Below are 56,749 nucleotides of genomic sequence, written 5' to 3' on the forward strand. Positions count from 1 at the left end.
ACCTCGCCGCGTTGTCGTCGGTCGCCAATGCGCTGCATTGGGCTCCCTCCTCCGCCTTGCGATGCACGCACCCCAACGCCGCCCCGCCCGCCCTCTGGGCGAACGACGGGGGTTTGAAGACGGGCCCTAGTATCTCGGTCGGGCGGGCCGTCTCCCGTGGCCGTGCGGCCACGCGGGGCAGCACCCACAGCATCGTCCCGGCGGGCGGTCCAGGGGCCGCGTTCCCGGATGACTGGCCCGAACAGAGCCCCCGGCGGCCGAAACCGAGAGCCGGCGCGCAGGCTCCCGTGCGGCGGAAAAACAAGCAGGCATGATTGCTTTTTTCTCGGCCCGGTGCCACGCTGCTGCCCGACGGCGCTCGTGACGGGTGGCGTCAACAGGCCGGTAGGGGAGGCGCTTTGGTGCGCGGAGGATCGGTGCTGCGGGTCGGCAATGCCTCGGGGTTCTACGGGGACCGGTTCGCGGCGGTGCGGGAGATGCTGACGGGTGGGCCGCTGGACGTGCTCACCGGGGACTACCTCGCCGAGTTGACCATGCTGATCCTGGCGCGGGACCGGCTGCGGGATCCGTCGCTCGGGTACGCCCGGACGTTCCTGCGGCAGATGGAGGAGTGCCTGGGCCTGGCCCGGGACCGGGGTGTCCGGATCGTGGTGAACGCGGGGGGCCTCAATCCGGCCCGACTCGCGGAGCGGTTGCGGGAGTTGGCGCAGCGCCTCGGCGTGCCGACCGCCGTCGGCCACGTCGAGGGCGACGACCTGCTGCCGCGCCGGGAGGAACTCGGCCTGCCCGACGGCCTGTTGGCCGCCAATGCCTACCTGGGCGGGTTCGGCATCGCCGCCTGTCTCGGAGCGGGGGCGGACGTGGTGGTGGCCGGGCGGGTGACGGACGCCGCACTGGTGGCCGGCCCGGCGATCGCCCACTTCGGTTGGGGCCCGGGCGAGTTGGACGCCATGGCCGGGGCGGTGGTGGCCGGGCACGTGCTGGAGTGCGGGGCGCAGGCGACCGGCGGCAACTACGCCTTCTTCGGCGAGCACGACGTGGACCGCCCGGGCTTCCCGCTGGCCGAACTGCACGCCGACGGCTCCAGCGTGATCACCAAGCACCCCGGGACGGGCGGGGCCGTCACGATCGGCACGGTCACCGCCCAACTCCTGTACGAGACCGGCGGAGCGCACTACCTCGGCCCCGACGTGACCGCCCGGCTGGACTCCGTGCGGCTCACCGAGGAGGGCCCGGACCGGGTGCGGATCGACGGCGTGCGCGGCGAGGCCCCGCCGCCGACCCTCAAGGTCGGCCTGAACCGGCTGGGCGGCCACCGCAACGAGGTGGTCTTCGTGCTGACCGGCCTGGACATCGAGGCCAAGGCCGCCCTGGTGCGACGGCAGTTCGCCGCCGCCCTGCCGCCCGAGGTCCGTCCGGCCGAGCTGCGCTGGACCCTCGCCCGCACCGACCATCCGGACGCCGACACCGAGGAGGCCGCGTCCGCCCTGCTCCGGCTGACCGCCCGGGACCGGGATCCGGCCAAGGTCGGCCGTGAACTCGGCAAGGCCGCGGTGGAGTTGGGCCTCGCCGGGTACCCGGGCTTCCACCTCACCGCCCCGCCCGGCCCGGGCGCCCCGTACGGGGTGTTCACCGCCGCGTACGTGGACGCCGAGCTGGTCGAGCACACCGCCGTCCTGCCGGACGGTCGCCGGATCGCCGTCCCGCCCGCCCCCGCCCCCGTCACCGGCCAAGTGGCCGCCGTGGAGCACGAGTTGCCCGCACCCCTGCCCCCGGGCCCGACCCGCCGCGCCCCGCTCGGCCGGGTGCTCGGCGCCCGCAGCGGCGACAAGGGCGGCGACGCCAATCTGGGCGTCTGGGCCCGCACCGAGGACGCCTGGCGCTGGCTGGCGCACACCCTCACCGTCGACCGGCTGCGTGAACTGCTCCCCGAGACCGCCGAGCTGCCCGTCGCCCGGCACCTGCTGCCGAACCTCAGGGCCGTCAACTTCACCCTCACCGGCCTGCTCGGCGAGGGCGTCGCCGCCCAGCACCGCTTCGACCCGCAGGCGAAGGCCCTGGGGGAGTGGCTGCGCTCGCGCCACCTCGACATTCCGGAGGCCCTGCTGTGACCGTCCTGCCCACCCGCGTCGACCCGGCCGGGCCCGAGTACGCGGAGCACCGTGCCGCGATGGTCGCCAAGCTGGCGGAGCTGGACGCCGAGCACGCCAAGGCGCTGGCCGGCGGCGGCCCCAAGTACGTGGAGCGCCACCGCAGGCGGGGCAAGCTGCTGGCCCGGGAGCGGATCGAGCTGCTGGTGGACCAGGACTCGCCGTTCCTGGAGCTCTCCCCGCTGGCGGCCTGGGGCAGTGACCACCCGGTGGGCGCCGCGCTGGTCACCGGCATCGGGGTGGTCGAGGGCGTGGAGTGCGTGATCACCGCCAACGACCCGACGGTGCGCGGCGGCGCCAGCAACCCGTGGACGCTGCGGAAGGCTCTGCGGGCCAACGAGATCGCGCTGCAGAACCGGCTCCCGCTGGTGAACCTGGTCGAGTCCGGCGGGGCGGACCTGCCCAGCCAGAAGGAGATCTTCATCCCGGGCGGCGCCCTGTTCCGCGACCTGACCAGGCTCTCGGCGGCCGGGATCCCCACCGTGGCCGTGGTGTTCGGCAACTCGACGGCCGGCGGCGCCTACGTGCCGGGGATGTCGGACCACACCGTGCTGGTCAAGGAGCGCGCCAAGGTGTTCCTCGGCGGCCCGCCGCTGGTGAGGATGGCGACCGGCGAGGAGGCCGACGACGAGTCGCTGGGCGGCGCCGAGATGCACGCCCGCAGCTCCGGCCTGGCCGACCACTTCGCGGTGGACGAGGCGGACGCGCTGCGGATCGCCCGCCGGATCGTCGCCCGGCTGGAGCACCGCAAGCCGGGCCCGGACCCGGACAGCGCCGCCGAGCCGCCGAAGTACGACGAGGAGGAGCTGCTGGGCATCGTCCCGGGTGACCTCAAGGTGCCCTTCGACCCACGCGAGGTGATCGCCCGGATCGTCGACGGCTCCGACTTCGACGAGTTCAAGCCGCTGTACGGCACCAGCCTGGCCACCGGCTGGGCCCGGCTGCACGGCTACCCGGTGGGCGTCCTGGCCAACGCCCAGGGGGTGCTGTTCAGCGCGGAGTCCCAGAAGGCCGCCCAGTTCATCCAGTTGGCGAACCAGCGGAACACCCCGCTGCTGTTCCTGCACAACACCACCGGCTACATGGTCGGCCGGGACTACGAGCAGGGCGGCATCATCAAGCACGGCGCGATGATGATCAACGCCGTCTCGAACTCCAAGGTCCCGCACCTGTCGGTACTGCTCGGCGCCTCCTACGGGGCGGGCCACTACGGCATGTGCGGCCGGGCCTACGAGCCGCGCTTCCTGTTCTCCTGGCCGAGTGCCAAGTCCGCGGTGATGGGCCCGCAGCAGCTCGCCGGGGTGCTCTCGATCGTGGCCCGCCAGTCGGCCGCGGCGAAGGGGCAGCCGTACGACGAGGACGCGGACGCGGCGATCCGGGCGATGGTCGAGCAGCAGATCGAGGCGGAGTCGCTGCCGGTCTTCCTGTCCGGCCGGCTGTACGACGACGGTGTGATCGACCCGCGCGACACCCGTACGGTGCTGGGCCTGTGTCTGTCCGCGATCCACAACGCGCCGGTCGAGGGCGCGCGTGGCTACGGCGTCTTCCGGATGTGAGAGGTCAGATGATCACCAACCTGCTGGTCGCCAACCGCGGCGAGATCGCCCGCCGGGTGTTCCGCACCTGCCGGGAGCTCGGCATCGCGACCACCGCCGTCCACTCGGACCCGGACGCCGGCGCCCCGCACGTACGGGAGGCGGACGCGGCCGTGCGGCTGCCCGGCGCCGCGCCCGCGGACACCTACCTGCGCGGCGAACTGATCGTCCGGGCCGCGCTGCGGGCGGGGGCGGACGCCGTCCACCCGGGGTACGGATTCCTGTCGGAGAGCGCGGAGTTCGCCCGGGCCGTGCTGGACGCCGGCCTGCTGTGGGTCGGCCCGCCACCGGCCGCGATCGCCGCGATGGGCTCCAAGACGGCCGCCAAGCGCCTGATGGCCGAGGCCGGGGTGCCGGTGCTGGGCGCGCTGGCCGAGCCGACCGAGGCCGACCTGCCGGTGCTGGTGAAGGCGGCGGCGGGCGGCGGCGGCCGCGGCATGCGGGTGGTCGAACGGCTGGCGGACCTGCCCGCCGAGCTGGCGGCGGCCCGGGCCGAGGCGGCCAAGGCCTTCGGCTCGGACGAGGTGTTCTGCGAGCGCTACCTGCCCAGCGGCCGGCACGTGGAGGTGCAGCTGCTGGCCGACGCCCACGGCGCGGTGTGGGCGGTGGGCGACCGCGACTGCTCCCTGCAGCGGCGGCACCAGAAGGTGATCGAGGAGGCCCCGGCCCCCGGCCTGCCGCCGCAGGTGCGGGCCGCGTTGCACGCCGCGGCCGCGGACGCAGCCAGGGCGATCGGCTACGTCGGCGCCGGCACCGCCGAGTTCCTGCTCACCGGGGACGGCCGGTTCTACTTCCTGGAGATGAACACCCGGCTCCAGGTCGAGCACCCGGTCACCGAGGCGGTCACCGGTCTGGACCTGGTCGCGCTCCAACTCGCCGTGGCCGAGGGCGAGGAGCTGCCCGCGGGCGGGCCGCCGCCGAGCACCGGGCACGCGATCGAGGCCCGGCTGTACGCCGAGGACCCGGCCAAGGACTGGCAGCCCGCGACCGGCACCCTGCACCGCCTCGAACTGACCTCGGAGCACCACGAGTTCGGCGGCACTGGACTGCGGCTGGACTCCGGGGCGCGGCTGGACTCCGGACTCCGGATCGACTCCGAACTGCGGCTGGACTCCGGGGTGGAGGCCGGCAGCGAGATCAGCCCGCACTACGACGCGATGCTCGCCAAGGTGATCGTCCGGGCGCCGACCCGGGCCGCCGCGGCCCGGAAGCTGGCCGACGCGCTGGCCCGGGCCCGGATCCACGGGCCCTCCACCAACCGGGAGTTGCTGGTCCGCGCGCTGCGGCACCCGGCCTTCCTGGCCGGGCGGCTGCACACCGGCTTCCTGGCCGAGCACGCGGCCGAGCTGCTCGCCCCCGAGGCCGGGGGCGCCGGGCGGGCCGCCCTGGCCGCCGCCCTCGCCGACGCGGCCGAGCGCGGCACGGCGCTGCCGTCCGGCTGGCGCAACCTGCCCTCCCAGCCCCAGTCCAAGCGCTACCGGGCGTCCGACGGCGGCGAGTTGGAGGTCCGCTACCGCCGGACCAGGGGCGGCCTGGAGGCCGTGGACCACCCGGACGTCGAACTCGTCGAGGCCGGGGCCGGGTTCGTCCTGCTGCGCGAGGGCGAGGTGCAGCGACGCTACGAGGTGGCCCGCTACGGGGACCAGGTGTACGTCGACTCCCCGACCGGCAGCACCGCGCTCACCGTGCTGCCGCGCTTCCCCGACCCCACCGCCCAGAGCGACCCGGGCGCCCTGCTCGCCCCGATGCCCGGTACCGTCCTGCGCACCACCGCCGCCGTCGGCGACACCGTGGCAGCGGGCCAGCCGCTGCTGGTGCTGGAGGCGATGAAGATGGAGCACCGCGTCACCGCCCCGGCCGACGGCACCCTGGTGGAACTGCGCGTCACCCCGGGCCAGCAGGTCCGGCTCGGCGCCCTGCTCGCCGTCGTCAAGTCCCCCGAAGAAGCCTGAGTACCGCCCGACCACCCGCACCGCGGAAGGACCACGCATGTCGGCCATCGGCAGTCAGCTCCTCGAAACCCCCGAACGCACCGCCCTGCGCAAGGCCGTCGGCGACCTCGGCCGCCGCTACGGCTCCGCCTACTACCTGGCCAAGGCCCGGGCCGGCGAGCCCGCCGAGGAGCTGTGGGCGGAGGCCGGCAAGGCCGGCTACCTGGGCGTCAACCTGCCCGCCGAGTACGGCGGCGGAGGCGGCGGCATCAGCGACCTCGCCATCGTCCTGGAGGAACTCGGCACCGCGGGCTGCCCGTTGCTGCTGCTGATCGTCTCCCCGGCGATCTGCGGCACGGTGATAGCCCGGTACGGCACCGAGGAGCAGAAGCGGCGCTGGCTGCCCGGACTGGCCGACGGCAGCCGCAAGATGGCCTTCGGCATCACCGAGCCGGACGCGGGCAGCAACTCGCACCGGATCTCCACGGTCGCCCGCCGGGACGGCGAGGACTGGCTGCTGACCGGCCGCAAGGTGTTCGTCTCCGGCATCGACCACTCCGACGCCGTGCTCTTCGTGGCCCGCACCGAGGACGCCCGTACGGGCAAGCTCAAGCCCTGTCTGTTCGTCGTCCCCCGGGACATCCCCGGCTTCGAGTACCGGGCGATCCCGATGGAGCTGGTCGCCCCCGAGAAGCAGTTCCAGGTCTTCCTGGACGACGTCCGGCTGCCCGCCGACGCCCTGGTCGGCGACGAGAACGCGGGCCTGCTCCAGCTGTTCGCGGGCCTCAACCCGGAGCGCATCCTGACCGCCGCCTTCTCCCTCGGGCTGGCCCGGCAGGCGCTCGGCAAGGCCGTGGAGTACGCGAAGACCCGCACCGTCTGGTCCACCCCGATCGGCGCCCACCAGGGCCTGGCGCACCCGCTGGCCCAGTGCGCGGTGGAGATCGAGCTGGCCCGGCTGATGACCCAGAAGGCGGGGCTGCTCTACGACGCGGGCGAGGACCTGGCCGCCGGGGAGGCCGCCAACATGGCCAAGTACGCGGCCGGGGAGGCCGCCGCCCGCACCGTCGACCAGGCGGTGCAGACCCTGGGCGGCAACGGCCTCACCCAGGAGTACGGCCTGGGCGCGCTGCTGGCCGCCACCCGGGTCGGCCGGGTCGCCCCGGTGAGCCGGGAGATGGTGCTCAACTTCGTCGCCCAGCACACCCTGGGCCTGCCCAAGTCGTACTGAGCAGCCCTGCCGAGCAGTCCTGGCGAGCGTCGGTACGGAGGGGCGCGCGGCCGCCATCGCAGCGCGCCGTCGTCACCGCACGCCGGTCAGGTGCGCGAACACCACCGTGTTGGCCTCGTACCCGGTGCGCCGGTCGAACTTCCCGCCGCAGGTGATCAGCCGCAGCTCGGCCCGCTCGGTGGGGCCGTAGACCAGGGCGTCCGGGAAGCCCTGCTTGGGGAAGACCCGGACCTCGTCCACGGTGAACACCGCGGTGCGCCGGTCCTTGCGGGCCACCTCGACGGTGTCGCCGGGGCGCAGCAGTCCGAGCCGGTAGAAGACGGCCGGTCCGGTGTGGTTGTCGGCGTGGCCGACGACGAGCGCGTTCCCGGCGGCGCCGGGTGTGGTGCCGTCCCGGTACCAGCCGGCCAGGTTGCGCTGGTCCATCGGCGGGGTGTTCAGCTGCTGGGCGGCGGTCAGCCCGAGGCCGGTGACCGGGGCGTCGACCTTGATCGAGGGGATCCGGACCCGGGTCGGCACCGAGGGCGGCAGCGGCGGGTGGGCGGGCGGCCCCGGGCTCGGCCGGGCGGTCGCCGACGGCGCCGCGGGCGCCGGGGCGGCGGGCACGGCGGCGGGGGCCGGCGGCAGTGGCGGCCCGTTGCGGCCGGTGGAGCCGTCGTGCACCAGCCAGGCGCCGCACGCCGCCAACGCGAGCGCGGCGACCCCGGCCCGCCAGGGGCCGGAGCCGCCGCGCGGCGCGCGGGTGGCGCGGTCAGGACTCGGCATTGCGCCCGGAGCGGCGGCGCATCGCGCGGACGCCCAGTCCGCCGGCGCCGAGGACCAGCGCGAGTCCGCCGAGCACCTCGGCGGTGTCGGGCCCGGAGGTGCCGCCGCCACCGGTGCCCACCCCGCCGTGCGGGCTGCCGCCGGGCGAGTGGCTGGGCGAGTGGCCGGGCGAGTGCGAGGGCGAGCTGCTGGGTGACGCGGACGGCGACGGCGAGGAGGAGGGCGAGGGTGACGGGGACGGTGACGAGGTGGCGCAGGAGACGTCGAAGACCTTCTGCTTCGCCGCGCCGTTCTCACCGACGAACGTCCATTCGAGCTTGTAGTGCCCGTCCGGGAGGGTGAAGTCGCCGGTGTGCCCGGTGCCGCCGACCAGGATGATCGACCCGGCCAGCACCTGGGCGGTGCCGGTCGGCGGCTGCTGATGGACCGTCCAGTTGACCTCCTGGATGGTGTCGAAGTTGAAGGCGTCGAAGTAGAAGCGGCAGACCTTGGGGTCGTCGCGGGTGTCACTCACCGCGGTGGTGCTGTCGTGCACCTTGACGTCGCCGTTGTCGCCCGGCGCGGCCAGTGCGGCCGGGGCTCCGCCCAGGGCGAGCACGACCGAGACGCCGGCGGCGGCGAGCAGACGACGGGCGGACGGCAGGGAGGCGGACGGCACGGGGACGGAGGTCGATCTCACAGGGGCGCTCCAGGTTCCGGGGGGCCGCACCCGGGCGGGCGGCCGAGGAGCACACCGTCCGATCGAGCGCCCTCCGGAGCAACTGCGCCACGCCTGCCCCGGCCCCGGTTCCCCACAATGGCCCAGTCCCGCCCCGCACTGTCCGTATGCTCCTGAACGCGCCCCGTACCACCCGCTCGCCGATTTGGTTGCTGCATCAACTTCCTTGCTGGAGGCATGCCTTGGTGTTCCGTAGCGAGTTCCCGGACGTCCCCGTCGTCGACCTGCCGATCCATGACGCGGTGCTCGCCGCCGCCGCCGAGTACGGCGACCGGCCGGCCCTGATCGACGGCCTCACCGGGGAGCAGGTCAGCTACGCGCGGCTGGCCGCCTCCGTCGAGCGGGTCGCCGCCGGACTGGCGGAGACGGGGGTGGGCAAGGGCGACGTGGTGGCCCTGTTCAGCCCCAACTCGGTCAGCTACCCGATGGCCTACTACGGCGCCAGCCGGGCCGGTGCCACCGTGACCACGGTGTCCTCCCTCAGCACCGCCCGCGAGCTGGCCGGCCAGCTCGCGGACAGCGCCGCCCGCTGCCTGATCACCGTCTCCCCGTTCCTGGCGACCGCCCGCGCCGCCGCCGAGCTGCTGGCCGCCGACGGCCGCCCGCCGGTCGAGGTCATCGTGCTGGACGGCGCCGAGGGCCACCGCTCGCTCGCCGACCTGCTGGCCGCCACCGGCCCCGCCCCGGAGCCCGCGATCGACCCGGGCGAGGACGTCGCCGTGCTGCCGTACTCCAGCGGCACCACCGGACTGCCCAAGGGGGTGATGCTCACCCACCGCTCGATGGCCACCAACCTGGCCCAGACCGACGCCCTCTACCGCCCCTCCGTCGGCGAACGGGTGCTCGCGGTGCTCCCGTTCTTCCACATCTACGGGCTGACGGCCCTGCTCAACCAGCCGCTGCGGTGCGGCGCCACCGTGGTCGTGCTGCCCCGCTTCGACCTGGAGCAGTTCTGCGGTGCGGTCGAGCGGCACCGGGTGCAGGGCCTGGTGGTCGCGCCGCCGATCGTGCTCGCGCTGGCCAAGCACCCGGTGGTGGCCGACTTCGACCTCTCCTCGGTCGAGTACCTGCTGTGCGCGGCCGCCCCGCTGGACCACGATCTCGCCGAGGCCTGTGCCCGCCGCCTGGGCCTGCCGCACCTGCTCCAGGGCTACGGGATGACCGAGCTGTCCCCGGTCACCCACGTCGTCTCCCCGACGGAGCGCGACCCGGTGCCCGGCTCGGTCGGCCGGATGGTCCCCTCCACCGAACTGCGGGTCATCGCCCTGGACGGCTCCGGCGCGGACCTCGGGCCGGGGGAGCCGGGCGAGCTGCTGATCCGCGGCCCCCAGGTGATGAAGGGCTACTTCGGCCGCCCCTCCGACACCGCCGCCATGGTCGACGCCGAGGGCTGGCTGCACACCGGCGACATCGGCTACGTGGACGGGCGCGGCTACCTGTTCGTCGTCGACCGGGTCAAGGAGCTGATCAAGTACAAGGGGTACCAGGTCGCCCCCGCCGAGCTGGAGGCCGTCCTGCTCGGCCACCCGCAGATCGCCGACGCCGCCGTGATCGGCGTCCGGGACGCCGACGGGACGGAGTGTCCCAAGGCCTTCGTGGTCCGTGCCCCCGGCAGCGGGCTCACCGCGGAGGAGGTCACCGGGTACGTGGCCGGGCACGTCGCCCCCTACAAGAAGGTGCGCGCGGTGGAGTTCGTGGACGCCGTCCCCAAGTCCGCGGCCGGCAAGATCCTCCGCCGTGAACTGCGCGCCCGCGAGGCCGCCCGCGAGGCCGCCCGCTGAGACCCGCCGACCAGGGCCCGGGCGGCCGGCGGGCGCGGCCCGTCTGTGAGGATCGACCCGCGGCGCCCCGACCCGCCGCGCCCCGACCCGCCGCGCCCCGACCGGAACAGACCCCATCGACACAGGAACCGCCACCCGCCATGACCAGCCACCCCGCCGTCCGCACCCCCCAGCAGGACCGCAGCCGAGCGACCAGGGCCCGGTTGCTCGCGGCCGCCGTGGACTGCCTGGCCGAGCTCGGCTGGCAGGGCTCCACCGTCACCGTGGTCGCCGAACGGGCCGGCGTCTCCCGGGGCGCCGCCCAGCACCACTTCCCGACCCGCGAGGACCTCTTCACCGCGGCCGTCGAGCACGTCACCGCCGAGCGGCTGGCGGCCGTCCGCGCCCACGCGGACGAGCTGCCGGCCGCCGGCCCCGACCGGACCCGGGCCGTGGTCGACCTGATCGTCCGCCTCTACACCGGCCCGCTGTTCCGGGCCGCCCTGCACCTGTGGACCGCCGCCGCCACCGAGGACGGGCTGCGCGAGCGGATCGTCGCGCTGGAGGGCCACGTCGGCCGGGAGGCCCACCGGGCCGCCGTGGAGTTCCTGGACGCCGACGAGACCCGCCCGGGTGTGCGCGAATCGGTGCAGGCCACCCTGGACCTCGCCCGCGGACTCGGCCTGGCCAATCTGCTCACCGACGACAGCCTTCGACGTTCCGGAGTGATCCGGCAGTGGGCAGGCGTTCTGGAGAGTACGCTGCGGCCGGTACGCCCATGACGCCCGTACAACCGAGCGACCGGACGGCCCCCGACCAAGGGGTCGCCGGGCGGCCGATGTCCGTGCAGTCTGGAGAAGAACCCCGGCCGGCACCGACCGCGAGGCCCATCCGGCCGGGAACGAGCCGAACCGGGGTGCTGCCTGAATGCACGGACACGAGTGCGACGCGACCGCCGCCGCCGGCCCCGCGCCGAGCGGCGATCCCGTACGTCCGGAGGGTCACCGCCTCGTCCCGCTCGCCACGGCCCTGCTGCAGAGCGACGGCCTGATCCTGCACTGGAGCGAGGACGCCGAGGCGCTGCTCGGTTACTCCGCTGAGGAGGCCGTCGGCAGCTACGCCGCCCGGCTGCTCACCGACGAGACCGACCGGCCCGCGGTGCTCGGCCTGTTCCAGCGGATCATGTCCGGCAGCGGCGCCTCCTTCGTCTTCCCGGTCCGCCACCGCGACGGCCACCGGGTGGAGCTGGAGTTCCGCACCTACCCGATCGCCGGACCGGCCGGCACCCTGCTGCTGCTCGCCACCGCCTCCGACACCCAGGCCCTGCACGCCATCGAGGCCGACCTCGCGGTGCTGGACGGCGTCTTCGGCCGCTCCCCGATCGGCATGGCCGTCTACGACTGCGACCTGCGCTACGTCCGGATCAACGAGGCGCTGGCCCGGATGAACGGCGTCCCGGCCGCCGCCCACCTCGGCCGCCGGATATCCGCCGTCCTGCCCGGCATCAACACCGCCGAGATCGAACAGACCATGAGACAGGTCCTCAAGACCGGCAAGCCCGTGGTGGACGCCCGCTCGCACGGCCGCGTCCCGGGCGACCCCAAGCGGGACCGCGCCTGGTCCGCCTCCTACTTCCGGCTGGAGGACTCCACCGGCCGGGTCTTCGGCGTCTGCTCCTCGATCATCGACGTCACCGAACGCTTCCAGGCCGAGGCCCGGGCCGCCCGGGCCCAGGAACGGCTCGCCACCATCGCCGAGGCCACCGCCCGGATCGGCACCACCCTCGACCTCCAGCGCACCGCCGAGGAACTCATCGAGGCGGTCGTCCCCCGGTTCGCCGACTTCGCCACCGTCGACCTGCTGGAACCGGTACTGCGCGGGGCCGAGCCCACCCCGATCCCCTCCGACCGCTCCGTCACCCTGCGCGCCGTCGCCGTCGGCGAGAACTACGACACCGGCCTGGCGCACGCCGTGGACGTCGTCGGCGAGACCTCCGAGTACGCCCCCGACCGCAGCTACACCCAGTGCCTTCGCAGCGGACGGCCGCTGCTGCGCGCCCACGTGGACGAGGAGGTGCTGCGGGGCCTGGTCTCCAGCGAGGACCGGGTCGCCCCCGGGATGGCCGCCGGCATCCACTCGTACCTGATGGTGCCGATCACCGCCCGGGGCATGGTCCTCGGCGGCTCCGAGTTCATCCGGATGCGCAACCCCGAGCCGTTCAACGACGCCGACGTCGCGCTCGCCGAGGAACTCGTCGCCCGCACCGCCCTGGCCCTGGACAACGCCCGGCTCTACCGCCGGGAGCGGGAGACCGCCCTCACCCTCCAGCGCAGCCTGCTGCCGCAGGAGATCCACCGCACCCTCGGCCTGGAGATCGCCTACCGTTACCTGCCCAGCAGCGTGGTCAGCGAGGTCGGCGGCGACTGGTTCGACGTGGTGCCGCTCTCCTGCGGGCGGGTCGCCCTGGTGGTCGGCGACGTGATGGGCCACGGCATCCGGGCCGCCGCCACCATGGGCCAGCTGCGCACCGTCGCCCGCACCCTGGCCACCCTGGACATGCCGCCCGAGCAGGTGCTCACCCGGCTGGACGAGACCGCCTCGGGGATCGGCGAGGGCCAGTTCGCCACCTGCATCTGCGCCGTCTACGACCCGCTGGAGCGCACCGTCCAGGTCGCCTCGGCCGGGCACCTGCCGCCGGTCTGGGTCGGCACCGACGGCACCGCCCGCCGGATCGAGGTGCCGCCCGGCGTCCCGCTGGGCGTCGGCGGGGTCGCCTTCGAGTCCATCGGCTTCACCCTCCCCGAGGGCACCCTGCTCGCCCTCTACACCGACGGACTGGTGGAGCGGCGCGGCCAGGACCTGGACCACGGCATCGACCTGCTGGCCCGCACCCTGGCCGGGCCCGGCCGGACGCTGGAGGAGAGCTGCGACGCGGTGATCGGCGCCCTGGTCACCGACGGCACCGAGGACGACATCGCGATGATCATGGCCCGGGCGCTGCCGGTGCCCGCCGACCGGATCGCCACCCTGCCGCTCACCGGCGGCGGCAAGCTCCCCGGCAAGGCCCGCCGCTTCACCCGGGCCACCCTGGACGCCTGGGGCCTGACCGCGGTCTCCGACTACGCCGAACTGCTGGTCAGCGAACTGGTCACGAACGCCCTGCTGCACGCCGAGGCACCGCGCCGGCTGCGGCTGTTCCGCGACCGGGTGCTCACCGTCGAGGTCTCCGACGCTGGCGGCGCGACCCCGCAGCTGCGCCCCTTCGCGGAGCAGGACGAGGGCGGGCGCGGGATGTTCCTGGTCAGCGAACTCGCCCAGCGCTGGGGCAGTCGGCTGACCCGGGACGGCAAGGTGGTCTGGGCCGAGCTGGAGCTGCCCTTCGGGGTCTCCTAGGCGCTGCCCGAACGCGCGAGAACGGTCGTTCCCGTAACGGGGAACGACCGTTCTCGCGTTTCCTCACGCGGGCACGTGCGGCTTGTCCGCGTTCTCCGCGTGCTCCGCGTGCTCCGCCGTCTCCGGCTGCTCCGGCCCGGCGGCGACCGGCCCTGCAGCGACCGGCCCTGCGGTGACCGGCTCGGCCGCCGTCGGGGCGGACAGCCCGCGCAGCAGCAGCCAGGCCAGCAGGCCCGCGCCGACCAGCAGCACCCCGGCCAGCAGCCCGGCGCTGTTCATGCCGTGCACGAAGGCGTCCCTGGCGCTCGCCAGCAGCGGCTGGGCGAGGTCCGGCGACAGCCCGTCCGCCGTCTCGACGGCCGCGCCCAGCGACTCCCCGGCCCGGGCGGCGACCTCCGGGGAGGCGCCGGCCGGGACGGTCAGCCCGTTCGCGTAGATCGAGCCGACCACCGAGCCGACCAGTGCGATGCCGAGCGCGGTGCCCAGCTCGTACGCGGTCTCGGAGACCGCCGAGGCGGCCCCGGCCTTGTCGGCGGGCGCGGCGCTCAGCACCAGGTCGGCGCCGAGGGTGTAGACCACGCCCTCCGCGGTGCCGGTGACCAGGAAGGAGACCGCCAGCACCAGGTAGGTGGTGTCCTGCTGGAGCCAGCCCAGCGCGCCCGCCGCCAGGCCCATCGCCAGCAGGCTGACGGTCAGCGCCTTGCGCGCGCCGAAGCGCCGGGCGATCCGGGCGGTGAGCAGCCCGCCCGCCACCGAGCCGGCGAAGGCCGGCAGCTCCGCCAGGCCCGCCTGGAGCGGCTCGTAGCCGCGCACCAGCTGGAGGTACTGGGAGACCACGAAGATCACGCCGGACAGGCCGACCAGGGAGATCAGCGAGGCCGTGACGGCGGCGGTGAACCGCCGGTCGCGGAACAGCCGGACGTCCAGCAGCGGGGTCTCCAGCCGCAGCTGGCGGCGGACGAACAGGGTGAGCGCGGCGGCGCCGAGCAGGAAGGTGACCGGGACGTCCCAGCGGGCCACGCCGTGCGCGGCGGCCTCCTTGATCGCGTAGACCACGCCGATCACCCCGGCCATCGACAGCCCGACGCTCAGCACGTCCCAGCGGCCCGGCTCCGGGTCCCTGGACTCCGGCAGCAGCCAGGCGCCGAGCGCCAGCAGCAGGAGCAGCACCGGGATGTTCAGCAGGAACACCGAGCCCCACCAGAAGTGCTCCAGCAGCAGCCCGCCGACCACCGGCCCGAGCGCGGCACCGGCGGTGGCGGCCGCGCCCCAGATGCCGATCGCGGTGGCCCGCTCCCGGTCGTCCGGGAAGAGGCTGCGGATCAGGGACAGAGTGGAGGGCATGATCGTCGCCCCGGCGACGCCGAGCAGCGCGCGGGCCAGGATCAGCCAACCCGGGCCCGGCGCGTACGCGGCCAGCAGGGAGGCCGCGCCGAAGGCGGCGGCGCCCGTCAGCAGCAGCTTCTTGCGGCCGATCCGGTCGCTCAGGGCACCCATGCTGACCAGCAGGCCGGCCAGTACGAAGGAGTAGGAGTCGCCGATCCAGAGCAGCTGGGTGCCGCTGGGGCGCAGCGTCTCGCTGATGGACGGAATGGCGAGGGACAGCACGGTCGCGTCGAGGGCGACCACGGTGACGGCCAGCACCAGGACGGCGAGGCCGGTCCAGCGCTGGCGGGTGGTCGGGGCGGGGGTGCTCATGGTGTATCGGTTTCCGGTTTCCGGTCCGAGGTGCTGTGGGTCGTCGCGACGGCGGTGGTGGCGACGGGGGTGGTGGCGACGGGCGTGGCGACGGGTGCAGGGGCCTCCGGCCGGCGCAGCGCGCCGCCGAGGAAGAGCTCGGCGAGCGAGAAGGCGGCGTCGCGCGGGGCGAGCCGGCCGTCCTGGATGGCCCAGCCGATACCGGCCACCAGGTCGAAGAAGGCCTCGCTCAGCCAGGCGGCGCTCAGCTCGATCCGGAAGACGCCCTCGCGCTGCCCGCGCAGGAAGAGCGCGTGCAGCCGGTCGATCTGGACCTCCCAGAGGTCGTTGATGTCGGCGTGGTCGTAGAGCTGGTTCTCGCCGGCCAGGAAGGCGCAGAGCATGGCGTCCGGGACGGCGGCGTCCACCAGGCGGCGCAGCGCGGCCTGGGCGTCGCCCTGCTCGGTGGCGGCGGTGTCCAGGGCGGCGGCGAAGCGCTGCAGGCCGCGCAGGCCGACCTCGCGGATCAGTGCGTCGCGGCCGGGGAACAGCCGGTGCAGGGTGGCCCGGCTGATGCCCGCGGCGCGGGCGATCTCGTCCAGGTGGGCGGTGGGGCGGCGGGACAGCACGCCGACGGCGGCTTCCAGAACGGTGTCGCGGTCGGTGGCCATGCAACGAGTCTAGGGCAAGTGAGACATCCGTGTCTCACTTTTACCGCGGGGATCTCAACTGCGATGTCGGCGACCAGCCGAGGGGCAGCAAAAAACCGGGGGCGGCGGGTGCCGTCCCCGGTCGGGGTGGAGGTGGGCCGAAACGGCCCGCTCCGCTGCGCTCAGCTCTGGTTGTAGAACCCGGTGTCGTCGATCGGCCGGTCGATCACCATCACCTCGACGTCCGCCGGGGTGAGCAGGAACACCCGGCGGGCGATCCGCTCGATGCCGCCCCGGGTGCCGAAGATCAGCCCGGAGGCGAAGTCGACCATGCGCTTGGCCTCGGCCTCGTCCATCTCGGTGAGGTCCATCACCACGGGGATGGAGGCCCGGATGTGCTCACCGACCGTACGGGCCGCCTCGAAGCCCGTCGGCCGCAGGGAGACGATCTTCGCGGGCGCGGGGACGGCCGGCACCGTCTCCTGATCCACCCACTCGTCGTCGTACACCGCGGCCGGGTAGTTCCCGGAGGGCATCAGCCACCCGTTGTGGTGCTCGTCGCGAAGTGCTCCCATGCCGCGCCTCCCTGCCTCGTCCCGTCTGGTCCCCCGGGGGTGAGTGTCCTTCTTGACACGTCATCCACTCGACGGAACTGTCCGAGTATCGCACTGTTCACCGGTCCCGTGCCCGTTCGCGGCCCCCGTAAGAGTCGTGCCGTGCCGGAAACCCGGGCGGACCCGGGCAAAGAGAGCGACGCGGCACAGCGCCGTACGGTTGCGCGCGTAGACCATATCGGTAGCGGTCACCGCCCAATTGACCTTCTGTCAACAATGCGGAAACGATTTCACTCGCCGGTCGAACCGTCCACCAGTTCGCGCAACAAATCCGCGTGACCGTTGTGTCGCGCGTACTCCTCGATCATGTGGACCAGGATCCAGCGGAGCGTCACCTCCTGGCCGTGGCGCGGCCGCTTGCCGACGGTGTCCAGCGGCAGACCGGCCGCGGCCCGGCGGGCGGCCTCGATCTCGGCGCGCCAGGTGGCGAAGTCCGCCGCGACGTCGGCGGTGGCCACGTTGTCGAAGTCGCCGTCCGGGTCCGCCTCGGTCCAGTAGTGGCCGGTGGCGACCTCCGCGCCCAGCAGGACGCCCTGGAACCAGTGCCGTTCCACCTCGGCCATGTGCCGGACCAGGCCGAGCAGCGAGAGCGAGGACGGCGGGACGGAGCGCAGCCGCAGCTGGTCGTCGGTCAGGCCCGCGCATTTCAGGGCGAGCGTGCTGCGGTGGTAGTCGAGCCAGGAGGTGAGCATGGCGGCCTCGTCGGCGGCCATCGGCGGGTCCACCCGCGGGGTGAGTTCGGTCATGCCGACATCCTGGTCGCCGACGGCCCGCCGGTGCGAGCGAATTGTCGGCCGGCGGGTGGGGGAGGGCGACGGAATCGGGCGGGACGGTGTCGGCCTGCTGCCCTGCGGCACGGGCTCGTTGGTGGATTTTCCGCCGACATCACCCCGGGCCGTTGACCGCCGGGCCTCCCGGCCGATTGGCTCGGTCGAGAGCCCGCCGCCGGGAGGGAGCCCGGCCGGGCGAACAGAGGGGACTGAGCTCATGACCCGTACCACTCGGAACACCCGGGCCATCCGGGCCACCCGGACCATCCGTGACCGCCGGCTGCTGGGCGCCGGCAGCGTGCTGGCGGCCGCCGTCGCACTCGCCGTCACCGCCGCCCCCGCCCAGGCCGACCCGGCGCTGCGCGGCACCGTCCGGATCAGCACCGGGGTGAACGGCGCCGACCCCGACGACCAGTCCTGGAGCCAGGGCGTCAGCGCGGACGGCCGCTACGCCCTGTTCACCTCCTGGGCCAAGAACCTGGTGCCCCAGCCCACCGTGGGCGGGCGCGACGCCTACGTACGGGACCTGCGCACCGGCCGCACCGAGCGGGTCAACCTCTCCGACGCGGGCGAGGCGCTGAACGGCTGGACCGACCAGGCCGCGATCAACGCCGACGGCCGCTACGTCGCCTTCGAGAGCAACGCCGACAACGTGGTGCCCGGCATGCAGGTCAAGGGCCGCACCGAGGTGTACCTCCGGGACCGCAGGACCGGCCGCACCGAGCTGGTCAGCGGCGGGCTCACGGCCACCGACACCGACCAGTTCCACGCCTCCTACGCGCCGCAGATCAGCGCCGACGGCCGGTACGTGGTCTACGTGTCCTCCCGGACGGACCTCGACCCGACCGTGGTGGACCCCGCACCCGGGGCCCTGCCCGGGGCCGCGTCCGCGCCCTCGCTGGCCAGGCCGTACACCTGGAAGATCAACGTCTACCTCACCGACCGCCGCACCCACACCACCCGGCTGATCTCCCGGGACACGGCCGGCAAGCCGGGGGAGAGCACCTCCTTCCGCCCGACCATCAGCGCGAACGGACGCACCATCGGCTTCGGCTCGCTCTCCGAGCTGCTGCCGGCCGGGCCGACCCCCGCCCCGGCGGCCCCCACCGCCCCCGGCGTGGCGCCGGAGCTGGCCCTGGCCCGGCCGACCACCGCCGTCTACTACACCTGGGACGCGGCCTCCGGGAGGCTCACGCCCGCCAGCTACGACACCGACGGCAAGCTCGCCGACGCGGACTTCGACGCCACCGTCAGCCCGGACGGCCGGTACGCCGTCTACTCCCTGCCCGAGCCCGGCGGTTCCACCGGCGGCCACCGGTACCACACCGTGCTGCACGTGCGGGACCTGCGGACGGGCGCCGTGCGGAAGGTGAGCGGCGGCCTGCCCGGGACCACCTCGGTCGGCTCCTCCGGGCACGGCTCGATCACCGCCGACAACCGCTGGCTCTACTTCGACTCCGCCGCCGACAACCTGGTGCCGGGCCCCCAACACCCGGGCTGGGACGTCTACCGCCAGGACCTGCGCACCGGCCGCACCGAGCGGGTCACCACCGCGCCGGACGGCTCGCCCGGCAACGGCTCGTCCAACGCCCCGTTCGTGTCCGCCGCCGGGAACACCCTGGTGTTCGACTCGACCAGCGGCAACCTGGTCCCCGGCACCGACGCCCCGGCGGCCGAGGCCCACCAGGCCTTCGCCCGGCCCACCGGCACCCGGGCAGGCGACGGCGACGACCAGGGCGAGGACCAGGACGACTGACCGGGACGGCTGACCGGTTCGCCGCGGGCGGGGGCGCTCCCCGCTCGCGGCGCGGGTCAGGTCGTACGGGCCGGAACGTCCGTGGCGGCGTCATAGGTGGCGCGGGCGGCGGTGATGTCGGTTCGGTGGCGTTCTGCCCAGCTGACGAGCCCGGCGAGGGTTGCGTGGAGTTCGCGGGCCATGGGGGTGAGGCTGTACTCCACCTTGGGCGGCACCGTGGGGTAGACGGTGCGGACGAGCAGGCCGTCGCGTTCCAGCTTGCGCAGGTTCAAGGTGAGCATGCGTCGGCTGATGCCCGTGATGGTGCGTTCCAACTCGGTGAACCGGACCGGTCCGTGTGCGGCGGCAACGAGGATCCCGATGCTCCACTTGCCCGCCACGTGATCCAGGACCTCAGTGATCGGGCACGCCTCGTTGCTGACCTGGTCGGACACATCGGTGTAACTGCGTGACATGAAAGTGCCTCCTTCCGCTGCGCGTCATGGTTACAGAGGATGACTGCTGTAACAAATCGTGCACCATTGGAAGGGATTCCCGTGCGGAGAACCAACTCATCAGCCCAGACGTCTCGTTGGTCGGCACTGGCCGTGCTCTGTGCCGGGCAGTTGATGGTCATTCTCGACGGGACCGTCGTGAGCGTGGCGCTGCCGTCCATCCAGCAGAGCCTCGGCTTCTCCCCGTCCGGCCTGGCCTGGGTGGTCAACGCCTACCTGGTCCCCTTCGGCGGCCTGCTGCTGCTCGCCGGACGGCTCGGCGACCTCGTCGGGCGCAAGCGCGTCTTCATCGCCGGCCTGGGCCTCTTCACGGCCGCCTCGCTGCTGTGCGGTGTGTCCCAGGCCCCGGCCGTGCTGCTCGCCTCCCGGTTCGTCCAGGGCATCGGCGGCGCGGTGACCTCCGCTGTCACGCTCGGCATGGTCGTGACCCTGTTCCCGCAGCCGAAGGAGCGGGCCAAGGCCATCGGCGTCTACAGCTTCGTCCAGTCCGCCGGCGGCTCGCTGGGCCTCCTCGCCGGCGGTGCCCTGACACAGACCATCAGCTGGCACTGGATCTTCTTCGTCAACGTCCCGATCGGCATCGTGGCCGTACTGGCGGCTCGGCGCGTGCTCACGCCCGAGCAGGGGGTCGGCCTCCGCAGGGGGACCGACGTCGTGGGCGCGCTCCTGGTCACCTCCGCGCTGATGCTCGGCGTCTACACGATCGTCGAGACCGCAGGCCACGGCTGGACCTCCCCGCACACGCTGAGCTTCGGCGCCGTGGCACTCGCCCTGCTCCTGGCGTTCGTCGCCCGCCAGGCGAAGGCTCCCCACCCGCTGCTGCCGCTGCGTGTGTTCCGCTCGCGCAATGTCTCGGGGGCGATGGGCATCCAGGCCCTCATGGTGGCCGGGATGTTCAGCTTCCAGTTCCTGTGCGTCCTCTACCTGCAGAAGGTGCTCGGCTTCGACGAGATGCACACCGGCCTGGGCATCTTCCCGGTCTCGGTCTCGATCGGCGCCCTGTCCCTCGGTCTCTCGCCGAAGCTGATCGCGCGCTTCGGTCCCCGTGCCGTACTCCTTCCGGGGCTCGCGCTGATCGCGGTGGGTCTCGCCACGCTCGGCCGTGTACCGGCGGGCGGGAGCTATGCCGTGGACGTCCTGCCGGCGCTGCTGCCGCTCGGCACCGGCTTCGGCCTCGCGATGCCGGCGCTGGCCACCCTCGCGATGTCAGCGGCCACACCCGAGGACTCGGGGATCGCCTCCGGCATGTTCAACACCATGCAGCAGATCGGCGCCGCCTTCGGCCTCGCGGTCCTCAGCACGCTCGCCAACGCGCATACGGATGCCCTGCTGGGCGAAGGAGCAAGCACCGCCTCGGCACTCACGGGCGGCTACCAGCTCGCCTTCCGTATCGGCTCCTGCCTCGTGGCCGTCTCCCTCCTCCTCGCCGCGGCCCTGCTGCGATCCCCCGCCCCGGCGCAACGTCCGACGGCGGTCGAGGAGACGCCGCTCGCCGAGAACGCCGCTCACTGACCAGGCGGCGACGCCGCCCTGGGCCGCGTCCGCGTGGCCCCGCTACCGTTGGCCCAACTGCCCCCGAGGCCCACGCATCCGGTGACCTATGGGGGGACGCTCCTACCGGAGAAGGGGTCAGTCGGTACGCGCGCGACGGCGGGCGGCGTACGCCCGCCAGGCGCCGACCAGGCTGCCGAGCACCAGCAGGGCGATCACCCCGGCCGAGACCAGGAAGGCCGCCGAGCCGGGCTGGTCCGCGCTGGCGGCGGCGGTCACGTAGACGGCGGTGGTCGGCACCACGCCGATCGCGGTGGCGAGGAGGAACGGGAGGAAGCGGACCCCGGAGAAGGCGGCGCCGTAGTTCCCGGCCTGGAAGGGCAGGCCGGGGAGCAGCCGCAGCACCAGGACGCTGCGGAAACCCTGGTCGGTGAAGCGCTGGTCGAGGGCGCCGAGCACCTTGCCGCGCAGGTACGGCTTGAGGGCCTCCCGGCCCAGGCCCCGGCCGAGGCCGAAGGCCAGGGCGGCGCCCAGGGTGGTGCCGAGCACGGCGAGCAGCACGCCCTGCTGGATGCCCAGCAGCAGGCCGGCCACGGCGTTCAGCGCGGGGCGCGGGACGAAGGCGAGGGTGCCGACGGCGTAGACCAGGGTGAACAGCGGGGCGAACCAGTAGCCGGGCAGCCGGTCCGCCAGGCCGCCGGAGAGCAGGTCCGTCGGGCTCCACAGCAGCAGCGACCCGGCGCACGCCCCCAGCAGGACCACCAGCAGGCCGAACCGCCACCAGGCCGAGCGGCCTGAGGCCCGCTCGGTGGCCTCGGCGGGTTCGACCGGGTCGGCGGGAGTGACGGAGTCGGCGGACGTGGTCAAGGCTGCGGGCACGCGCCGAGCCTAACCGGTCCCGGCCACGGGCCGGCCCGGGGTGCGCGGAGCGGTCCGCCGGTGGATCGGCCCGCCCGGGGCGTACCAGCCCGCCTTCTTCCGCACGGCCGCGCTCGGGTCCCCGGCGCGGGCCGCCGCCAGGGCCTCGGCGGCGCGGGCGTCGGTGTGGACGAACTTGCCGACCAGTTCGGCGGCCCGCGCCCGGACCCGGGGGTCGGGGTCGTCGGCGAGGTGGCGGAGGGCGGGTGCGAGGACCAGGCCCGCGCCCGGTGCGCAGGCGTCGTCCTTGCAGCGGTCGCAGGCCAGGGCGTGGAACGCGGCGATCCTGACCTCGGCGTCCGGGTCGTCGGCCATGGTGATCAGCCGGCCCATGGAGTCGGTGTCGACGAGGTGGTCCAGGAGCCGGCAGCAGCCCTCCCGGACGGCCGCGCGCTCGTCGGCCAGGCCGGCCCGAATGGCATCGAGCGCGTCCGCCCCGCGCCGGAGCAGCTCCTGGTACGCGGCCACGGCGCGCTGTGGATCGCCCAGGCAGGCGACCAGGGCTTCGTTGTCAGTTCTCACGAATCCGAGCACGGCCCCAGTGTCGGCCCGCAAGACCCGCCCGGGCAAAGGGATTTCGCCCCGGTACGGCGGACCGCCGGGCGCTGGAGTGCGCCCGGTGGTCGGAGGTCGGAGGTCGGCGGCATGGGCGGGGAATTCCCTGGGGAATCCCCGTCACAGCGTGGAGAGGTCCTTTCCGGAGGCATTCTCCGGCGACCCCGCGGTCACGTTCTCCCCGGCGGAATTCGGCTCGGCCCGGCGCAGGGCGCCGGCGCTCAGCAGGAGGGCGAAGGCGAGCAGGGTGACCAGGCCGAAGGAGACGGTCAGGGAGGTGGCCTGGGCGAGGGCGCCGATGACGGCGGGGGCGATCAGGCCGGAGGTGTAGGTGACGGTGGCGACGCCCGCGATGGCCTGGCTGGGGTTGGTGCCGATCCGGCCGGCGGCCGCGAAGGCGAGCGGGACGATCACCGCGACGCCGATGCCGATCAGGGCGAAGCCCGGGACGGCCATCGCCGGGGTGTCGGCGGCCACCACCAGCACGCCGCCGAGGGTGGCGACGGCCCCGCTCAGGCGGCTGGTGCGGACGGCGCCGAGGCGGCGGACCACCGCGTCGCCGGCCAGGCGGCTGACCGCCATGGTGAACGCGAAGGCGGTGTACGAGGCGGCGGCCACGGTGGCCGAGGCGCCGGTGACGTCCTTGAGGTAGACGCCGCTCCAGTCCATCGAGGCGCCCTCGCCGAACACCGCGCAGAAGCCGACCAGGCCGATCACCAGCGAGCTGCGCGGCGGCAGCGCGAAGCGCGGCGGGGCCTCGGCCTCCGCGGGGGAGCGGAGGTCGGGCAGTCCGCGGCAGACCGGCTGGGCGAGGGCGAGCAGCACCACGGCGGTGACGGCCAGCTGGAGCCGGGCGTCCAGGGCGAGGTGGGCGGCCAGGATGCCGAAGCCGGAGGCCACCAGGCCGCCCGCGCTCCACATCCCGTGCAGTCCGGACATGATCGACCGGCCGAGGCGCTGCTCGATCTCCACGCCCTGGGCGTTCATCGCGACGTCCGCCGTGCCGGCCGTGGCGCCGTACAGCAGCAGCACCGCGCACAGTACGGGCAGCGAGGGGGCGAGCGCGGGCAGGGTGAGGGCCAGGCACCAGAGCGAGAGCAGTCCGCGGACCGCCGCCCGGCCGCCGTAGCGGTGGACGACGCGCCCGGCCAGCGGCATCGCGAGGGAGGAGCCGACGGCGGGCATCACCAGGGCGAGGCCGAGCTGCCCGGGGGAGAGGTCCAGGTGGTCCTGGATCCACGGGATGCGGGTGACGAAGGTGCCGCCGACGGCGCCGTGCACGCCGAAGACCAGCGCGATGCTCCGGCGGGCGCGGCGTGGTTCGGCGAGTGGTTCGAGGGTCGTGACGGTCATGCTGCGTTCCCTCCCGGTCCTGGTGGTCGATAAACTATCAGGAAGGGACCCTGATAGAAACACTCTGGAAGGATGATCCGCCATGACCACCGCGCGTACGGCCACGCCGAGCACCGCCCGGGCGATCAACGACCGGTTGGCGCTCAACCTCCTGCTCGAACAGGGCCCCCTGACCGCGACCGAGCTGCGCGACCTCACCGGCCTCTCCCGGCCGACCGTCGCCGACCTGCTCGACCGCCTCCAGCGCACCGGCCTGGTTGCCGTCGTCGGCGAACGCGGCGAGCAGCGGCGCGGCCCCAACGCGCGGCTCTACGCGCTGGTCACCTCCCGCGCCCACATCGCCGCCTTCGACGTCCGCGAGGGCGGCGTCAGCCTGGTCGTCGCCGACCTCGCCGGGCACACCCTCGGCACCGCCGAGATCCCCGTCGACGGCGACGCGCCCCCGGGCACCGCCGCGGCGATCGTCCGCACTCTGCGGGAGACCGCGCGCGGCGCCGGCGTCGAGCGGCTGCACACCGTCGCCGTCGGCGCCCCCGGCCTGGTCGACCCCGCCACCGGCCGGCTGCACAGCACCGGCCAGCTTCCCCGCTGGCACGCCGAACTCCTCGCCGCACTACGGGAGTTGCCCGACACCGAGGTGATCCTGGAGAACGAGGTCAACCTGGCCGGCCGGGCCGAGTACCGGGTCGGCGCCGCCCGAGACCGCGACACCTTCGTGCTGATGTGGCTCGGCCACAGCGTCGGCGCCGCCGTCATCCTCGACGGGCGGCTGCGCCGCGGCTTCTCCGGCGGCACCGGCGAGATCTGCTTCCTGCCCGTCCCCGGCGCCACCGGACTGCCCAGCGCCGACAGCTGCGAGGGCGGCTTCCACGGCCTGGTCGGCAGCGCCGCCCTGTGCGCGCTGGCCCGCGCCCACGGGTTGTCCGCCGACCCGGCCGACGACGCGGCCGCCGCCGAGGCCGTGGTGCGCGCCGCCCTGGCCGGCGGGGCGGCGGGTGCGGCCTTCCTGGACGAGCTGGCCGAACGGATCGCGCTCGGCGCGGCCAGCGTCTGCGTGGTGCTCGACCCCGGCTGCGTGGTGCTCGGCGGTGAGATCGGCCGGGCCGGCGGCGCCGAACTGGCCGGCCGGGTGGAGCGGTGCCTCGCCGGGCTCTCCCCGCTGCGCACCGAGGTGCGGGCCGGCACGGCGGGCGGCGGTGCCGTGCTCGCCGGGGCGGTGCTCACCGCCGGGGACGCCGTACGGCGGGACCTCTTCGGCGAGGCGTAGCCCTGTTTTCCGTCCGCGTCCTCGGTACGGCAGGATGGCCGCCGGGGGCGCGTAACAGTCCACCGGGGGCGCGTACCCCGCCGCTCGAACCACCGTCAGGAGTCGTACATGGGTCAGCCCGAGGTGCCGGTCAACCCGTACCGGATCGGCGAGGCGGCCGCGCTGCTCGGCGTCAGCGCGGACACCATGCGGCGCTGGGTGGATGCCGGGAGGCTCGCCGCGGTGCGGGACGAGCACGGGCACCGGATCATCCCCGGCGCCGAACTCGCCGCCTTCGCCCGGGAGCTGGCCGAGCCGGAGAACGCCGAGGCCGAGGGGCGCCCCTCCTCGGCGCGCAACCGCTTCCCCGGGATCGTCACCGAGGTGCGGCTCGGCGACGTGGCCGCCCAGGTGGAGGTGCAGGCCGGGCCGTTCCGGGTGGTGTCGCTGATCAGCCGGGACTCGGCGGAGGAGCTGAACCTCGTCCCGGGAGCACCCGCGACGGCGGTCATCAAGTCGACCAATGTGATGATCGAACGGCGCTAGCTGCGGTCTGCCGACGAGACCTCGAACCCTCGGACTCTCGAACCCTCGGACTCTCGAACCCTCGGACCCTCGAACGAAAGGCCCGGATGAACCGCCCGAACCTGCCGACCACCCAGGCCGCCGTGCTGGCGATCGAGGCGGTCGCCGCCCGGCACGGCCGCACCGTCCGCGCCCAGCACGACATCGGCAGCGACCGGACCTTCGCCGGGCTGGTCGGCCAGGACGGCGAACCGGGCGCCATCCCGCACGAGGCCCTGCTGGAGTTCGACGGCAGCCCGCGCACCGCCGTGCGGCTGTTCATCCACGACGAGGCCGCCGTCACCGTCGAGGGCATCGCCTTCGACGTCCCGCGCGACAGCGTCCCGGCCTTCCTGAACTCGGTCTGGTCCGGCCTGGTGCACGTCAAGGTCCGCACCTTCCCGCCGTCCAGCACACTGATCGTCACCGTCCCCGGGGAACCCGGCTACCGCGAGGCCCTCGGCGTCCACGACCTGACCCCCTGGCTTTCTGGAAAGATCCGATGAACATCCCCGCCGCCTCCGCCGCCGTTCCCGCCCCCGCCGACCGCCGGCCGGTGCTCGCCGTCGCCCACCGCGGCGACCCGTACCGCCACCGCGAGAACACCCTGCCCTCGGTGGAGGCCGCACTCGCCGCCGGGGCCGACGCCGTCGAGGTGGACGTCCAGCTCACCCGCGACCGGGTGCCCGTGCTGCTGCACGACACCACCCTGGAGCGCCTCTGGGGCGACCCGCGCTCGATCGGCCGGGTCACCACCGAGCAACTCGCCGAGCTGCGCCAGGGCGACCTGGCCGTCCCCACCCTCGCCGAGGCGATCAAGGCCGTCGCCGCGGCCGACGGCCCCCGACTGCTCATCGACCTCGACGAGCCCGGCCCCGCCGCCGCCACCTGGTCCGTCGTCACCGGACAGGGCGCCGAGGGCCTGGTCGCCTTCTGCGGACCCGCCACCGCGATGCTCGCCGTCCGCGAACTCAGCCCCGACGCCGAGATCGCGCTCACCTGGAAGCAGCCGCGGATGCCCGCCCCCGCCCTCCTGCGCGACCTGCGCCCGCGCTTCCTCAACCCGCCGTTCGGCCTGGTCACCCCCGACTTCGTCCGGGCCGCCGCCGACGAGGGGCTCGCCGTCTCCACCTGGACCGCCGACCTGCGCCGCACCATGCGCCGACTGCGCGACACCGGGGCCGCCTCCATCACCACCAACCGGATCTCCGTGCTGCGCTCGGTCCTGGACGGCCGCCGGTGACGGTGCCCGACCCGCAGGCGTCCGACCCCCAGGCGCCCCGCCCCCGGGTGCTCGGCCCCCGGGCCCTGGGCCGCGCCCTGCTGGCCCGCCAGCACCTGCTCGCCCGCACCGACCGGGCACCCGCCGAGGTCATCCACCACCTCGTCGGACTCCAGGCCCAGGCCGTACCGCAGCCGCCCTACCTCGGGCTGCTCTCCCGGCTCGACGGCTTCACCCCGGACGGGCTGAGCACCCTGCTCGAACAGCGGGCGGCGGTCCGGATCGCGCTCCAGCGCGGCACCATCCACCTGGTCACCGCCCAGGACTGCCTGACCCTGCGCCCGCTGCTCCAGCCCGTCCTCGACCAGGCGCTGCGCACCACCTACGGCCGACGGCTCGCCGGGCTCGACCCGACCGAACTCGCCGCCGAGGCCCGCACGCTGGTCGAGCAGGAACCGCGTACCTTCCAGCAGCTCGGCACGCTGCTGGCCGCCACCCGCCCGGACCGCGACCCGGCCGCGCTGGCCCAGGCCGCCCGCTGCCTGCTGCCGCTGGTCCAGGTGCCGCCGCGCGGGCTGTGGGGGCGCAGCGGCCCGGCCGCCCACACCACCGCCGAGGCCTGGCTGGGCCGCCCGCTGGACCCGGCGCCGCCGCCGGCCGGGGCGGACACGCCGGGCGGCTCGGGTGGCTCGGACGGGCCGGACCGGCCGGACGGGCTGGACGGGCTGGTGCTGCGCTACCTGGCCGCCTTCGGCCCGGCGAGCGCGGCGGACCTGCGGAAGTGGTCCGGCCTCGGCGGCCTCGGCCCGGTGCTGCGGCGGCTCGCGCCGCAGCTGCTCACCTTCCGGGACGAGCAGGACCGGGTGCTGTACGACCTGCCCGGGGCGCCCCGCCCGGACCCGGACGTCCCGGCGCCGGTGCGGCTGGTCGCGCCCTTCGACAACCTGCTGCTCTCGCACGCCGACCGGAGCCGGGTGCTGCCGGAGCAGTACAAGGACCGGGTGATGACCCGCAACGGCCTGGTGCTCGGCACCCTGCTGGTGGACGGGCTGGTCGCCGGGACGTGGCGGTACGAGGGGCCGGAGGCGGGCGTGGTGGTCGAGCCGTTCGTCCGGCTGGCGCGGGCGGACCGCGCGGCGGCGGAGGCCGAGGCGGAGCGGGTGCTGGCCTTCGCTGGCGCGGGCGGAAGGGTGCGGATCGAGGCGGTCGGCGAGGCGGTCGGCGAGGCGTAGAACGGGCGGATCGTCAGATTCTCTGCTGAGCTGGGTCGGGTCCGGACTCGTCGCCGCCGGACCCGATGACGATCCCGGCGGAGGTGGCCGTGTCCGTGGAGCGCCCGTCCGGTGGCCGGCCGGACCACCGAAGGCCGTACCTGATGCTGCCGCCCGCCGTGCGGCAGGCGGCCGCCTGGTCGGTGGCGGTGATCCTGCTGATCACCGTGGGCTCGCTGGTGGTGTTCGCGCTGGTCGAGCTGCGGGCCGCGACCGTGCCGTTCGTCCTGGCACTGTTGGGGGCCTCGCTGCTGTACCCGGTGGTGCCCTGGATGGTCCGGCGGGGCGTCGGTCGGAGCCTGGCGGCCGGGCTGACCTGCGCGCTGCTGGTCGCGGCGGTGGCCGGGGTGATCGTCCTGCTGGTCAACTCCCTGGTTCACAGTGCCCCGCAGATCGCCGGCTCGCTCCCGGCGGCCGGCCGGCGGCTGGCCGAGTGGCTGGGGCCGTTCGGGGCGAAGGTCGAGCACGCGCTGGCCAACGCCAAGGGCGAGACCAACTCGCTGGTCTCGACGCTGACCAACGGCGTGCTGTCCGGCCTCGGCCTGCTCACCCAGCTGATCACCGGCGCGGTGCTGGCCCTGGCCCTGGTGTTCTTCTTCCTGCGGGACGGCCACCGCACCGGCGACAGCATCCGCGCCCACCTGCCCGGGCGCGGCGCCGAGACGGTGGTGGCCTGCGCCGAGCGGGCCTTCGAGGCGATGGCCGGCTTCATGCGCGGCACCACCCTGATCGCCCTGATCGACGCGGGCTTCATCACCGTCGGCCTGCTCGCCCTGGGGGTCCCCGGCGCCCCGGGCCTGGGCGCGCTGGTCTTCATGGGGGCGTACATCCCCTTCGTGGGCGCGTTCCTGTCCGGCACCGTCGCGGTGCTGGTGGCCCTCGCCGACGGCGGCCTGGGTACGGCGCTGTGGGCGCTCGGGGTGGTGCTGACGGTGCAGCTGATCGAGGGCAACATCCTGCAGCCGGTCATCCAGAGCCGGACGGTCGAGCTGCACCCGGCGACCATCATGGTCGCCGTGGTGGCCGGCTCCGGCATCGCGGGCATCATCGGCGCCCTGCTGGCGGTGCCGGTCTGCGCGGCCGGGGTGGGCGTGATCTCGGTGCTACGGGGGCTGGGCACCGACGCCGAGTGAAGTCGGTTGCCCGGGGCGGGGCGGGCGTGCGATCATCACTAACGCGACGCCAGTCGCGATAGTTCGAGAGGGGTACGGGTGGAACTGATCGACGTGGCCGAGGCGGGGGACGGGCCGTACGGGATCACGGTGGGGCCCGACGGCGGCGTGTGGTTCACGCTCGTCCACGCCGGGGAGATCGGGCGGCTGGCACCGGACGGCTCGGTGCGGCGGTTCGGGCTCGGCGCGCCCCGGTGCGGGCCTTCGGTGATCACTGCCGGGCCGGACGGCGCGCTCTGGTACGCCGAGATGAACGTCGGCCGGATCGGACGGATCACGGTGGACGGCGAGGTCTCCTCCTTCGCGCTGTCGAGGACGGACGCCGGGCCGGGCGGGATCGTCACCGGGCCGGACGGGGCGCTCTGGTTCACCGAGGTCAACGCCGACGTGGTCGGACGGATCACCGTGGACGGCGAGGTGACGGAGTACCCGCTGCCCGTGGAGGGGGCGTTCCCGGCGCACATCACCGCCGGGCCGGACGGCGCGCTGTGGTGCGCGCTCAACCAGGCCGACGCGATCGCCCGGGTGAGCACCGACGGCGCGGTGACCGTCCACCCGCTGCCCACCGCCGGCACCGCGCCGGTCGGGATCACCGCCGGCCCGGACGGCGCGCTCTGGTACGTCGGGATCGGCGGCGGGCTGGTCGGGCGGATCACCGTGGACGGGGAGGTGACGGAGTACCCGCTGGCCGACCGGGACGCCAGGCCGCACGCGATCACCGCCGGCCCGGACGGGCGGCTCTGGTTCACCGAGTGGGCCGCCGGCCGGATCGGCGTGCTCACCCCCGACGGGCGGCTCGACGGGTACCCGATCCCCGGCCGGCGCGCGGAGCCGCACGGGATCACCGTCGGCCCGGACGGCGCGGTGTACACGGCGCTGGAGCGCGGACAGCTCGCCCGGCTGACGGGCTGACGGGCTGAACCTGGCCAGGGCCCGGGCGCCGGTCCCGGTCGGGAGGTCCCGGTCCCGGCCGGGAACTCGGGCCCAGCGGCCCCGGGCGGATGGGCCCAACGGCCCTGGGGTGCACGGGTCGTGCGTTCGGATCATGGATCGCCATCCATTCGCACGACGTTCCGAAGGAGCGCGTCCTTGAGCGCCACCCAGGCACCGGGCGACCCGTCCCCACCGCCAACACCCGTGTCGGCAGGGCCGGTTCGGCCCAGCCGGCCCGGCTCGGCCGTGATCAGGCTGCTGACCACCACCGACCACAAGACGATCGGCACCATGTACCTGGTGTCCTCGTTTGCGTTCTTCCTGATCGGCGGCATCCTCGCGCTGGTCATGCGCGCCGAACTCGCCCGGCCCGGCACGCAGATCCTCTCCAACGAGCAGTTCAACCAGGCCTTCACCATGCACGGCTCGGTGATGCTGCTGCTGTTCGCGATGCCGCTGTTCACCGGCTTCGCGAACTGGATCATGCCGCTGCAACTCGGCGCCCCCGACGTGGCGTTCCCGCGCCTGAACATGCTCTCCTACTGGCTGTTCGTGTTCGGCTCGCTGATCGCCGCCGCGGGCTTCGCCACCCCGCAGGGAGCCGCGGACTTCGGCTGGTTCCTCTACGCGCCGCTCTCCGACGCCGTCCACTCGCCGGGCGTCGGCTCCGACATGTGGATCATGGGCGTGACGCTGTCCGGCTTCGGCAGCATCTTCGGCGCGGTCAACTTCATCACCACGATCATCTGCATGCGCGCGCCCGGCCTGACCATGTTCCGGATGTCCATCTTCTGCTGGAACGTGCTGCTCACCTCGGTGCTGGTGCTGCTGGTCTTCCCGGTGCTGGCCGCCGCACTGCTCGCGCTGGAGTGCGACCGCAGGTTCGGCTCGCACGTCTTCGACCCCGCCAACGGCGGGGCGATGCTCTGGCAACACCTGTTCTGGTTCTTCGGGCATCCCGAGGTGTACATCCTGGCGCTGCCCTTCTTCGGGATCGTCTCCGAGGTCATCCCGGTGTTCAGCCGCAAGCCGATGTTCGGCTACGCCGGCCTGATCGCCGCCACGGTGGCCATCGCCGGGCTCTCGGTGACGGTCTGGGCGCACCACATGTACGTGACCGGGCAGGTGCTGCTGCCCTTCTTCTCCTTCATGACCTTCCTGATCGCGGTGCCGACCGGCGTCAAGTTCTTCAACTGGGTCGGCACCATGTGGAAGGGCTCGCTGAGCTTCGAGACGCCGATGCTCTGGACGGTCGGCTTCCTGGTCACCTTCCTCTTCGGCGGGCTGACGGGCGTGCTGCTCGCCGCGCCGCCGATCGACTTCCACGTCTCCGACTCGTACTTCGTCGTCGCCCACTTCCACTACACGCTGTTCGGCACGGTGGTGTACGCGATGTTCGCCGGCTTCCACTTCTGGTGGCCCAAGATGACGGGCCGGAAGCTCGACGAGCGGCTCGGCCGGATCACCTTCTGGACGCTCACCGTCGGCTTCCACACGACCTTCCTGGTGCAGCACTGGCTCGGCGCCCAGGGCATGCCGCGCCGCTACGCCGACTACCTGGCCTCGGACGGGTTCACCACGCTGAACACCGTCTCGACCGTCGGGTCGTTCCTGCTCGGCCTGTCGATCCTGCCGTTCCTCTACAACGTCTGGAAGACCGCCAAGTACGGCGAGAAGGTCAGCTCGGACGATCCCTGGGGCTGGGGCCGCTCGCTGGAGTGGGCCACCTCCTGCCCGCCGCCCCGGCACAACTTCGTCAAGCTGCCCCGGATCCGCTCCGAATCCCCGGCCTTCGACCTCCACCACCCGGACATCGCGGCCCGGGACGTGCTGGTGCACACCGGGAAGCCGGCGTCGTACCTGGGCGACGTGGAGCCGGTGAAGTACGACCGGCCGCTGAGCCGGGCGGAACGGGCCCGGGCCTCGTCCGCCGACGGCTGAGGCCCCGCCTCCTCGAACGCCGTTCCCGCCCGCGCCGCTGCCCCCGGGCGGGCGGGGACGGCACCCCACTCCCCGTCAGCCCCGTCACTCCACGTCAGCCCCGTCGGATCCGTCAGACCCGTCACTCCCCGTGCGACACCGGAAGGCCGGCCCATGACCCACACCGTCCTCGCCATCGGCACCGCCGCGCTCACCGCGAGCGGCTGCGTCTGGTACCTGCCCGCCATCGCCGACCTCCAGGCCGGGGCCGACCGGCCCCGCTCCACCCGGACCGCGGCGGCGGCCTGCGTGCTCTGGTGGGCCGCGCTCGCGCTGGCCGGCGGGCTGCTGCTCGCCTGGCCGGACTGGCGCCCCGCCGCGCAGGTGGCCCTCGCCGGGCTGGCCGGCGGCACGGCCCTACGGGTGCGGGCGCGGTGGGACCGGCGCGGCGAGCGGCAGGAGACCGCGGCCCGCTGGGCCGCGCTCGACTGCGGGCCGGCGCCGCGGAGGGGGCGGACGGCGGCCGTCGCCCTGGCGGGCTGGCTGCTGGTGGGCGCCGCCGTGGCCGTGCTGGGCGCGGTGGCGATCCTGCTCACCGACGGCGGCGGCTCGGCCGCGAAGGCGGCCCTGGCGGCGGTCGGCGGGGCGGGCGTGGTGCTGGCTTTCCTGCTGGCGGGCCTGGGGAACGTCCGGCGCCGGGAGCGCTGAACGGCCGCCCACCGGTGGCTCGTTCACGTTGGGGGTCGAGGTCCGGGGCGGCGCGGGCCTGAGCGGCGACGGGGACGAGGCGGCGACCGGGACGGCGGGCGAATGGGGTCCTTGGGCCCTGGGCCGTCGGCGGGTGGCGGGGGATGATGCGGTGGACCCCGCCGGGAGTGTGCGGGGGTGACGAAGGTGGAAGCACGTGATGGCGACCGAGGCGGAGGGCGTCGGGGCTTCGGCGCCGGTCCGGGTGTTCCTGCTGGACGACCACGAGGTGGTGCGCCGCGGGGTGCACGACCTGCTGGACGGCGAGCCGGACCTGGAGGTGGTCGGGGAGGCCGCGACGGCCGAGCAGGCCCTGGTGCGGGTGCCGGCGCTGCGGCCCGACGTGGCGGTGCTGGACGTCCGGCTGGGGGACGGCGACGGGGTCTCCGTCTGCCGTGAACTGCGGTCCCGGATGCCCGACCTGGCCTGTCTGATGCTGACCTCCTTCGACGACGAGGAGGCGCTGCTGGACGCCGTGATGGCGGGGGCCGCCGGGTACGTGTTGAAGCAGATCAGCGGTACCGACCTGGTCGCCGCCGTCCGTACCGTGGCCTCCGGGCGGTCGATGCTCGACCCCGGCGCGGCGACCCGGCTGCTGAACCGGCTGCGCAGCGACGCCGAGCCCGCCCGGCCGGTGACCGCCGGGCCGGGGCTGACGGCGCGCGAGCAGGAGGTGCTGGCGCTGATCGGCGAGGGCCTGACCAACCGGCAGATCGGTGAGCGGCTCTACCTCGCGGAGAAGACGGTGAAGAACCACGTGTCCCGGCTGCTGGCCAAGCTCGGGGTGGAGCGGCGGGTGCAGGCGGCGCTGATCGCCACCGAGCTGCGGCAGCCGGCCGCCGCCCGGCCGTCGCCGACGCCCTTGCGGCCGTCCCTCCGGTGACCTTCCGCTGACCTTCCGCTGACCTTCCGCTGGCCTTCGGGTGGCCTGCCGGCCGGCGCCCGGCGGCGTGCTGGTCCGGGCGCCCGGGAGCTCAGGCGTAGTCGGGCAGGTCGAAGGCGGTGGCGGCCCGGAAGACCGCGTCCAGCTCGGGGCCGGGCCGGTCGAAGCCGGTCACACCGTCGGCGTCGGCTGCGGCGCCGTCCCCGTAGTGGTCACGGGTCAGGTCGAGGATGGCCTGGTTGGCCGCGACGTGGCCGCGCAGCCGCTGCTCGTAGGCGGGGAAGGCGGTGCGGTGGTCGCCGTCGGCCGCGTGCAGTTCCCCGGCCAGGACGTAGGCGGCGGTCAGCGCCACGCTGGTGCCCTGGCCGGTGAACGGGGAGCAGCAGTACCCGGCGTCGCCGAGCAGCGCGACCCGGTCCTGGGACCAGCGGTCCATCCGGATCTGGGCCACGACGTCGTAGTGGAAGGCCTCGGTCTCCCACATCCCGGCCAGGAAGCGCGGCACCTCCCAGCGCAGGTGGGCGGCGCGCTCGGCGATCAGCTTGCGCTGCTCGGCGCGGTCGCGCGGCAGCATCCGGTCGAGCGGCTCGTCGGTGGCGAAGTCGACGAAGACCCGCAGTTCGGCGTTGTCGCGGACGGTCATCACCAGGCAGCCCCAGCCGTCCTCGGCCTGGTGGACGACCTCCCAGCGGTCGAGGCCGAGGTGGTTGGGGACGCTCCAGCCGGCCACGTAGCAGCCGACGGGGTGCAGGTAGTCGCGCTCCGGGCCGAAGACCAGGCGGCGGGTGTTGGAGTGCAGGCCGTCGGCGCCGACGACCAGGTCGAAGGACCGCTCCTCGCCGTCGCGGAAGCGGACCTGGACGCCCTCGCCGTGCTGGACCAGGGTGTCGATGGTGTCGTCGAAGCGGTACTCGACGCCCGGCCCGGTGGCTCCGGCGATCAGCTCCGCCAGTTCGTCGCGCAGGATCTCCACGTCGGGGCCGCCGACCGGGCCGCCGGTGACTGTCCACTCGGTGGTGCGGCGCAGCTCGCGGCCGTCCCCGTCGACCAGGGACATGCCGCGCAGGCCGGTCCGGCGGGCCCGGACCTCCGCGAGCAGGCCCATCCGGTCGACGACCTCCAGGGCGTTGCCGCGGATGTCCACGGCCTGGCCGCCGCCGCGCAGGGCGGGGGCGCGCTCCACGACGGTGACGCGGAAGCCGTAGCGCTGGAGCCAGTAGGCGAGTGCGGTGCCGGCGATACCGGCGCCGGAGACCAGGACCGAGGCACGGGGCTCGGTTGCGTCGGGGTGCGCCGGGGTGGTGTGCGGAAGGGGGGTGGTCGTCACGGCCGTCGTCACGGTGGGCCTCCGGTGGGTTCGGTGCTGCTGTCGACGACCAGACTGCGCGGCGCCACCCTCAGGACACGGACAGGCCGCTGACAGCACCGGCAGGGCACCGGCGGCCCACCGGCAGGGCACCGGTGGGCCGCCGACAGGGTGCTGACAGCGCGTCGCCTGCCCCCGCTGCTCCCGCTGATCCCGCTACTTCTGCGGCCGCTCGTCCAGGACCTGCTGGAGCTTGCCGGTCCGCGGGTTGGTGACCAGCTCCGAGCGCGGCACCCACTCCACCGTGAGGGGGTGGATGCTGCCGAGGGCGACCTCGGAGGGGTAGAGCGGCAGGGCCCGGTGCACGGCGTCGACCAGCCGGTCGGCGAGGTCGGCGGGCGGCGGCTGGCCGATGTGGCCGAGCCGCAGGATGACCCCGTCGCGGCCGTCCCAACGGCGCTGCACCAGCTGCATCCCGGCGATGTGCCGGTCCGGGTCGGCGGCGACCAGTACGCTGCGGATCTCCTCGGTGGGCAGGGTGACGGTGCCCACCCGGGCGCCCTCGGTGGTGCGGCCGAGCAGGCGGAAGCGGCGGCACTCGCCGTCGACCCAGGCGGCGCGGTCGCCGGTGGGGTAGCGCAGGATCGGCATCAGGGTGCGGAACAGGTTGGTGACCACGACGCGGCCGGGCGTGCCGGGGGTGGTGACGGGCTCGCCGGTGACCTCGTCGAGCAGCTCGACCACCGTTCGGTCGGCGAAGGCCTCGTGCACCCGGACGTCGTCGCCGGGGACGGGCGCGCCGACCAGCCCGGCGTCGTTGGAGGCGTAACCGACCGAGGAGACGGCCGCGTTGGGGAAGGCCCGGGCGAGCAGCGGGCGTAGGTCGGCGAAGAGCAGGTCGCCGCCGAACAGCAGCAGTTCGACGCCGTCGGCGCGTTCGCCGCGGGCGACCAGGTACTCGGCCACGGCGCTGAGCTTCATCGGCTCGCCGGCCAGGACGTGTACGCCGAAGCCGGTGACCAGGTCGGCGATGTAGCCGTCCGGGGCGGCGCCGCCGACGCCGAGGCGCACGTTGTCGACCGGCGCGTGGTGCAGGGCGTTCTCGATGTAGAGGAAGCCGCCGTAGAGCTCGCCGGCGGTGAACAGGTTGGCCACCCGGTGGCCGGGCCGCAGGCCGGCCCGCACCAGGCCGGCGCCGAAGGCGGTGACCGAGTCGGCGTGTTCGGTGCGGGTCCAGGGCGAGAACTTGGGGACGCCGGTGGTGCCGCCGGTCTTGTAGACCCCGGCGTCGGTGAGCGGGCCGGTCAGCACGCGGTTGTTCGGCCAGGTGTTGGCGGCCCAGAAGGCGGTCTGGTCGATCACCGGGAGCTGGTCGAGCCGGTCGGCCGCCTCGGGCAGCTCGCGGTAGAGCTCGGCGTAGAAGGGCGAGTTGGCGCGGGCGAAGCGGATCAGCTCGGCCAGGGGTTTGGCGGGCATGGCGGGACTCCGTGGGTCTGGAAGCGGGCAGCGGGCAGCGGGCAGCGGGCGGGGGCTCAGGCGGTGGTGTCCGGGGGCCGTCCGAGCCAGCCGCGGGCGAGGGCCTGGACGGTGGAGCCGTCCGGGTCGGCGAGCTTGGCGGCCAGGTAGTCGGCGGCCCAGGCGTTGGCGGGCACCCGGAAGGGCGGCCGCGGCTCGCGCAGGGTGCGGAGCACGACCTCGGCGACCTCCCGGGCGGGCTGGCCGGCCGACTCCCAGCCCGCGCCGCCGACCCAGTCGAGGTAGTCGGCGAAGGTGTCCGCGTACGGGCCGGAGGCGGCGTGCAGGGTGGCCCGGTTGACGTCGGGGAAGACGCCGAACCCGGTGTCCGGGACGAAGCCCGGCACCACCACCGAGACCCGGACGCCGTGCGCCGCCGCGACCGGGGCGAGCGCCTCCATGAAGCCCTCGACGGCGAACTTCGCCGCGCAGTACGCCTCGTTGAAGGGCTGGCCGACCACGCCGTGCACGCTGCCGACGGTGACCAGGCGGCCGCCGGCGGCGCGCAGCAGCGGCAGCGCGGCCCGGCTGACGGTGGCGACGCCGAAGAAGTTGACGTCCAGGTTGGCGCGCAGCGCCGCGTCGGTGGACATCTCCAGGGTGGGGTCGGAGTTGGAGACGCCCGCGTTGTTGACGACGGCGTCGAGCCGCCCGTACCGCCGGTGCACGGCGGCCAGGCAGTCGCTGACCGAACCGGGGTCGGTGACGTCCAGCCGCTGGACGTCCAGGGTGACCTTGGCGGCCTCGGCGGCGGCCCGCAGCGGCCCGGCGCGCTCGGGTGCGCGCAGGGTCGCGACGGTGGTGTAGCCGGCCCGGGCGGCGGCGAGGGCGGTGGCCAGGCCGATGCCGGAGGAGGTGCCGGTGATCAGCAGGACCCGGCCGGCGGGGTCCACGGCCTCGGGCCCGTTCACGCGGCGCCCTCCGCCGCCGTGGTCCTGGCGACCGCCGCAGCGCCCTCCGCCTCGGACTTCGCGCGCTCGGCGGCGTCCAGCAGCGGCTGGAGGCCGAGCGCGGGGACGAAGGAGCAGGCCGCCAGCAGGGTGCCGCCGGCCATGGTGAGGCGGGCGGCGTCCAGCACGCCGAGCGGTCCGGTGAGCAGCGAGACGGCAAGGCCGCCGACCAGCGCGGCGAGCGGGATGACGCCCCAGGTGACGGTCCGGAAGGCGGCGTGCATCACGCCCTGGTTGCGCGCGGACATCCGGGACTGCCGGGCGGGGGCGCTGCACACGTTGATGCAGGACATGAAGAAGCCGTAGCAGCCCATGGTCACGGCGATCACCGGGCCGGGCGGCAGCGTGGGCGCGGCGAGCACGCCGAGGCCGACCAGGCAGTGCAGCAGCAGCGACCAGGCCATCGTCCGGCCGAGGCCGAACCGCAGGGAGAGCCGGGGCGCGACCACGGCCCCGAGCAGGGCGCCGAGCGCCGCGACCGACATGGCCGCGCCGAAGACGCCGACCTGGACGCCCAGGCCGCGGTAGGCGAGGACGGGCAGCACGGTGACGTACACCGGTCCGCCGCAGTTGAGCAGCACGGCCGCCAGCACCACCCGGCGCAGCACCGGGTCGGCCCAGTTGAGCCGGAAGCCGCGGGTCAGCCGCTCCCGGATCGAGCCCTCCTCGACGGTCCGCTCGCCCCAGGGGCGCATCCGGCGGAAGCAGGCCGCCGAGACCAGGTAGCTGGCCGCGTCGACCAGCAGGGCGGCCACGCCGAGGGCGCTGTAGAGGGCGGCGGCGACGGACGGCCCGGCGACCTCGGCGACCGAACCGCTGCCCTCCAGCCGGGAGTAGGCGCGGACCATGCCGTCCTTGGGGACGACGGCGGGGACGGCGACCAGGTAGCCGACGTTGAAGAAGATGGTCGCGCCGCTGATGACGGCCACGCAGGCGAACAGCAGCGGGGTGGAGAGCGCGTCCAGGGCGTGGGCGAGCGGGATCGCGGCGACGGCGGCCAGCCGGACCAGGTCGCAGACGAGCATGGTGCGGCGCTTGTCCCAGCGGTCGACCAGCACCCCGGCGACCGGTCCGAGCAGCGGGATGCCGAGGTACTGGGCCATCGCGACCACGCCGACCTGGAGGGCGGAGGCGTGCAGCACGAAGATCATCAGGGTTGGGACGACGAAGACGGTGACCTTGTCGCCGACCAGGCTGACGCTCTGTCCGGCCCAGAACAGGGCGAAGCCGCGCCCGAGCGGCGTGGGCCGGCCCGACTGCTCCGGCCGGGCCCGGGCGGTGTCGGCCGTCAAGACTCCTCCCGGACGACCAGGGCGGCGGTCTTGCCGGTGCGGCCGTTGCAGACCAGTTCGTCCACCGGGCGCACCCGGAAGGAGCCGGGGTCGTGCTGGAAAGCGGTGCCGAGGGTGATGGTGGCGGTGAACAGCTCGGTGCGCAGCCGTTCGACGTCCGGGGCGGGCGCCGGGCCGGCGGCCACCACCAGGAGTTCCACGCCGGTCGCCCGGCCGCCGCGCTCGGTGAGCACCACCTGGGCGCGGGCCACGCCCGGGGTGCGCTCCGCCCGGGCGACCAGCTCGTCCACGTCCAGCCCGAGGCCGCGGACCTGGACGACGCTGTCGCGCCGGCCCAGGACGCGCATGGCGGGCCCCGGGCGCCCGCACGGGCAGCCGGTCAACTCGCCCGCGTCGCCGGTGCGGTAGCGCAGCACCGGGTTGAGCATGGCGGGGTCGAGGGTGGTGAAGTCCAGCAGCCCGTCGTCGGCGGTGTGCACCAGTTGGTGCGGCAGCGGGTGGAAGACGTCGGCCCGGCAGTCCGGGGTGTTGGTCCCCACCACCCAGGTCTCGGTGCTGCCGAACATGCCCCAGCGGCGGGCCCCGGGGGCCACCTCGGCCAGGTCGTCGTCCAGTTGCGGCTGCCAGGCCTCGCCGAGCCAGAGCACCTTGCGCAGCGAGGGCAGCCGGATCCCGGCGGCCCGGGCGTGGGCGAACCAGAGCCGCAGCACGCTGGGGGTGCCGCCGATGGCGGTGACCCGCCGGGCGGCCAGGAACTCCAGCCAGGCGCCGTACTCGTCCTTGGTGACCGAGCCGAGGGCGATGATCCGGCAGCCGGAGAGGTCGGCGAGGGCGGCGGCGAGGAAGTGCGCGCCCCACATCCGGCCGGCGCCCCAGGCGTTGACGAAGACGTCGGTGCGGTCGAGCGGCTGCCAGTGGGCGTGCACGCCGGCCATGTAGAAGCCGGTGGGGGCGTAGCCGATCTTGGGGGCGCCGGTGCTGCCGCCGCTCTGGAACAGCCAGGTGGCGGACCCGTCGGCGGCCGGTTCCAGGTGGGCCAGGGCGGTGTTGAGGTCGTCCCGGGCCAGTGGGGGGAGCTGGGCGAGCCGGTCGAGCGAGCCGGCGTCCAGGTGCTGCGGGTAGCGCCCGGCCAGGGCGGGGACGGCGCGCAGCCGGTCGAGGGTGCGCCGGGCCACGTGCAGCCGGGGCGCGGCGGCCTCGGGGGACAGCGAGAAGGCGGTCATCTGGGGTCCGTCCGGAGGGCAGGGGCGGGGGCGGCGGGGACGAGAACGGGCGAGGGGGCGGTCCGGGGGGCGGGAGCGGTGCGGGGGACGGCGTCGAGGGTGAGCGGGCGGGCGCCGTCGGCGAGCCACCTGGCGTGGCCGTCCCGGTAGGCGGCGAACCGGGCGCGGGTGACGTCCCGTTGCAGGGTGCGGTGCGGGTCGGTGCGGTCCGGGGCGATCACGCCGTCCGGCTCCAGCTCGGAGAACCAGTACCGCTCGCCGTCGTACAGGAAGTCGACGCAGAAGAACGGGATCGGCAGCCGCTCGGCGAACCAGGCGGTGGCGGCGGCGAGTTCGGGCGGCACCGGGGGGAACTCCATGGCCCCGCCGCGGCTGGCGTTGGCGACCGGGGAGCCGGGCTCGGGGGTGCGCTTCATCACCGCGTACGGCCGGCCGTCGACCACGTACACCCGGTAGTCGATGGTGCCGTCGCCCAGGTAGGGCTGGATCACCAGGGTGGTGTCGCCGCCCTGGGCGAGGCTGGCCAGACCGCGGACCTCCTCGGGGTTGCGGGCCAGGTTGATCCCGCCGCCGCCGCACCAGCCGGCCGGTTTGACGATGGCCGGGTAGGTCATCCGCCCGAGTGCGACCTCGTAGCCGTACTTGGCGGTGTCCCGCCCGGTGCCGATCCGCACGGTCGGGATGGTCGGCACGGGGGAGTCGGCCAGGAAGAGCAGGGTGGCCAGCTTGTCGTTGCCGATCAGCGACACCTGCGGGGGGAACGGCAGGTAGAAGCCCGCCTGTTCGAGCACCGCGTAGAGCGCGTACTGGTTGAAGACGTCCATCGACTGGTACGGCAGCGAGTAGAGCGCGGTGATGAAGAGGGTGTCCTCGGGGGTCACCAACTCGTCGTCGACGTACACCCGGGGGCGGCCGGGGCCGGTGGCGTCCACGCTGACGGCGTCCGGGGCGTGCCTGGTCCAGCGCAGGCCGAGGTCGGCGGCGCTCTCGGCGTAGAGGTCCCAGAAGAAGCCGTGCCACATCTCGGCCATCCGGGAGGACTCCCGGTCGGGGAAGATCCAGCACAGCCGGCGCAGCGGGCCGGCTGGGGCGGGGGTGGTCATCGGCCGCTCGCGGGCGGCGAGGTGGGCGATGGGACTCTGGTCGCTCATGGCGGTCTCCGGACGTGGGGAGCCGGGCGCGTGGCCTGGTGGGCGGGCGCCTGGGCGTGGTGAGGGGGTGGTGCGGAATGTGCTGAGGAATGTGCGGCCGGGCCGTGGTGGGAGCGTGACGCGGGTCTCAGCGCGAGGACCTCGGCGGCGAGGGCCTCGGCGGCGAGGGCCTCGGCGCCGTCAACTCGCCGTCCAGGAACGGAATGTCGAGCACGGTGGTCCGCTCACGTCCGACCGGTTGGAGGAACCGGGGGAAGGGGGAAGGAGCCGCTGTGGGCGTCCTTGTCATTGGCAAGTCAGGACGGGTTTCGGCTGCCCGGTCGAACCCGACCTGAGGAGAATGCGGGCCGGTTGTTCCGGCGCCACCGTGGACGGGCGCGCCGGGGGCCCGGGGATATTCGGAGGTTCTGCGGTCGGCTTCGGTAACTCCACTAATCGGATTGCGAGTTGGAGGCGGTCGCCGGTTCTTCCGGAGGCCGCGCCGGGGTACGGTCCCGGGTGCGTGGCCAGGGCGTTCGCCGACTCCGGGAGTCGGCCGTGAGTCAGGGCGGGTCCGCGGTGGACGGTCGCCGGACGGCGGGGATTTCGACGTGCGATATCTCTGAGGACGTCAAGTAGGTCGGGTGCGACCCGGGGTAAATCGTGGATATTTGACATGCCCGCCCCAAATGCGCTGAGAACTGCTCATCCGTGCTCGGCGAACGGCGACTCTACCTTCGAACATGCGTGGCGACAATGGATGTTGAGGGTGTTCTTCCAAGGCCTCGTGGTGAAACTGTGAACTGCTCCCGACCGGGGGCAATCGTTCGGGCAGGGACGGTGCTCGCCTGCCAGGCCGAGGCGCCCGCCGCCCGTCACGTTCGTCCCGCTCAGTGCGGGTCGCCCGCGATCCGCCCGGCCAAGGCCCGTACGGTGGGCGGCAGTTCGCGCAGCCGCAGGGCGAGCAGCGGCAGCGCCAGGCCCAGGTACACCCAGCTGAGGACCAGCCGGGAGGACTCGCCGGGCAGGGCGAACTGGACGGCGAACAGCACCAGCAGCAGGGCGGCCTTCCAGGGCAGGAACCGCAGGTCGAGGAGGAGGACGACGGCGAGGACGGTCTGGGCGGCGGTCAGCAGTACCTCGTCCACCTGGCGTTCGACCAGGGGGAGCGAGGCCGGGCCGCCGCCCAGCAGGTGGGCCAGCGGCAGGCAGCCGATCAGCAGGGTCCACTGGTTGACCTTGCTGGAGAGCAGCGCGCCCAGGCCGTCGTCGCCGCGCAGCCGCCAGGCGAACACCACGGCGACGATCAGCTCGGGGGCCTCGGAGGCCAGCGGGGCGAGCCACTGCACCAGTAGGAAGCGGTCGATGCCCAGCGAGGAGCCGGCGTCCACCAGCGAGGTGGCGAAGGGCTCGGCGCAGGCGAAGACCACGGCCGCGGCCGCCAGGAACACCAGGACGGTGACGGGCCGTCGGCGGGCCCTCGGCAGCAGGGCCAGTCGGGCCGGGACACCGACGAGCTCCTCCTCGTCGGTCTCGCTGCAGCGGCTGATCCGGAACAGGTAGTAGGCGTACCAGGCGATCAGCACCACCGCGAGCAGCCAGGAGATCCGCCGCGTCGCCGGCATCACGAAGGCCACCAGTGCGGCGGCCCCCAGGAACGCGGTGTCGATCCGGCGGTGCTCGCGCAGCACGATCCCGGGGGCGACGCCGCGGCGCCGGGCGGCCAGGTACCCGGCCAGCGCGACCAGCGGCCAGCCGACGCCGACCAGCAGCCGGTTGGCGCCGGTCATGTTGGCGGCCGCGTAGGCGGCGTACTCGGGGCGGGTGCCGGCCGTGTAGGCGAACCAGAGGTCGACGGCGTACTCGGGCAGCACCGCGATGAAGGCCAGCAGGGCGAGCGCCAGCGGCCCGGAGATGTCCGCCCGGGCGGTCTCCGCCGCCCACATCAGCAGCAGCGCCGCCGACAGCACCCCGAGGCCGAACAGCAGCATGGCCGGCACCGGCGAGGGGTGGATCCCGGCCAGCCGCAGCACCACCGCGGGCAGCGCGCCGGCCGCGGCCGCGGCGAGCCGCAGCGCCGTCACCGACCCGCTGGGCGGCGGCGCGGACGGCACCTCGGCGGTGCCCGGGGGCGGGGTGGCGGTCGCGGGTGACTCGTGGGCCATCGGCCGTCCTCGTGCTCGACGCTCGGCGGGGCGCACGGCGGGGGCTCGGCGCAACGCTCGGGGGACGCGAAGCAGGCTAGGGGTGCCCCGGGGTGGTGGCGCTGCTCCGGGGTTGGGCCGCGGCGGAGTTCCCCCGTACGGCGGTGGGCCCGGCGGGTACGGGAGCGGCGGGTACGGGCCGCCGGTCAGGACCCGAGCGGGGCCTCCCACACCAGCCGGGTGCCGCCGCCCGCGTCGTCCGCCGGCCCGTGGGTGAAGGCCCCGCCGACCCGCTCGGCGCGTTCGGCGAGGTTGCGCAGCCCGCTGCGCCGGCCGCCCTCGGGGATGCCCGTGCCGTCGTCCGTGACGGTGAGTACCACCCGCCCGGCCAGGGCCCGCAGGGTGACCTCGACCCGGCCTGCCCGGGCGTGCCGGGCGGCGTTGCTGAGCGCCTCCGCCAGCACGGCGACCACGTGCTCGGCCAGCTCCTGCGGGACGTCGGTGTCCAGCAGCCCCTCCAGGCTGAGCCGGGGTGCGAAGCCGAGCGGCCCCTGGGCCTCGGTGACCACCCGGGTGGCGCGGGCGCGCAGGCCGCGGTCGGGTTCGCTGTGGGCGCGCAGGCCGAAGATGGTCGAACGGATGATCTTGATGGTCTCGTCCAGGTCCGCCACCGCCCGGGCGACCCGGTCGGCGGCGGCCGGGCTCTCGATCAGCCGGGTCGCGCTCTGCAGGGTCATCCCGGTGGCGAAGAGCCGCTGGATGGCCAGGTCGTGCAGGTCCCGGGCGATCCGGTCGCGGTCCTCCAGCAGGTTCAACTGCTCGGCGTCGCGCCGCCGTTCGGCCAGCTCCAGGGCGAGCGCCGCCTGGTCGGCGAAGCCCAGCAGCGGGCCGGTCTCCTCCGGCCCGAAGGCGGGTCGCCCCTGCGCCCGGGCCAGCAGCAGCACGCCCCGCCCGTACCCGGAGCCGGTGCCCAGCGGCACCGCGACGGCCGGACCCAGCCCGTCGAAGCGGCCCGCCGGACCGGCCGGGAAGCGGGTGTCGGCGGCCAGGTCGTCACTGGTGGCCGGGGAGCCGGAGGCGTACGCGGCGCCGGACAGCGTGCCGTCCACCGGCACCGTCACCCCCAGCCGGGCGGCGGGTTCGGCGCCGAGCGCGACCTCCACCGCCAGCTCCTCGGCCCGCTCTCCCGGCCCGGCCAGCGCCACCGAGACGTCCGCCAGCTCGGCCCCGGCGATCTCCCCGGCCCGGCGGGCGATCAGCTCCACCACCTCCAGGCGCGGCGCGCCCGAGAGCAGGCTGCGGGTGATCTCGGTGCTCGCCCGCAGCCAGCGCTGGCGCAGCTGGGCCTCCTCGTACAGCCGGGCGTTGTCGATCGCGACCCCGGCGGCGACCGCGAGGGTGGCGATCACCGCCTCGTCGTCCTCGTCGAAGTCCAGCCCGCCGCGCTTGTCGGTCAGGTAGAGGTTCCCGAACACCTCGCCGTGCACCCGTACCGGCACCCCCAGGAAGGTGTGCATCGGCGGGTGGCCGGCCGGGAAGCCGGCCGAGGCCGGGTGCTCGGACAGCACCGGGCAGCGCAGCGGCCGCGGATGGCGGATCAGCTCGCCGAGGATGCCCCGGCCGGAGGGCGGCGGGCCGATCCCCTCGATCTCCGCCTCGGACAGACCGACCGTCAGGAACTGCGACAGGGTGTGCCCGTCCGGCCCGATCACGCCCAGCGCGCCGTAGCGGGCGTCCACCAGGTCGACGGCGGCCTCCACGATCCGGTGCAGCGCCTGGGCGAGGTCCAGCTCCCGGCCGACCGCGAGGACGGCCTCCAGCAGGCTGTGCACCCGGTTCTGGGTGCCGCGCGCCGCGTCGATCCGCCACTGGAGCTCCTCCAGCAGCTCGTCCAGGCGCAGCCGGGGCATCCGTGCGCCGCCACCCGCCGCGCTGCCGTCCGCTCCGCCCACCGCTGTCCTCCTCCTGCCCGCCCTGGCCCGTCGACCCCCACCGGCCAGGCCGGACCGGGGCCGTCCGACCAGCGGGAACGCTCGGTACGAACCGTAGTGCCCGGGTGTCGGCGCGGTGGCGGCCGGGGTCGCCCGTACTGTTCGCCGGGGGGTCTTTCGTCCTGTGGGCGGGGGGCTTGCGGCCTCTGGCGGCGGACCGTCGGCGGACCACAGGGTGGAAGCAGAGCGGACGGGGCGTCAGTGCGCACCGTCTCCGGTGCCGAGACAGTGGAGGAACCGTCATGACGTCAACCGTGGTGGCCGGAGTCGACGGCTCGCCGGCGAGCACCGCCGCCGCCCAGTGGGCGGCCGAGGAGGCGCGGCGGCGCGGGGCGGCGCTGCGGCTGGTGCACGCCTGGCCGTGGCTGACCGACGGGGTGTCCTCCTACGCCGGGCCCGACGACCTCCCGGCGGCCGCCGAGCGCACCTTGGCCGAGGCCGCGGACGCCGTCCGGCAGCGCCGGCCGGAGCTCGTGGTGGACACCGACACGGTGCTGGACGCCCCGGTGGACGGGCTGGTCGCGGCCGCCGCCGACGCCGAGCTGCTGGTGCTCGGCTCGCGCGGGCGCGGCGGCTTCACCGGGCTGCTGCTCGGCTCGGTCAGCATGGCGGTGGCCGGGCGCAGCGGCACGCCGGTGGTCGTGGTGCGGGAGGCCGGGCCGGGTGCCGAGGGGGCGGGGTCCGGCGAGGTGGTGGTCGGCGTGGACGCCCACGCGCCCGAGGAGGAGGTGCTCGCCTTCGCCTTCCAGGAGGCCGCCCTGCGCGGCGTCGCGGTGCGGGCGGTGCACGGCTGGGACCTGCCGCCGCTGTTCGGCTACGCGGGCGGGGCCGTGCCGGCGGGGGAGGTCGCCCAGCTGGAGGCGCTGGAGGCGAAGCTGCTGTCGCTCGCCCTGGCCGGGCCGCGCGAGCGGCACCCGGGGGTCGAGGTGGTCGAGGACGTCCGGCTGGGCGCCGCGCGCGGCCTGGTGGAGGCCTCCGCCGGGGCCGGGCTGGTGGTCGTGGGCCGGCGCCGCCGCCCGGTCGAGTTCGGCCCCCGGCTCGGCCGGATCGCCCACGCGGCGCTGCACCACGCCGAGGCCCCGGTGGCGGTCGTCCCGCACGGGTGACGGACGACCCGGCGGAGGCGGGGCTTTCGGCACTGGCCCCCGCCGGGGCACGGCGCGCACGCTCGGAAGCAGCGAGGACTCCGCGGTCGAGGTCGTCGACCGACGGACGGTCGTGAGGAGTTGATCGCCATGATGCGCACCCCGGTTCCGACCCCGACGCTCACCCCGGCGGAGCTGCGCCTGCTCGCTGCGGCGGGCGGCGCAGCGCCGTCGCTCCACAACAGCCAACCCTGGCGCTTCGTGCCTACCCCGGACGGCCGCGGGCTCGCCGTCCACGCCGACCCCTCCCGCGCGGTGCCGCTGGCCGACCCGGTCGGCGCGGCGCTGCACATCGCGGTCGGCGCCGCCGTGTTCAACCTGCGGGTGGCCGCCGGGCAGCTCGGCCGCGAGGCGGTGGTCCGGCTGCTCCCGGAGCCCGCCGAGCCCGGCCTGCTGGCCCTGCTCGACCTCTCCGCGCCGGCCCGCGAACGCCTGCCCTTCGGCCGCGACCTCCACCCGGCCGTCGCCGCCCGCCGCTCCAGCCGCGAGCCCTTCGCCCAGCGGGACGTGCCCGAGGCGGTGCTCGGCGAACTGCTCACCGCCGCCGCGGAGGAGGGCGTGGCGGCGGCCGTCCTGGAGGAGGACGGCGTCCGGCGGGTGCTGGCGCTGACCGCCGAGGCGGAGCGTCGTGGCGAGGACGACCCGGCCCGGGTGGCCGAGAGCCGTGCCTGGCTGCGCCCGCCGGGGGAGGCCACCGACGGCATCCCGTACGAGGCGCTCGGCTCCCAGGACCGCGATGCGAGGGTCCCGATGCGCCGGTTCGCGGGCCGCCCGCCGTACGGCACGACCCCCGGAGCAACCCCCGGCGCGCCGCCCGCGCCGCCGGTCGGGCCGGAGCGGCGGTTCGAGGCGCTGCCGCAGCTGGTCACCCTGACCACCCCCGGTGACGGCCCGCTGGACTGGCTGCGCACCGGGCAGGCGCTGGAGCGGGTCTGGTTGCTGGCCACCGCGCACGGGGTGCGGCTGACGGTCTGGCACCAGGCGCTCGAGTGGCCGGACCTCTGCTGGGCGCTGCGCGACCCGGCCGCCGGCCCGGGGCACGTCCAGCTGGTGCTGCGGGTCGGGTACGGCCCGCCCGGTGCGGCGACGCCCCGGCGGGCCGTCGAGGAGACGCTCGGCTGAACGGGCCCGGCCCGGTGCCGGGGAGCGCGCGGGCTTCCCGGCACCGGGCCGGTCGGCTCAGCGCGGCCGGTCCGCCGCCGTGCGGACCTCGGCGGTCAGGTGCAGCGGCGGACTGTGCCGGAAGGTGAGGGTGAAGCCCACCGACTGGCCGGGCCGGAGCGGGGGCGGGGCGGGGATCATCAGGTCGGAGTCCTCGGGGGACATCGCCAGTTCGCCCCGACCGGGGACGGGCAGGGCGGGGGCCGGCTCCCAGCGGCCCGCCGCGCCCTGGTGCAGGTGCCGCTTGAGGGTGATCGTGCCGCCGAACTCCCATTCGGCGCCGGTGAGTTCGTCGGGTACGTCACCCGGGTTGCGGATCGTGAAGAAGGCCGCGGTGGCGGTGGCCGCGCCGGCCGTGGGCAGCAGCACCCAGCCGGGGCCGGCCTCCACCCGGCGGGGGCCGCCGGCGCCGCCGACGGCCGTCCAGCCGCTGAGCAGGGCCAGGGCGAGCGCTGCCGCGCCGACCGGCGGGCCGACGGTCCTCAGCCGGTCGAGCGGCCTGGGTATCCTCACCGCGGACCGCCCTTCGCCCGGCCTGCCGTCCTCGGGGTGCCCGCCCTGCCGCGTCCGGTCGCCAGGCCCCCCGTCGCCAGGCTCCCCGTCGCCCGCCCGCGCCCCGGTTCCCAGGTGCGCAGCCGGAGGCTGTTGCCCACCACCAGCAGCGAACTGAGCGACATCGCCACCGCCGCCAGCATCGGGTTCAGCAGCCCGACGGCCGCCAGCGGGATCAGCACCAGGTTGTAGCCGAAGGCCCAGAGCAGATTGGCCCGGATCGTGGCGAGGGTCTGCCGGGCCAGCCGCACGGCGTCCACCACCGCCTCGATGTCACCGCGCACCAGGGTCAGCCCGGCCGCGCCGATCGCGGCGTCGCTGCCGGAGGCCAGCGCCACCCCGAGGTCGGCCGAGGCGAGCGCGACCGCGTCGTTGACGCCGTCGCCGACCACCGCCACCGTCCGTCCGGCGGCCCGCAGTTCGGCCACCACCTCGGCCTTGCGCTCGGGCGAGGCCGAGTCGTGCACCCGCTCGATGCCCAGCTCGGCGGCCACCGCCCGGGCCGCGCCCGGGCCGTCCCCGGTCAGCAGGACGGCCTCCAGGCCCATCCCGCGCAGCCGGTGGAGGGCCCGCCAGCTGCCGGAGCGCAGGGTGTCACCGACCGCCAGGACGGCCGCGGGCCGGCCGTCCAGCTCCACCAGGACGGCGGTGCGGCCCGCCGCCCCGGCGGCGGTCACCGCCGCGGCGAGCTCCGGGGGCAGCGCGTCGCCGCCGCCGTTGCCGTTGCCGTTGGCGTTGCTGTCGCCGTCCGGCCGGACGGCCCGGACCGGGCGCCCCTCGACGGTGCCGGACACCCCGAGGCCGGTGGTGGCGGCGAAGCCGTCCACCGGGGGCAGCGCCCCGCAGCGCTCCCGGGCGGCGGCCGCGACGGCTCGTCCGATCGGGTGCTCCGAGCGGTGCTCGACCGCGCCCGCCAGCCGCAGAACCTCCGTCTCGGCGCACCCCTCGGCGACCGTCACCGCCGCCAGTTCCATCCGGCCGGTGGTCAGCGTGCCGGTCTTGTCCACCACCACGGTGTCCACCCGGCGCAGGCTCTCCAGCACCTCGGGGCCGCGCACCAGCACGCCCAGTTCGGCGCCGCGCCCGGTCGCGGCCAGCAGCGCCGTCGGGGTGGCCAGGCCCAGCGCGCACGGGCAGGCCACCACCAGGACGGCGACCGCCGCCGTGACGGCCGCCTGCGGGGCCGCGCCCGCGCCCAGCCAGAAGCCCAGGACGCAGACCGCCACCGTCAGCACGCAGGGCACGAAGACCCCGGCCACCGCGTCCGCCAGCCGCTGCGCCCGGGCCTTGCCGGCCTGGGCCTCGGCCACCAGGGCGGTGATCCGGGCCAGTTGGGTGTCCGCGCCGACGGCGGTGGCGCGCACCACCAGCGCGCCGCCGACGTTCACCGTCGCCCCGGCCACGGCGTCCCCGGGGCCGACCTCCACCGGCACGCTCTCCCCGGTCAGCAGGCTCAGGTCGAGCGCCGAACCGCCCTCCACCACCACCCCGTCGGTGGCCACCCGCTCGCCCGGCCGCACCACGAACTCCTGCCCGGGCAGCAGCAGTTCGACGGGGATCAGGCGCTCCTCGCCGTCCTCCGCCCGGATGCACACCTGCTTGGCGCCCAGCTCGGCCAGCGCCCGCAGCGCGGAGCCGCTGCGGCGGCGCACCCGGCCCTCCAGCAGCCGCCCGGCCAGCACGAACAGCGGCACCCCGACCGCCGCCTCCAGGTACACGTGCGCCGCGCCGCCGCCGTCGGCGGTCAGCGAGAACGGCATCCGCATGCCCAACTCCCCGGCCCCGCCCAGGAACAGCGCGTAGGCGGACCAGCCGAAGGAGGCCACCACGCCCAGGCTGACCAGGGTGTCCATGGTCGTGGCGGCGTGCCGCAGCCCCTGCAGGGCGCGCCGGTGGAAGCCGGCCGACCCCCAGGTCACCACCGGCACGGCCAGCGCGAAGCAGACCCACTGCCAGGCGTCGAACTGGAGCGCCGGCACCATCGACAGGGCCAGCACCGGGACGGCCAGCAGGGCGGTGACCAGCAGCCGCCGGCGCTCGTCCGGCTCCTCCTCCGGCAAGCCGCCGAGCACCCCGGAGGTCGCCAACTCGGCCGTGTACCCGGCCCGTTCGACGGCCGCGACCAGCTCGTCCACGGACACCCCGGCCGGGTGCAGCACCCGGGCCCGGCCGGTCGCCAGGTTCACCCCGGCCGTCACCCCGTCGATCCGGCCCAGCCGCTTCTCCACCCGGCCCACGCAGGCCGCGCAGGTCATCCCGCCGACCGCCAGATCGGTGGACACCAGCTCCCCGGTGTCCACCCCCGCGACGGGGCTCACCGCATCCCGCCCATGTCGTGCCCGCCCATGCCGGGCGAGGAACCGCCACCCCGGCTCGGCGTCAGCCCCGGAGCCACCGGCCCCGCCTGCCGCCCCACCGCGTACGAGACCACGAACACCACCACCAGCAGCAGGGCGAACCCCACCAGCACACTCAACGGCCGGACTCCCGGCGATTTCGCCTTCACCCCCCAGCTGTCGGACGGCCGGAGCGGTTGGTTCCCGAACCTCCTGGGCCGATCGGGTGGCGTTCGTCACGATCGCCACCGCCCTTCGGGCGTCGTACGATCGTCTGCGTGCCGAGGACCGGCACGGATGACGACATCCGGGGGGATGACGATGCTGACGACGAAGCAGAAGAAGACGCGCGCACTGACCGTGGCGGCCGCGGTGCTGGGGGCCTCGGTGGCGTTCGCCGGGGCGGCGTGGGCGCAGCCGACCGACGGATCGGGCCCGGACGCGCCGATCGGCGGCCCGGGGACGGGCCAGATCCTGCCGCCCACCCCGGACGAGGACACCATGTTCTCGATCCCGGACTGGATCGGGAACGGCGGCGCGGTGACCGCCTCGGCGATCGAGTCGCTGCCGATCGACATCACCGTCGGCTGCCAGGGCGGCGGTTCGGTGCAGGTCCACGTCGGCGGCCTGGCCCCGGCCGACTTCACGGTGCAGTGCCCGGTGGACTCCGTCGGCGTCGGCTCGGTGCAGATCCCCGCCCGTCCCGGCCGGGACTTCCAGTTCACCGTGCACACCTCGGACCCGTCGATCCACTGGGGCATCAACGCCCTCCAGGTCCGCCCGCCGGTCGACTCGCTGACCGGCTGAGCTGCTTCCGCACCCCGGTCCCGGGCCGCACGCTCACCCCGACCGGTCGCCGCCGTGGTGGCGGGTGGCGGTGGCGACCGCGGCGAAGCCGTGGTCGAGCATCTCCGTCTCGTACGAGCGGACGGCGTCGAGCAGGGGCACGTCGGGGAGCAGTCGGGAGGCGAGCAGCCCGGCCTCGTGGAGGGCGACTCCGGCGCTGATCCCGACCGGGTCCATCGGGTGGGCCGCGTCACCGACGAGGGTCACGGGCACCGGCGGCCACGGTTCGGGGCGCTCGGAGGTCTGGATGCCCGCGGGTACCACGTACCCGGGCTCCCCGAGCCGGATCAGCGCGCCCAGGGACGGGTGCCAGTCGGCGACGGCCCGTTCCGCCAGGGCCAGCAGTTCGGCGGCGCCGAGCCGGAAGAACTCCGGCCCGGGGTGCCCGAAGACGGCGGTCGGCGCGGTCATGCCCCACATGACGTAGTCGGCGGCCGGCGGCAGCCCGAACTCGGCCGGGTCGCGGCGGAAGTGCTGCGCGGCCAGGGCGAGTTGCCGGCCGTCCGGGCCGATCACGCCCAGGAAGCCGGCCAGGGCGGCCGGGGGCGTCAGCCGCCGGACGGGGTCGGTCAGCGGGGTGCGGCCGTAGATGATCCGGCTGTCCCGCACGGTGACCCGGAAGTCCGGCAGCAGCTGGCGCCGGACGGCGGAGCCGGCCCCGTCCGCGGCCACCAGCAGGTCGCCCTCGGCGGTGGTGCCGTCGGTGAGCAGGACCCGTACGGTGCCGTCCGCCGGCAGCTCGTAGCGGGCGAAGCCCGCGCCGAAGCGGGTCGCTCCGGCCAGGCCCCGCAGCATGATCCGGCGCAGCGTGAGCCGGTCGACGGTGATGCCCGCGGCGTCCGGGGGCAGCTCGATCTCGGTGACCTCCCACAGGTCGGGGCCGGTCATGCTGACCCCGGCGGTGGCGGCGCAGGCGATCCGGCCGCCCTCGGACTGCTGATGTACCGCGCCCACCAACTCGCCCGCGCCAAGGCCAACCAGGCCGCCCGGCCGACCGGCATCGAGCTGCAGCACGCCGGCGTGCTCACTGCGGTCCGGGACGGAAAGGCGCGCAGCCAGCGGGAGTTGGGCGCGGCGCTCGGCATCGACAAGTCCACCCTGGTGCGAATCGTCGACGACCTGGAGCGCCGGGGCCTGCTGCGGCGCGAACGCACCCCGAACGACCGCCGGGCCTACGGGATCCGGATCACGGAGGAGGGCGAGCGGAGCCTGCGGGAAGCGGGAGAGCTGTTCCGCGGCGCCATGGCGGAACTCCTGGTGGTCCTGGACGCCGAGCAGCGGGGCCAACTGCACGACCTCCTCAGCCGGTTCGTCGCCCAGGACCGGTAGGCGACGGGACGGCCGCCGGCCCCCGGTTCAGCGCCGGACGCTCCGCGGGCCCGTGACCTCCGCCCCCAACGCGCCCACCCGGGCCCGCAGTTCGCGGTCGGCGGTGACCACCAGGCAGGCCCGTGCCGGATCCCCGGCGCGGGCCTCGCGGACCAGTTCCACGATCCGGTCGTCCCCGCTGCCCGCCGCCGACACCACCCGGACCTCCGGCAGTCCGGTCACGCCCCGGGCCGCGCCCTCGACCACCAGCACCACCTCCAGCGGGCCGGGGTGTTCCGGCACGCCCCGGGCGGCCACGGCGACCAGGGCGTCCCGGAGGCGTTCGGCGGCGCCGCGCCGGTCGCGCCACCAGCCGTCGGGGACCGAGCCGACCACATTGGCGCCGTCCACCACCAGCAGGGGCGGCGGCGCGGCCTCGTCATGTTCCATGGCGGTCAAGCCTGCCACGTCGCAGCCGCGCCCCGGCCCGGCGGTCCGCTCGCGCGAGGGCGCCGCTCAGGAGGGCGCCGTCCGTTAGTCCGTCAGGGTGATCCGGATGCCGATGGTGCCGCGCTCGCCGCGCCGTAGCCGGCTGCCCAGCAGGGTGAGCACGCCGAGCAGCCCGTACTTCTGCCGCAGCAGGGTGCGGTAGGCGGCGGTGCGCTCGGGGGTGAGGAGTTCGGCGGTGGCCGGGTACTGGTCGCCGGTCGGGCGGCCCTTGACGTCACAGGGGCCGACCAGGACGTCGGCCCGGTTGCGGATCCGCTTGACCTTCCAGGAGTCCGCGACGGTCCAGACGCCGAGCGCCTCCCCGTCCCGGACCACCCACACCGGAGTCGGCACCGGCGTGCCGTCCTTCTTGTAGGTGGTGACGAGCAGGTAGTTGCCGGAGGAGAGGCTGACGATCCGGGCGAGCCGGGCCGCGGCGGCGGGGTCGGGCGTGGTCATGGCCGGAAGTCTAGGGGAGCTTTCGCGGGTCAGCCGTCCCGGCGCGGGCGGGTGCCGCGGAGGAGGGCTCGGGCCCGGCGGGTGAGGCGGCGGCCGGATCGGCTGCCGACGCCGGTGGCGCCGATCCGGCCGGTGCCGGTGCGCCCGCCGCTGGGTGTCGGGGCCGTGGGAGCCGTGCGGGCGGCGGCGAGGGCGGCGCGGCGCCGGGCGGAGCCGCGGGCGGTGCCCCAGACGGCGAGCCCGGTGGCGACGGCGGCGCCGGTCCAGAGGGCGGGGGCGAGGACGGAGTCGTTGCCGTCGAGGACGGGGGTGCGGGACCAGGGCGGCAGGTCGGCCTCGCTGTCGGCGGCGGCCTGCGGGGCGCCGCCGGACGGGGCGGCGGGGGCGCCCGGCGCGCCGCCCGCGGCGGTGCCCTTCGGCGCGGCGAGGTCCTCGACCAGCTGCCCGACCGGCTGGACCTTGCCCGCCGCGGCGAAGCCCCAGTCCAGCAGGCTGGCGGCCTCGTCGTAGACCTTGCCCTGCGCCTCGGGGTGCATCACGGTCACCAGCAGGGTGCGGCCGCCGCGTTCGGCGGCGCCGGTGAAGGTGGCGCCCGCGTTGGTGGTGTAGCCGTTCTTGACGCCGATCAGGCCGGGGTACTTGCCGAGCAGCCGGTCGGTGTTGGCGATGTCGAAGGCGGTGCGCTGGCCGGTGGTCTTGTCGAGTCCGCCGGGGAAGCGGGCGGTACGGGTGGCGCAGTAGGACCGGAAGTCGGCGTTGCGCAGCCCGGCGCGGGCGAACAGGGTGAGGTCGTACGCGGAGGAGACCTGGCCGTCCATGTCGTAGCCGTCGGGGGAGACCACCTTGGTGTCCAGGGCCTGGAGGGACTGGGCGCGGGCCTGCATCTCCCGGACGGTTTGCTGGACGCCGCCGTTCATGTGGGCCAGGACGTGCACGGCGTCGTTGCCGGAGCTGAGGAAGACGCCCCGCCAGAGGTCCTCGACCCGGTACGGCAGGTTCTCCTTGACGCCGACCAGGCTGCTGCCGACGCCGAGGTCGGCGAGTTCGGCGGTGGTGACCTGGTGCTCCGTGGCGCGGTCGAGCTTGGGCAGCACGGTGTCCGCGAACAGCATCTTGAGGGTGCTGGCCGGGGGCATCGGCCGGTGGGCGTCGCGCGCGGCGAGCACCTCGCCGGTGCCGGCGTCGGCGATCAGCCAGGAGCGGCCGGTCAGTTCGGCGGGCAGGGCGGGGGCCCCGGCCAGCGGCGCGACCTGGACGGCCGGGCGGCCGAGCCGCTCGCCGCCGACGGTGGAGGCGGCGTCCTGGGCGAGGGCCGCCGGGGCGCCGACGGCGAGCACCAGGGCGGAGGCGGCGGAGGCGGCCGCGACCCTGGCGACGGTCGGTGGTTTCTGCTGCGGTTTCCGCTGCACACGCTTTGGCTGCACACCGCGAACGTACCGGCGCAGCCGCCGGGCCGCCGTGCCTGCTGCTCCGTCCGGAGGGAGGGCGGGGCGCGACTTTGGTCAACGCCGGTCGCACCGAAAGTCGGTTGGGTGCGGGACCGTGGATTCCTAGGCTCGGGGGCATGAAGACCCTGCTCGGTTACCTCGGTTTCGTCCTGATCCTGGGCGGTGGCACCGGCCTGCTGGCCGACCACCTCGGGGGCTTCCGGCTGTTCGGCTTCGTCCGCTTCCTGGTGCCGGACGGCCACGAGACCGCCGGGTACGCCGTACTGCTGGTGCTCGGCGCCCTGCTGGCGATCCCCGCGGCCCGGCGGGGGTAGCGCCCGGCCCGCCTCCCGGCCCGGCGCCTCAGGCACTCGGGCACTCGGGCAATCGGGCGCACTCAGGCGCCGGTGCCCGCGGCCACTCCGTCGAGCAGGACGGCCAGGCCGGTGCGGAAGGCGTCCCGGTCCTCGTCCCCGGGGGCGGCGCCGGCCGCGCTCTGGAGGGCGGTCAGCAGGGGGAAGCGCCGGGGGAAGTCCGGCGCCAGTTCGGCGAGCCGGGCGGAGCGGGTGCTCCACCACTCCTCGTCCGTGACGCCGGTGGCGGCCGCCGCGCCGCGGGCGTCGGCGGTGGTGGCGGCCGTGCCGCGGACGAACTGCCAGAGCGCCGCGACCGCCCCGCGCAGCCGCCCGGGTGGCAGGCCGGCGGGCTGCAGTGCGGTCAACAGGTGTTCCATGGCGGCGAGTTCGGCCGGGCCGAGGACGGGGCGGGCCTGCGAGACCTGGAGCACCCAGGGGTGGCGCAGGTAGCAGGCGTACAACTCCTCGGCCCAGGCGGTGACGGCGGCCCGCCAGTTGTCGAACTGGGCCGGTCCGGGCGGGAGTTCGGCGGGGAGTTCGGCGAGCACCCGGTCGTGCATCAGGTCGAGCAGTTCGGCCTTGCCGGGCACGTAGGTGTAGAGCGCCATCGCGGTGCGGCCGAGCCGTTCGCCCACGGCGCGCATCGACAGGGCGGCCATTCCCTCGGCGTCGGCCACCGCGATTCCGGCGGACACGATCGCGTCCACACTCAGTCCCGGTTTCGGGCCGCTGCGCCCGGTGCGCGGTTCCCCGGGGTGCCCCCACAGCAGGGCGAGCGAGCGGTGGGCGTCTCCCTGCCCGGCGTAGACGGTCATCCCGACATCTCCTTATGGCGTAAAGTATCCTCGCGAGAGCAACTCTTTATGCCGTAAGTTATCAGGATTCCGTCCAGCGAGGGGTTACGCGATGACTCTGCCCGTCACCTTCATCGAGGTCGTAGCGGTCGACCGGATCACGCCGCGCACCGCCCGGGTCGTCTTCGAGGCGCAGGCCCTGGACGACACCGTGGGCGGCACGCCCGACCAGCAGCTCAAGCTCTGCTTCCCGCGCCCGGGCCGGCGCGAGCCGGCCCTGCCCGCGCAGCAGGACGACCCGATGGGCTGGTACCAGGCCTACCTGGCGATCCCCGAGGCCGACCGCCCGGTGCTGCGCAGCTTCACCCTGCGCCGCAGGCACCCCGGCACCCGGCGGATCGAGATCGACTTCGTGCTGCACGGCGACACCGGCCCGGCCGCCGCCTGGGCGCTGCGGGCCGCGCCGGGGGACCGGCTCGGCATGGTCGGGCCCTCCGCGCTGTACGCCCCGCCGGTCCCGTTCGCCCAGGCCGCGGCGGCGGCCGA

General features: G+C 75.0%; 51 protein-coding genes (1 of these 51 cut by a window edge). 25 read left to right on the forward strand and 26 right to left on the reverse strand.

Annotation, left to right across the window (positions count from 1 at the left end; translation table 11 throughout):
* Positions 1-401 precede the first annotated feature (401 nt).
* From AB0F71_RS09705 to AB0F71_RS09720, 4 genes are read left to right on the forward strand one after another with little or no spacing between them, the layout of a single operon-like run.
* Positions 402-2,111 carry an acyclic terpene utilization AtuA family protein gene (locus AB0F71_RS09705; protein WP_360230395.1) on the forward strand — a complete coding sequence of 570 codons (1,710 nt, stop codon included), beginning with the start codon at positions 402-404 and terminating at the stop codon, positions 2,109-2,111.
* The gene (locus tag AB0F71_RS09710) at positions 2,108-3,706 is read left to right on the forward strand and encodes a carboxyl transferase domain-containing protein (RefSeq protein WP_360230397.1); all 1,599 of its coding nucleotides are present in this window, start codon (positions 2,108-2,110) and stop codon (positions 3,704-3,706) included. The genes AB0F71_RS09705 and AB0F71_RS09710 overlap by 4 nt, the downstream gene beginning before the upstream one ends.
* Positions 3,707-3,714: 8 nt before the next feature.
* Positions 3,715-5,697, forward strand: a complete 1,983-nt coding sequence (locus tag AB0F71_RS09715) for a biotin carboxylase N-terminal domain-containing protein (RefSeq protein ID WP_360230399.1) — start codon at positions 3,715-3,717, stop codon at positions 5,695-5,697.
* 37 nt (positions 5,698-5,734) lie between these two features.
* Entirely contained in the window at positions 5,735-6,907 is a 1,173-nt protein-coding gene (locus tag AB0F71_RS09720) for an acyl-CoA dehydrogenase family protein (RefSeq protein WP_360230401.1), read from the forward strand.
* A gap of 72 nt (positions 6,908-6,979) precedes the next feature.
* On the opposite strand, the gene AB0F71_RS09725 is transcribed toward AB0F71_RS09720, so the two are convergent.
* The gene (locus AB0F71_RS09725) at positions 6,980-7,672 is read right to left on the reverse strand and encodes a class F sortase (RefSeq protein ID WP_360230403.1); all 693 of its coding nucleotides are present in this window, start codon (positions 7,670-7,672) and stop codon (positions 6,980-6,982) included.
* Positions 7,659-8,351 (reverse strand): hypothetical protein, encoded by a 693-nt coding sequence (locus AB0F71_RS09730; RefSeq protein ID WP_360230405.1) that lies wholly within the window; start codon positions 8,349-8,351, stop codon positions 7,659-7,661. The genes AB0F71_RS09725 and AB0F71_RS09730 overlap by 14 nt, the downstream gene beginning before the upstream one ends.
* A 221-nt stretch (positions 8,352-8,572) precedes the next feature.
* On the opposite strand from AB0F71_RS09730, the gene AB0F71_RS09735 reads away from it, so the two are divergent.
* The 3 genes from AB0F71_RS09735 (at position 8,573) to AB0F71_RS09745 (ending at position 13,543) form a co-directional block, all read left to right on the forward strand.
* Entirely contained in the window at positions 8,573-10,171 is a 1,599-nt protein-coding gene (locus AB0F71_RS09735; RefSeq protein WP_360230407.1) for a 4-coumarate--CoA ligase family protein, read from the forward strand.
* Between the two features lie 140 nt (positions 10,172-10,311).
* On the forward strand, positions 10,312-10,932 hold the full coding sequence (locus AB0F71_RS09740; RefSeq protein WP_360230409.1) for a TetR/AcrR family transcriptional regulator: 621 nt from the start codon (positions 10,312-10,314) through the stop codon (positions 10,930-10,932).
* A 145-nt stretch (positions 10,933-11,077) separates the two neighbouring features.
* Positions 11,078-13,543, forward strand: coding sequence for a SpoIIE family protein phosphatase (locus AB0F71_RS09745; protein WP_360230411.1), 2,466 nt, complete (start codon positions 11,078-11,080; stop codon positions 13,541-13,543).
* Positions 13,544-13,606: 63 nt separating this feature from the next.
* Here the strand turns inward: AB0F71_RS09745 and AB0F71_RS09750 are convergent, their stop codons facing one another.
* From AB0F71_RS09750 to AB0F71_RS09765, 4 genes are all read right to left on the reverse strand, one after another.
* A complete protein-coding gene (locus AB0F71_RS09750; protein ID WP_360230413.1) occupies positions 13,607-15,241 on the reverse strand; it encodes an MFS transporter in 1,635 nt (544 codons plus the stop codon).
* On the reverse strand, positions 15,238-15,891 hold the full coding sequence (locus AB0F71_RS09755; RefSeq protein WP_360230415.1) for a TetR/AcrR family transcriptional regulator: 654 nt from the start codon (positions 15,889-15,891) through the stop codon (positions 15,238-15,240). The genes AB0F71_RS09750 and AB0F71_RS09755 overlap by 4 nt, the downstream gene beginning before the upstream one ends.
* A 161-nt stretch (positions 15,892-16,052) precedes the next feature.
* Positions 16,053-16,445: a cell division protein SepF gene (gene sepF / locus AB0F71_RS09760; protein ID WP_360230417.1), complete on the reverse strand. Its 393-nt coding sequence runs from the start codon at positions 16,443-16,445 to the stop codon at positions 16,053-16,055.
* Between the two features lie 269 nt (positions 16,446-16,714).
* Positions 16,715-17,230, reverse strand: a complete 516-nt coding sequence (locus AB0F71_RS09765) for a DinB family protein (RefSeq protein ID WP_360230419.1) — start codon at positions 17,228-17,230, stop codon at positions 16,715-16,717.
* A gap of 241 nt (positions 17,231-17,471) precedes the next feature.
* Between AB0F71_RS09765 and AB0F71_RS09770 the strand changes: the two genes are divergently transcribed.
* Complete coding sequence (locus tag AB0F71_RS09770) at positions 17,472-19,010, forward strand: hypothetical protein (protein ID WP_360230421.1); 1,539 nt, start codon at positions 17,472-17,474, stop codon at positions 19,008-19,010.
* A gap of 56 nt (positions 19,011-19,066) precedes the next feature.
* On the opposite strand, the gene AB0F71_RS09775 is transcribed toward AB0F71_RS09770, so the two are convergent.
* Positions 19,067-19,465: a helix-turn-helix domain-containing protein gene (locus AB0F71_RS09775; protein WP_360230423.1), complete on the reverse strand. Its 399-nt coding sequence runs from the start codon at positions 19,463-19,465 to the stop codon at positions 19,067-19,069.
* A 39-nt stretch (positions 19,466-19,504) separates the two neighbouring features.
* Between AB0F71_RS09775 and AB0F71_RS09780 the strand changes: the two genes are divergently transcribed.
* Positions 19,505-21,016 (forward strand): MFS transporter, encoded by a 1,512-nt coding sequence (locus AB0F71_RS09780; protein WP_360230425.1) that lies wholly within the window; start codon positions 19,505-19,507, stop codon positions 21,014-21,016.
* A gap of 117 nt (positions 21,017-21,133) precedes the next feature.
* Here AB0F71_RS09780 and AB0F71_RS09785 read toward each other — a convergent pair whose 3' ends face one another.
* From AB0F71_RS09785 to AB0F71_RS09795, 3 genes are all read right to left on the reverse strand, one after another.
* Complete coding sequence (locus AB0F71_RS09785; RefSeq protein ID WP_360230427.1) at positions 21,134-21,874, reverse strand: VTT domain-containing protein; 741 nt, start codon at positions 21,872-21,874, stop codon at positions 21,134-21,136.
* A 9-nt stretch (positions 21,875-21,883) separates the two neighbouring features.
* A complete protein-coding gene (locus AB0F71_RS09790; protein ID WP_360230429.1) occupies positions 21,884-22,435 on the reverse strand; it encodes a HEAT repeat domain-containing protein in 552 nt (183 codons plus the stop codon).
* Between the two features lie 153 nt (positions 22,436-22,588).
* Positions 22,589-23,821 (reverse strand): MFS transporter, encoded by a 1,233-nt coding sequence (locus AB0F71_RS09795; protein WP_360230431.1) that lies wholly within the window; start codon positions 23,819-23,821, stop codon positions 22,589-22,591.
* 82 nt (positions 23,822-23,903) lie between these two features.
* Between AB0F71_RS09795 and AB0F71_RS09800 the strand changes: the two genes are divergently transcribed.
* From AB0F71_RS09800 to AB0F71_RS09845, 10 genes are all read left to right on the forward strand, one after another.
* Positions 23,904-25,088, forward strand: coding sequence for an ROK family transcriptional regulator (locus tag AB0F71_RS09800; protein ID WP_360230433.1), 1,185 nt, complete (start codon positions 23,904-23,906; stop codon positions 25,086-25,088).
* Between the two features lie 108 nt (positions 25,089-25,196).
* A complete protein-coding gene (locus AB0F71_RS09805; protein ID WP_360230435.1) occupies positions 25,197-25,613 on the forward strand; it encodes a helix-turn-helix transcriptional regulator in 417 nt (138 codons plus the stop codon).
* Between the two features lie 86 nt (positions 25,614-25,699).
* Positions 25,700-26,137 (forward strand): hypothetical protein, encoded by a 438-nt coding sequence (locus AB0F71_RS09810; protein WP_360230437.1) that lies wholly within the window; start codon positions 25,700-25,702, stop codon positions 26,135-26,137.
* Entirely contained in the window at positions 26,134-26,874 is a 741-nt protein-coding gene (locus tag AB0F71_RS09815) for a glycerophosphodiester phosphodiesterase (RefSeq protein ID WP_360230439.1), read from the forward strand. The genes AB0F71_RS09810 and AB0F71_RS09815 overlap by 4 nt, the downstream gene beginning before the upstream one ends.
* A complete protein-coding gene (locus AB0F71_RS09820; RefSeq protein WP_360230441.1) occupies positions 26,871-28,085 on the forward strand; it encodes a winged helix DNA-binding domain-containing protein in 1,215 nt (404 codons plus the stop codon). Before AB0F71_RS09815 ends, AB0F71_RS09820 begins: the two co-directional genes overlap by 4 nt.
* An 89-nt stretch (positions 28,086-28,174) precedes the next feature.
* Positions 28,175-29,257: an AI-2E family transporter gene (locus AB0F71_RS09825; protein ID WP_360230443.1), complete on the forward strand. Its 1,083-nt coding sequence runs from the start codon at positions 28,175-28,177 to the stop codon at positions 29,255-29,257.
* Between the two features lie 78 nt (positions 29,258-29,335).
* A complete protein-coding gene (locus tag AB0F71_RS09830; protein ID WP_360230445.1) occupies positions 29,336-30,208 on the forward strand; it encodes a virginiamycin B lyase in 873 nt (290 codons plus the stop codon).
* 270 nt (positions 30,209-30,478) lie between these two features.
* Complete coding sequence (gene ctaD, locus AB0F71_RS09835; protein ID WP_360230819.1) at positions 30,479-32,170, forward strand: cytochrome c oxidase subunit I; 1,692 nt, start codon at positions 30,479-30,481, stop codon at positions 32,168-32,170.
* A 153-nt stretch (positions 32,171-32,323) separates the two neighbouring features.
* Positions 32,324-32,857, forward strand: a complete 534-nt coding sequence (locus AB0F71_RS09840) for a hypothetical protein (RefSeq protein WP_360230447.1) — start codon at positions 32,324-32,326, stop codon at positions 32,855-32,857.
* A gap of 199 nt (positions 32,858-33,056) precedes the next feature.
* A complete protein-coding gene (locus AB0F71_RS09845; RefSeq protein ID WP_360230449.1) occupies positions 33,057-33,779 on the forward strand; it encodes a response regulator transcription factor in 723 nt (240 codons plus the stop codon).
* Positions 33,780-33,870: 91 nt separating this feature from the next.
* On the opposite strand, the gene AB0F71_RS09850 is transcribed toward AB0F71_RS09845, so the two are convergent.
* The 8 genes from AB0F71_RS09850 to AB0F71_RS09885 all read right to left on the reverse strand — a co-directional run bounded on the left by AB0F71_RS09850 (position 33,871) and on the right by AB0F71_RS09885 (position 45,249).
* Positions 33,871-35,106 (reverse strand): FAD-dependent monooxygenase, encoded by a 1,236-nt coding sequence (locus AB0F71_RS09850; protein WP_360230451.1) that lies wholly within the window; start codon positions 35,104-35,106, stop codon positions 33,871-33,873.
* A gap of 195 nt (positions 35,107-35,301) precedes the next feature.
* Complete coding sequence (locus tag AB0F71_RS09855; protein ID WP_360230453.1) at positions 35,302-36,561, reverse strand: phenylacetate--CoA ligase family protein; 1,260 nt, start codon at positions 36,559-36,561, stop codon at positions 35,302-35,304.
* A 56-nt stretch (positions 36,562-36,617) separates the two neighbouring features.
* Positions 36,618-37,511, reverse strand: coding sequence for an SDR family NAD(P)-dependent oxidoreductase (locus tag AB0F71_RS09860; protein WP_360230455.1), 894 nt, complete (start codon positions 37,509-37,511; stop codon positions 36,618-36,620).
* Positions 37,508-38,842 (reverse strand): MFS transporter, encoded by a 1,335-nt coding sequence (locus tag AB0F71_RS09865; protein ID WP_360230457.1) that lies wholly within the window; start codon positions 38,840-38,842, stop codon positions 37,508-37,510. Before AB0F71_RS09865 ends, AB0F71_RS09860 begins: the two co-directional genes overlap by 4 nt.
* A complete protein-coding gene (locus AB0F71_RS09870; protein ID WP_360230459.1) occupies positions 38,839-40,065 on the reverse strand; it encodes an AMP-binding protein in 1,227 nt (408 codons plus the stop codon). The genes AB0F71_RS09865 and AB0F71_RS09870 overlap by 4 nt, the downstream gene beginning before the upstream one ends.
* On the reverse strand, positions 40,062-41,216 hold the full coding sequence (locus AB0F71_RS09875; protein WP_360230461.1) for a hypothetical protein: 1,155 nt from the start codon (positions 41,214-41,216) through the stop codon (positions 40,062-40,064). The genes AB0F71_RS09870 and AB0F71_RS09875 overlap by 4 nt, the downstream gene beginning before the upstream one ends.
* 869 nt (positions 41,217-42,085) lie before the next feature.
* Positions 42,086-43,360 (reverse strand): hypothetical protein, encoded by a 1,275-nt coding sequence (locus AB0F71_RS09880; RefSeq protein WP_360230463.1) that lies wholly within the window; start codon positions 43,358-43,360, stop codon positions 42,086-42,088.
* A gap of 185 nt (positions 43,361-43,545) precedes the next feature.
* On the reverse strand, positions 43,546-45,249 hold the full coding sequence (locus AB0F71_RS09885) for a GAF domain-containing protein (RefSeq protein ID WP_360230821.1): 1,704 nt from the start codon (positions 45,247-45,249) through the stop codon (positions 43,546-43,548).
* 323 nt (positions 45,250-45,572) lie between these two features.
* On the opposite strand from AB0F71_RS09885, the gene AB0F71_RS09890 reads away from it, so the two are divergent.
* Both AB0F71_RS09890 and AB0F71_RS09895 read left to right on the forward strand, forming a co-directional pair.
* Positions 45,573-46,436: a universal stress protein gene (locus tag AB0F71_RS09890; protein ID WP_360230465.1), complete on the forward strand. Its 864-nt coding sequence runs from the start codon at positions 45,573-45,575 to the stop codon at positions 46,434-46,436.
* Positions 46,437-46,565: 129 nt separating this feature from the next.
* Positions 46,566-47,597, forward strand: coding sequence for a hypothetical protein (locus AB0F71_RS09895; RefSeq protein WP_360230467.1), 1,032 nt, complete (start codon positions 46,566-46,568; stop codon positions 47,595-47,597).
* A gap of 57 nt (positions 47,598-47,654) precedes the next feature.
* Here AB0F71_RS09895 and AB0F71_RS09900 read toward each other — a convergent pair whose 3' ends face one another.
* The 3 genes from AB0F71_RS09900 to AB0F71_RS09910 are packed head-to-tail and all read right to left on the reverse strand — an operon-like array spanning position 47,655 to position 50,664.
* On the reverse strand, positions 47,655-48,149 hold the full coding sequence (locus AB0F71_RS09900; protein ID WP_360230469.1) for a copper chaperone PCu(A)C: 495 nt from the start codon (positions 48,147-48,149) through the stop codon (positions 47,655-47,657).
* A complete protein-coding gene (locus tag AB0F71_RS09905; RefSeq protein WP_360230471.1) occupies positions 48,146-50,506 on the reverse strand; it encodes a heavy metal translocating P-type ATPase in 2,361 nt (786 codons plus the stop codon). The genes AB0F71_RS09900 and AB0F71_RS09905 overlap by 4 nt, the downstream gene beginning before the upstream one ends.
* Positions 50,503-50,664 carry a hypothetical protein gene (locus AB0F71_RS09910; protein ID WP_360230473.1) on the reverse strand — a complete coding sequence of 54 codons (162 nt, stop codon included), beginning with the start codon at positions 50,662-50,664 and terminating at the stop codon, positions 50,503-50,505. The genes AB0F71_RS09905 and AB0F71_RS09910 overlap by 4 nt, the downstream gene beginning before the upstream one ends.
* 157 nt (positions 50,665-50,821) lie before the next feature.
* Here AB0F71_RS09910 and AB0F71_RS09915 point away from each other — a divergent pair, with 157 nt between their 5' ends.
* On the forward strand, positions 50,822-51,331 hold the full coding sequence (locus AB0F71_RS09915) for a hypothetical protein (RefSeq protein WP_360230475.1): 510 nt from the start codon (positions 50,822-50,824) through the stop codon (positions 51,329-51,331).
* A 33-nt stretch (positions 51,332-51,364) separates the two neighbouring features.
* Here the strand turns inward: AB0F71_RS09915 and AB0F71_RS09920 are convergent, their stop codons facing one another.
* Positions 51,365-52,324 (reverse strand): hypothetical protein, encoded by a 960-nt coding sequence (locus AB0F71_RS09920; protein WP_360230477.1) that lies wholly within the window; start codon positions 52,322-52,324, stop codon positions 51,365-51,367.
* Here AB0F71_RS09920 and AB0F71_RS09925 point away from each other — a divergent pair.
* Positions 52,310-52,699 carry a MarR family winged helix-turn-helix transcriptional regulator gene (locus AB0F71_RS09925; protein ID WP_360230479.1) on the forward strand — a complete coding sequence of 130 codons (390 nt, stop codon included), beginning with the start codon at positions 52,310-52,312 and terminating at the stop codon, positions 52,697-52,699. The two genes, AB0F71_RS09920 and AB0F71_RS09925, sit on opposite strands and share 15 nt — an antisense overlap.
* A gap of 27 nt (positions 52,700-52,726) precedes the next feature.
* Here the strand turns inward: AB0F71_RS09925 and AB0F71_RS09930 are convergent, their stop codons facing one another.
* From AB0F71_RS09930 to AB0F71_RS09940, 3 genes are all read right to left on the reverse strand, one after another.
* A complete protein-coding gene (locus tag AB0F71_RS09930; protein ID WP_360230481.1) occupies positions 52,727-53,128 on the reverse strand; it encodes an NTP pyrophosphohydrolase in 402 nt (133 codons plus the stop codon).
* 84 nt (positions 53,129-53,212) lie between these two features.
* Positions 53,213-53,626: a PPOX class F420-dependent oxidoreductase gene (locus AB0F71_RS09935; protein WP_360230483.1), complete on the reverse strand. Its 414-nt coding sequence runs from the start codon at positions 53,624-53,626 to the stop codon at positions 53,213-53,215.
* A gap of 29 nt (positions 53,627-53,655) precedes the next feature.
* Positions 53,656-54,966, reverse strand: coding sequence for a D-alanyl-D-alanine carboxypeptidase (locus AB0F71_RS09940; RefSeq protein ID WP_360230823.1), 1,311 nt, complete (start codon positions 54,964-54,966; stop codon positions 53,656-53,658).
* Positions 54,967-55,190: 224 nt separating this feature from the next.
* Here AB0F71_RS09940 and AB0F71_RS09945 point away from each other — a divergent pair, with 224 nt between their 5' ends.
* On the forward strand, positions 55,191-55,388 hold the full coding sequence (locus AB0F71_RS09945; RefSeq protein WP_360230485.1) for a hypothetical protein: 198 nt from the start codon (positions 55,191-55,193) through the stop codon (positions 55,386-55,388).
* Positions 55,389-55,450: 62 nt separating this feature from the next.
* On the opposite strand, the gene AB0F71_RS09950 is transcribed toward AB0F71_RS09945, so the two are convergent.
* Positions 55,451-56,224, reverse strand: a complete 774-nt coding sequence (locus AB0F71_RS09950; RefSeq protein ID WP_360230487.1) for a TetR/AcrR family transcriptional regulator — start codon at positions 56,222-56,224, stop codon at positions 55,451-55,453.
* A gap of 91 nt (positions 56,225-56,315) precedes the next feature.
* On the opposite strand from AB0F71_RS09950, the gene AB0F71_RS09955 reads away from it, so the two are divergent.
* On the forward strand, positions 56,316-56,749 hold the 5' portion of the coding sequence (locus AB0F71_RS09955) for a siderophore-interacting protein (RefSeq protein WP_360230489.1). 412 nt of this gene lie beyond the right edge of the window; only the first 434 of its 846 coding nucleotides appear in the window; it begins with the start codon at positions 56,316-56,318; its stop codon lies off the right edge, out of view.

The sequence above is a fragment of the Kitasatospora sp. NPDC028055 genome, from assembly GCF_040637885.1.
GTDB lineage: Bacteria > Actinomycetota > Actinomycetes > Streptomycetales > Streptomycetaceae > Kitasatospora.

Bases quoted from the DNA above. Each gene is read 5' to 3' on its own strand.
- AB0F71_RS09715 (WP_360230399.1), top strand. From the start codon at position 3,715: ATGATCACCAACCTGCTGGTCGCCAACCGCGGCGAGATCGCCCGCCGG.
- AB0F71_RS09720 (WP_360230401.1), top strand. From the start codon at position 5,735: ATGTCGGCCATCGGCAGTCAGCTCCTCGAAACCCCCGAACGCACCGCC.
- AB0F71_RS09725 (WP_360230403.1), bottom strand. From the start codon at position 7,672: ATGCCGAGTCCTGACCGCGCCACCCGCGCGCCGCGCGGCGGCTCCGGC.
- AB0F71_RS09740 (WP_360230409.1), top strand. From the start codon at position 10,312: ATGACCAGCCACCCCGCCGTCCGCACCCCCCAGCAGGACCGCAGCCGA.
- AB0F71_RS09745 (WP_360230411.1), top strand. From the start codon at position 11,078: ATGCACGGACACGAGTGCGACGCGACCGCCGCCGCCGGCCCCGCGCCG.
- AB0F71_RS09750 (WP_360230413.1), bottom strand. From the start codon at position 15,241: ATGAGCACCCCCGCCCCGACCACCCGCCAGCGCTGGACCGGCCTCGCC.
- AB0F71_RS09755 (WP_360230415.1), bottom strand. From the start codon at position 15,891: ATGGCCACCGACCGCGACACCGTTCTGGAAGCCGCCGTCGGCGTGCTG.
- sepF (WP_360230417.1), bottom strand. From the start codon at position 16,445: ATGGGAGCACTTCGCGACGAGCACCACAACGGGTGGCTGATGCCCTCC.
- AB0F71_RS09765 (WP_360230419.1), bottom strand. From the start codon at position 17,230: ATGACCGAACTCACCCCGCGGGTGGACCCGCCGATGGCCGCCGACGAG.
- AB0F71_RS09770 (WP_360230421.1), top strand. From the start codon at position 17,472: ATGACCCGTACCACTCGGAACACCCGGGCCATCCGGGCCACCCGGACC.
- AB0F71_RS09775 (WP_360230423.1), bottom strand. From the start codon at position 19,465: ATGTCACGCAGTTACACCGATGTGTCCGACCAGGTCAGCAACGAGGCG.
- AB0F71_RS09780 (WP_360230425.1), top strand. From the start codon at position 19,505: ATGACTGCTGTAACAAATCGTGCACCATTGGAAGGGATTCCCGTGCGG.
- AB0F71_RS09795 (WP_360230431.1), bottom strand. From the start codon at position 23,821: ATGACCGTCACGACCCTCGAACCACTCGCCGAACCACGCCGCGCCCGC.
- AB0F71_RS09800 (WP_360230433.1), top strand. From the start codon at position 23,904: ATGACCACCGCGCGTACGGCCACGCCGAGCACCGCCCGGGCGATCAAC.
- AB0F71_RS09805 (WP_360230435.1), top strand. From the start codon at position 25,197: ATGGGTCAGCCCGAGGTGCCGGTCAACCCGTACCGGATCGGCGAGGCG.
- AB0F71_RS09810 (WP_360230437.1), top strand. From the start codon at position 25,700: ATGAACCGCCCGAACCTGCCGACCACCCAGGCCGCCGTGCTGGCGATC.
- AB0F71_RS09815 (WP_360230439.1), top strand. From the start codon at position 26,134: ATGAACATCCCCGCCGCCTCCGCCGCCGTTCCCGCCCCCGCCGACCGC.
- AB0F71_RS09840 (WP_360230447.1), top strand. From the start codon at position 32,324: ATGACCCACACCGTCCTCGCCATCGGCACCGCCGCGCTCACCGCGAGC.
- AB0F71_RS09845 (WP_360230449.1), top strand. From the start codon at position 33,057: ATGGCGACCGAGGCGGAGGGCGTCGGGGCTTCGGCGCCGGTCCGGGTG.
- AB0F71_RS09855 (WP_360230453.1), bottom strand. From the start codon at position 36,561: ATGCCCGCCAAACCCCTGGCCGAGCTGATCCGCTTCGCCCGCGCCAAC.
- AB0F71_RS09870 (WP_360230459.1), bottom strand. From the start codon at position 40,065: ATGACCGCCTTCTCGCTGTCCCCCGAGGCCGCCGCGCCCCGGCTGCAC.
- AB0F71_RS09875 (WP_360230461.1), bottom strand. From the start codon at position 41,216: ATGAGCGACCAGAGTCCCATCGCCCACCTCGCCGCCCGCGAGCGGCCG.
- AB0F71_RS09880 (WP_360230463.1), bottom strand. From the start codon at position 43,360: ATGGCCCACGAGTCACCCGCGACCGCCACCCCGCCCCCGGGCACCGCC.
- AB0F71_RS09885 (WP_360230821.1), bottom strand. From the start codon at position 45,249: ATGCCCCGGCTGCGCCTGGACGAGCTGCTGGAGGAGCTCCAGTGGCGG.
- AB0F71_RS09890 (WP_360230465.1), top strand. From the start codon at position 45,573: ATGACGTCAACCGTGGTGGCCGGAGTCGACGGCTCGCCGGCGAGCACC.
- AB0F71_RS09895 (WP_360230467.1), top strand. From the start codon at position 46,566: ATGATGCGCACCCCGGTTCCGACCCCGACGCTCACCCCGGCGGAGCTG.
- AB0F71_RS09915 (WP_360230475.1), top strand. From the start codon at position 50,822: ATGACGACATCCGGGGGGATGACGATGCTGACGACGAAGCAGAAGAAG.
- AB0F71_RS09925 (WP_360230479.1), top strand. From the start codon at position 52,310: ATGTACCGCGCCCACCAACTCGCCCGCGCCAAGGCCAACCAGGCCGCC.
- AB0F71_RS09930 (WP_360230481.1), bottom strand. From the start codon at position 53,128: ATGGAACATGACGAGGCCGCGCCGCCGCCCCTGCTGGTGGTGGACGGC.
- AB0F71_RS09935 (WP_360230483.1), bottom strand. From the start codon at position 53,626: ATGACCACGCCCGACCCCGCCGCCGCGGCCCGGCTCGCCCGGATCGTC.
- AB0F71_RS09945 (WP_360230485.1), top strand. From the start codon at position 55,191: ATGAAGACCCTGCTCGGTTACCTCGGTTTCGTCCTGATCCTGGGCGGT.
- AB0F71_RS09950 (WP_360230487.1), bottom strand. From the start codon at position 56,224: ATGACCGTCTACGCCGGGCAGGGAGACGCCCACCGCTCGCTCGCCCTG.